The following is a 55136-nucleotide window of genomic DNA, read 5'->3' as shown; positions in this document are numbered from 1 at the left end:
AGGGCATGTTGACGGCGACATGCCCAACCGAAATCAGGCGGCGCCTTTGACGCTCACGCCCTTCTCGACAAGGAATGTCTGCAACTCGCCCGCCTGGAACATTTCGCGCACGATGTCACAGCCGCCGACGAACTCGCCCTTGACGTAGAGCTGAGGGATCGTCGGCCAGTTGGAGTATTCCTTGATGCCCTGGCGCAGCTCGGCCGAATCCAGCACGTTCACGCCTTTGTAGTCGGCGCCGATATAGTCGAGGATCTGGACAACCTGGCCGGAAAATCCGCATTGCGGGAAACCGGGCGTGCCCTTCATGAAAAGCACGACGTCGTTGCCCTTCACCTCGTTGTCAATGTAGTCGTTGATGCCGCTCATGGAATATCCTTTCCCGCCTGTGGGAGTCAGGCTCGAAGCTTTTCCTTCAGATAAACCCATAGGTTGCCCGAAACAAGACTTTAGCGGCGTCGTGGCCTGAATGGCGCAAAAGATGCGGCGTTTTGGGCCAAGCGACTTTGGCGTTGGAAGCCCCTAGTCCGGCACGCTCGTCTGCAGCGCCAGCGCGTGCAGCACGCCGCCCATATTGCCCTTCAGCGCGTCATAGACCATCTGGTGCTGCTGCACGCGGCTTTTTCCGCGAAAGCTCTCGGCCACGACTTCGGCCGCATAGTGATCGCCGTCGCCGGCAAGGTCACGGATGGTCACCCTGGCATCCGGGATGCCCTCCTTGATCAGTTTTTCGATGTCGCGGGCATCCATTGCCATGGCAAGTTCCTGTTTTCGGGCGGGCTGCGGCATGGCTGCCCGTGCGATGAGAGTCGGAGTGAACCTAAAGCCTTTCCGGCCGGGATTGAAGCCGTTCCGTCCAGCCCCAGCGCGATTGTGGCTCACGACGCGTCCTCGCTCTGACCGCCGGCGTCGTCTGCGGGGTCGTCCTCGGGCGTCGAGAAGGTCCGCCCAAGGCTGAAGGTCAGCACATAGAGGGGAAGGTTGATCGCCAGGTTGGCAATCGGCAGGTAGGCGGTCATCCGCCAGACGGGCGAGAAGAACGGCTGGCCGTAGCCATCGCAGGCCAGCGAGGAGCCATACTCCCACAGTGCCCCCAATGCGGCCGCGACGGCGAAAAGTTTTATGCAGGTGAAGATGTGCCTTGTCCGTGCCCGGTCCGGCAGAAGCCGGCTCCAAAGCACCAGGCAGACAAGCGGAACTGCATAGAAAAGGTTTTGCAGGCCAAGCATCGGAAGCGTGTCGTTGGCCGCGGCGAGGAACTCCGCGCGTGTTTCCAACCGGGCGCAGACCTCGCTCGATGTCGTCGACAGCAGGAAAAAGACGAACGGGCCGAGAAACCAGAAGAAGAACAGCGATGGCCAGAAGACGACTGTAAGCAGTGCCCGGACGGCCAGTTTCCTGTGGTTGAGCATGATCTTTTCCGAAAAAAATCGGTTCCCACTTTTCGGGATCACGCTCTGCTCAAATGGCCTGATCCATGAAGCGCGGGAACCAGCCTTCGTGCGCGGCGGTCAATTCGCCGAGCGGGATCGCCCGTGCCTCGCCGAGTTTCAGCGTGTCGCCGCCGGTCGAGCCGATCCAGGGCGCGAAAATGGCGAGTTCGCTTTGCTGTTTGCGGATCGCGTCCCAGTCCTTACTGTCTGGATCGATTGACAGCGTCAGGAGATAGCGGCCCTGGTCCTCGCCGAACCAAACCGGAATAGGATCGGTGCCGGCCAGTCCGGGGACGGTCGCGCCGATGCCTGATGCCATCGCCATCTCGGCCAGCGCGACCGCAATGCCGCCGTCGGAAACGTCGTGAGCCGCGGTGACGATGCCGGACGCGATGAGGGCGCGCACATGGTCGCCGACACGCTTTTCATGGTCGAGGTCGACCGGCGGCGGCGGGCCGTCGCTGCGGCCGTGGATGTCGCGCAAGTAGACCGATTGGCCGAGATGCGTGCCCCATGAGGCCGGCGCGCCGACCAGCAGGATCATCTGGCCTTGCGCAGCGAAGCCGGCCCGCACCATCTTCGACCAGTCGGCGATCAGCCCAACGCCGCCGATGGTCGGCGTCGGCAGGATGCCCTGGCCATTGGTTTCGTTGTAGAGCGAGACATTGCCCGAAACGATCGGGAAGCCGAGCGCGCGGCAGGCATCGCCAATGCCCTTCACCGCGCCGACCAACTGACCCATGATCTCCGGCCGTTCCGGATTGCCGAAATTGAGATTGTCGGTGGCGGCCAGCGGCAGCGCGCCGGTGGCGGTCAGGTTGCGCCAGCATTCGGCCACCGCCTGCTTGCCGCCCTCATAGGGATCGGCCTCGCAATAGCGCGGCGTCACGTCCGACGAGAAAGCCAGCGCTTTGGTCGGATGGCCTTCGACCCGCACCACGCCGGCATCGCCACCGGGAAGCTGCAGCGAATTGCCCTGGATCAGCGTGTCGTACTGTTCCCACACCCAGCGGCGCGACGACAGGTCAGGGCCGCCGAGCAGCTTCAGCAGTGCGTCGGCGACATCGGCCTGCGGAATGTCATTGGCCGCAAGCGGCGCCGGCTTCTTCGGCTCGATCCACGGACGGTCATATTCCGGTGCCTTGTCGCCGAGATCCTTGATCGGCAGGTCCGCAACCTGATCACCCTGATGCAGGACGCGAAAGCGCAGATCGTCGGTCGTCTTGCCGACAATGGCGAAGTCGAGCCCCCATTTGTGGAAGATCGCCTCGGCCTCCTTTTCCTTTTCGGGGCGCAGCACCATCAGCATGCGCTCCTGGCTTTCCGACAGCATCATCTCGTAGGCGCTCATGCGCTCCTCGCGCACCGGAACCTTGTCGAGCTCGAGCTCGATGCCGAGATCCCCCTTGGCGCCCATCTCGACCGCCGAGCAGGTAAGGCCGGCAGCACCCATGTCCTGGATAGCGATGACCGCACCGGACGCCATCAGTTCGAGACATGCTTCAAGCAGGCACTTTTCGGTGAAGGGATCGCCGACCTGCACGGTCGGGCGCTTCTCGTCGATCTTGTCGTCGAATTCGGCCGAGGCCATGGTGGCGCCGCCGACGCCGTCGCGACCGGTCTTGGCGCCGAGATAGACGACCGGCAGGCCGACGCCCTTGGCCTCCGACAGGAAAATCGCGTCCGTCTTGGCAAGACCCGCGGCAAAAGCGTTGACCAGGATATTGCCGTTGTAGCGGGCGTCGAAATTGACCTCGCCGCCGACCGTCGGCACGCCGAAGGAGTTGCCGTAGCCGCCGACGCCGGAAACCACTCCCGCCACCAGGTGCTTGGTCTTGGGATGATCGGGAGCACCGAAGCGCAAGGCGTTCATCGCCGCGATCGGCCGCGCGCCCATGGTGAAGACATCGCGCAATATGCCGCCGACGCCTGTCGCCGCCCCTTGGTAGGGCTCGATAAAGGAGGGGTGGTTGTGGCTCTCCATCTTGAAGACGACGCAGTCGCCGTCGCCGATATCGACCACGCCGGCATTCTCGCCCGGTCCCTGGATGACCCGCGGGCCGGTCGTCGGCAGCGTGCGCAGCCATTTCTTCGAGGATTTATACGAGCAATGCTCGTTCCACATCGCCGAGAAGATGCCAAGTTCGGTGAAGCTCGGCTCGCGCCCGACGAGGTCGAGGATGCGCTGGTATTCGTCTGGCTTCAGCCCGTGCGCGGCAATGAGCTCGGGCGTGATCGGCACGGAATTGGAAATGGTCATGGGCGGCGGTTTTTATCCGTGGGAGCTTGGGATTTTGAGTCTCCTCTTATCGCAAGCTTTGCGGCCGATACACCCATGGACCGACGAAAAGTGGCTGAATCCGGAGAAAGCCACGGCGCCTTGAACGCGCGTCCCACCGGACCGGACTCAACCGATGCGCCTCGGGTCTTGCCTGGAGGCATCCTGAACCGCCGGCGCTCCAAGGCGATGCGGATCAGGAAAAACTGTCGTAGCCGGCGCGGCCTTCGTCGAGGAGCCTCCGGATCGCCGCAACGCCGTCCGCGATGTCCTTGCGCTGCCTCGGCTGCGAAATGCCGAAGCGCACACCGTGGAAGACCTGCTCGGAACGGCCCGCCTTGAACTCGTCTTCGTCGTCGATCAGCACGCCGTGCTCGAGGCAGGCGTTCTTGAACGTGCCGGAAAGCCAGGGGTCGGGCAAGGTCAGCCAGACAAAGGGTATATTGTCCCGCGACTTGAATTCGAAGCCGGCCAAAGTCTCGCACACAATGGCGGTGCGGGCGTTGATTTCGGCGATGGCGCGTTTGCGTATGTCCGCGGCCTGGCCCGACAGCACCAGCCGGGCATTCACCTCGGCCAGCAGGAAAGGCATGCCGCCGGTCATCATCTTATGGGCAACACGGATGCGATGGCGATAAGCAGGCGGGCAGGAAAGCCAGCCGCCGCGAACGCCGGCCGCTACCGATTTCGACAGGCCGCCTGCGACGATGGTGCGCTCGGGTGCATAGTCGGCCAGCATTGGCGTCGGATCTTCGGTCAGGCCGCCGTAAAGATCGTCCTCGATAATGACGACATTGTATTCACGCGCGATCCGCGCGATTGCCTCACGTCGCGCTGCCGGCAGGATCGCCAGCGTCGGATTCTGCACCGTAGGCATCAGAAAGATCATCTTCGGATGCTTTTGCGCGCAGACGCGCTCGAAATCGTCGGGGTCGAGACCCTGATGGTCCGATGCCACCAGCGCCGTGCGACGACCGATCAGGCCGGCGCTGCGCGAAATCTGCGAATAGGTCAGGTGCTCGAAGGCGACGTAATCGCCGGGCGTGGTCAGTGCGGCGATCGCCGCCATGACAGCGGCATGGGTACCGAGCGTCGGCACGATCGTATCGGCGCTCGGTCGAAACGAGTTGCGCGACAGCCAACTGGCGCCGGCCTCGAACCAGCGCTCGGGAAAATCCCGCGTGTAGCTCGAAATCTCATGCGCATGATCCGAAGCCGTGCGCGACAGCACTTCGGTGACGATGGCGCCCTGGCCGACATCGGGCGCCGCGGTGCTGTCGAAGCGCAGCTTGCCGCGCGGCGCATCGATGTCGCGCGTGCCTTGCGCGTCCGGCGCTATGAAGTCGGGCTTCGCGTTCTGCCGGCCGAGGACATAGGTGCCGCGCCCGACCTCGCCGCTGACCAGCCCGCGCTCGCGCAGCAATTGATAGGCCCTGCCGACCGTGCCGACGGTTGCGCCGATGTCATAGGCGAGATCCCGCTGCGGTGGCAGCTTTGCCCCGGCGTCGATCACGCCGCGGTCGATATCTGACTCAATGCTGTCAGCAAGGCGCTGATAAAGCGGGCCGGAGCTGGCCGTGAGGTCGGGAAGCCAATTTGTCATGGTGACAATTTTGTATATTGCGTCGAACGATGAGTCAATTCACATGCGTTGTGTGGAATAAAAGAGTGCAATTTGCAGCTTTGGTAGAGCGAAGATGGATACAATCGAGACAATCAGCCAGACAACCGCAGGATTGTTCGCCGCGCGACCTGTGGACCGCGGCGGCTTTGTCAGCCGCATCGTGCGTATGGTCAAATCGCTGGGGCGCTGGATCGACGGCCTGCTGGAGCGCAGGCGCAGCCGGCTCGCCTTGCTGGACATGACCGACGACCAGTTGAAGGACATCGGCATTTCCCGCTGCGACGCCCATCGCGAAGGGATCAGGCCATTCTGGGAATGAACAGGCGCGATGCAATGTTCAATCCTGCTTGCGTGGCTGCACAACTGGCGCCCTGATCCGCGACAGGCCGCGGTCCGCAAGCACGGCGCCAACGCACAGCGCCAGGAAAAGGGCGGTGATGGCCAGCGAGGCGATGGCGACGCTGGCGATGCCGTACCTGGCGACATCGAGGAACGGGTAGGGCACTTCGCCTGTTATGGACGCCCCCGCCAGCGCATAGGCCAGATAAGCGAGCGGATAGAGCATCCACCAGGAAACGTCTCGCCATCGCGTCTTGCCGTCGGCACCGGCGGCCAGCCACCACAGCACGAACAGTGCAGGCGTCACATAGTGCAGCAGCACGTCGCACAGCAGGAACAGGCCCTGCGGCTGCCAGAGGCGTGCCAGCACGGTGGCGTAGACCATGAAGACCACGGTGATGGCGACGGCGACGCCTGCCCGCATCCGCGCTCCGGCAAAGGCCGGAAACCAGGCATGGCCGGCGGGCGACAGCAGCGACGCATGGACGAGTACCGCACCGATGTTGGTCAGGATGGTAAAGAAGCTGAAGTAGAAGACGACCGAACCGATCAGGCCGCGGCCGGCTTCCATCGAGGCCGGAACGGTGATCGAGAACTGCAGGAAAAGACCGGCCAGCCCTGCGACCAGACCCGCGACCTGCAGCAGCCGGCCCATCTTACGCGGCGGCGGCGCAGGCCGGATTGCCGGCCTGCCAGCGGGCGATGTCGGAGCCGATGCGCGCGCCGAGCGGCTCGGCCATCAGCGGACCGAACACGTCTACACGGCTCGAATTGCCTTGCGCCTGCACCACCAGCAGCGGCTTGCCGCCATAATGCTTGGCCGGCACCAGCAGGAAGCGCGGCGTGCCGCTGAACGAATTCAGCTCATTGGCCATCTGGTAGGATTTGAAGGCCGGGTCCTTGCTGGCGATCCAGCATTTATGGGCGGAGATCGCCACCTGTTCCATGGCCAGCAGCGCCGCGCTCTTGCCGGAAGGCGGCGGAGCGCTCTTCGGACCCGACTGGCAGGATGCCAGCGCAAGGCCGGCGGCAGCCAGGAGAGCAAAGCGAGCAATCGTCAGTCTCATCGTCAGGCCGCCCCCAGGTTCTGAAAGAATTTCGGAAGATATCAGGCGGCGATGCCGAGCGCGCCTTCGAACAACGCCCGCCCGTCATTGCCGCCATGTGCCGCTTCGATCAGGTTCTCGGGATGCGGCATCAGGCCCAGCACATTGCCCTGGCTGCTGATGACGCCGGCGATGTCGTTGATCGAGCCGTTGGGATTGGTGCCGTCCGCATAGCGGAACACCACCTGGCCTTCGCCTTCCAGGCGTGCAAGCGTCTCGGCATCGGCGAAGTAGTTGCCGTCGTGATGCGCCACCGGCGAGCGGATGATCTGGCCCGGCTGGTAGCGGCGGGTGAACATGGTGTTGGCGTTGGCGATCTCGAGCTTCACCTGCCGGCAGACGAATTTGAGCGAGGAGTTGCGCATGAGCGCTCCCGGCAGCAGGCCGGCCTCGACCAGGATCTGGAAACCGTTGCAGACGCCGATGACCATGACGCCCTTGGCCGCCTTTTCAGCGACCGCCCGCATCACCGGCATGCGCGCCGCGATCGCGCCGCAGCGCAGATAGTCGCCGAAGGAGAAGCCGCCGGGAATGGCGATCAGGTCGACATCCGGGATTTCGGTGTCGGTTTGCCAGACCGTGGCTGGCGCCTTGCCGGAAATCTTGGTCAGCGCCGCGATCATATCGCGGTCGCGGTTAAGGCCAGGCAGGAGGACGACGGCTGATTTCATTTTGGTTCGTAAGGCCTCTGGGTTTCGGCAAGTTGGGGCATCCGTGCCTCCGGCGCAACCTCAGGTAAGCGTCACACTATAGTTCTCAATCACCGTGTTCGCCAGCAGTCTGTCGCACATGGCCTTGAGATCGGCCTCGGCCTTGGCCTTGTCGGTCCCGGCGAGCTCGACGTCGAACACCTTGCCCTGCCGCACCGAGCCGATGCCGTCAAAACCTAGCCCCGACAGCGCATGCTCGATCGCCTTACCTTGCGGGTCCAGCACGCCGTTTTTGAGGGTTACGGTGATACGGGCTTTCATCGATGCTCCTGAATGATCGGTATCGGTCTGCGCCGGACCTGCCGTTTCCGGCAAGCCCGTTGCTGGCAATTAGTGCTTCATGCCCTTCGGCGGCTCGCTCGACGCGACGAGCACCGGTCCGGTTGGACGCGGCGGCTCGTTCTCGTTCATGATACCGAGACGGCGGGCGACTTCCTGGTAGGCCTCCACGAGGCCGCCCATGTCGCGGCGGAAACGGTCCTTGTCGAGCTTGTCCTGCGTCGCCACGTCCCACAGCCGGCAGGAATCGGGCGAGATCTCGTCGGCTACGACGATGCGCATCATGTCGCCCTCGAACAGGCGTCCGCATTCGATCTTGAAATCGACGAGCTGGATGCCGACGCCCATGAACAGGCCGGACAGGAAGTCGTTGACGCGAATGGCCAGCGCCATGACGTCGTCGATTTCCTGCGGGCTCGCCCACCCGAAGGCAGTGATGTGCTCTTCAGAGACCATCGGGTCGTCGAGCGCATCGGCCTTGTAATAGAATTCGATGATCGAGCGGGGCAGGACCGTGCCTTCCTCGATGCCAAGGCGCTTGGACAGCGAACCGGCGGCGACATTGCGCACTACCACTTCGAGCGGGATGATCTCGACCTCCTTGATCAGCTGCTCGCGCATGTTGAGCCGGCGGATGAAGTGGGTCGGAATGCCCATCCGGTTGAGATGATTGAAGATGTGCTCGGAAATGCGATTGTTAAGCACGCCCTTGCCATCGACGACTTCGTGTTTTTTCTTGTTGAACGCGGTTGCGTCATCCTTGAAGAACTGGATCAGCGTCCCGGGCTCAGGGCCTTCATAAAGTATCTTGGCCTTGCCTTCATAAATGCGGCGGCGATTTTTCATTTGATTTTTCTCTGGATTTGCGGGCAGGCGGCAAGCGACCAGTTCCTGTCCGTCTGCCTAAATTAGTGTGGCGACGGTGGCGTTCAATGCCGGTGTCTATCGTAATCGCCTTGTTTGCTCAATCCGCAAATCCTTTCAATCAACTGCTTTCGGGACCGAAATGCCGCAGCGCAGCAAGCCACGAAGCGTATTGACCGGCCGCCAGCCTTTTGGTTTGTGCTTCGCCATCACATATTCATCAATGCCAGCGAATCGATTTCCATCGGAGGGACGCCATGAGCAACATGAAGGATCGCGAAGAGGGTTTTGAGCGCAAATTCGTGTTCGACGAGGAGCTTCGGTTCAAGGCGTCGGCGCGCCGCAACAAGGCTCTCGGCCTGTGGGCCGCGGAAAAGCTCGGGAAATCCGGCGCCGAGGCCGATGCCTACGCCAAGGAAGTGGTTGTTTCCGATATCGAGGAAGCCGGCGATCACGACGTCTTCCGCAAGATCCGCAAGGATTTCGACGCTGCCGGCGTCAGCCAGTCGGACCATCAGATCCGCCGCACCATGGACGAATTGATGGCGCAGGCCATCGAGCAGATCAAGAACACCTGATCCGGCCGAAGCAGGTTCCGCAAAAATGTCCCACAATTTTGCGACGGAACCTGCGGCAAAAGAATGACTGGACCAATCGACCGCCCGGCCCAGCCGGGCGGTTTTTCTTTGCGTTTCCCGTCGTTTCCGGCTGAAACTGCGATCCTTAGCGAGGAAAGAGCCGATGTCCCTGAAATCCCGCCTTGCGGCCGATGAAACGCTGGTCACCGCATGGTCAGGCGTGCCGGACGCGCTGACCGTCGAAATCCTTGCCAGGCAGGGCTTCGATGCGGTCACGCTCGACATGCAGCATGGCGGCCATCATGAAGACAGCGTGTTGCGCGGCCTGGCGCCCGTGCTTGCCACCGGCAAGCCGGCATTGGTGCGTATTCCCGTCGGCCGTTTCGACATGGCCAGCCGGGCGCTCGATTTCGGCGCCGAGGCGGTGATTGCGCCGATGGTCAACTCGGTGGCGGATGCAAAACTGTTCGCTGCGGCGATGAAATACCCGCCGGTGGGCGAGCGCTCCTGGGGCCCCACCTATGCCTTCCCACGCCATGGCAAGGGTGATCATGCCGAATGGCTGCGCGACAGCAACCAGCGCACCATGGCCTTCGCCATGGTCGAGACGCGGGCGGCGCTCGATGCGCTGGACGGCATCCTCGATACACCCGGTATCGACGGCATTTTCCTGGGGCCATCGGACTTCTCGATTGCCTGGTCGAACGGCACGACCGTCAATTCGACGCTCGAAAGCATGATGCAAACGGTGGGTTCGATCGCCGAGCGTACCCGCAAGGCCGGCAAACATGCGGCGATCTACGTCATCGAACCGGCCATCGCCGGCCGCGTCGTGGCGATGGGCTACCGCCTGCTGGCCACAGGGTCCGAGCACGCGCTGATTTCACTAGGGGCGAAGACGCTGTTGAAAGGCATCAAGGATTCGATCGGCGGCTGAGAGCCGCGATCCGGTCGGGGTCGTCAGGCCTTCAGTTCGGTGAGAAATTTGGCGAAGGTCATCGAACCTTCGGGCCATGGGCCGAAGCCTGAATCGGTGTTGAGGTGACCGGCTTCACCGGCATCGATGAACAGAGATCCCCAGGCGCCGGCAATGTCCTCGGCGACGTGGAAGGCGCAGAACGGATCGTTGCGGCTGGCAATCACCATGGACGGGAAGGGCAACGGCTCGCGCGAGTAGGGGCCGAACGTCATCAGGTGCCTTGGCCGTACCTCCGGATTGGCGACATCGGGCGGCGCCACGAAGAATGCGCCGGCGACCGGCTTGCGAAACTGCGGGACGGCTTGCACCGCCGCGGCAACGCCAAGGGAATGCGCGACGAGGACGACGGGCTTCTCGGCTTCATTGACCGCTTTTGCCACGCCCGCCGTCCAGTCATCGCGCACGGGCTTCGACCATTCCGCCTGCTCGACGCGCCGCGCGGTCGACAGCTTTGACTGCCAGCGGGTCTGCCAGTGCTCGGGTCCGGAGTTAGTGTAGCCCGGGATGATGAGAATATCTGCGTCTTTGACTTTCATGGCGCTGAGATAGCGAGCGTGATTGCCTCATGCAACCGTCGATGGACACGCTCCTGCTTGCAATGGTGAACACCATGTTCGCTTTTCGCTGTCTTGTGTGAACGATCACGATCGCCGATTTGTCCTCTGGAAAGAAACAGCCGTGAAGGACCGCATTTGGTGCTGACACGATGTACAATGATCGCCGGCGCCGGGCTCCTGACCTCGGGGTTTATGCCAAAGCGTCGCCGCAACGGAGACAATCATGAGCGAACTGCCCTTTGCCGCCACCACGCCGGTGAGCGTTGCCCGGGTCGGGCTGAAGGCGCGCGACGCCGAAAGCCTAGCGGCCTACTATCGCGCTGTTGTCGGCTTGCAGGAATTGAGCCGCGCCGATGGCGCGATCACCCTGGGCGCCGCCAACCGTCCGCTGTTGGTGCTGGAGCCGGACGCCTCGGCCAAGCCTGACGATCCGCGCAGCGCCGGCCTGTTCCACACGGCTTTCCTGCTGCCCAGCCGTGCCGATCTCGGCCGCTGGATCAACCACGCCATATCAGACAAGATCGCCATAGAGGGCGCTTCGGACCATCTGGTCAGCGAAGCGCTGTACCTCACCGATCCCGAGGGCAACGGGATCGAGATCTATGCCGATCGCCGTCCGCAGGACTGGACGTGGAACGGCGACAAGATCGCGATGGCGACCGAACGGCTGAACATTCCTTCGGTCGTCGCCGAAGTGCCGGCGGGCGACGCGGGCTGGCAGGGAGCGCCTGAAAACAGCATTGTCGGCCACGTCCACCTGCGCGTCGGCCGGCCGGAAGAGGCGGAAGCCTGGTGGAAACAGGAATTCGGCTTCGACACGGTGGCGAAGTATGGCGGCCAGGCTGTGTTCCTGTCGTCAGGCCACTACCATCATCATATAGGCGCCAATGCGTGGCAGAGCGCCGGCGCCGGCCGCCGCGACCCGGCCCGGTCGGGCCTTGCCTGGGTCGAGATGCGTTCCGACAACGTGGCCAGTGAAACGACCCGCGAAGATCCGTGGGGCACGGTGATCAGGACCGTTCCCGGCAAAGCGTGATCGGCAGTTACGTCCTGCGGTACCTTCTCCTCGTAGCGACGGGGAGAAGGAAAGCCCCTCAGGCCTCTCCGAACACCCGCCGGAAGATCGTGTCGACATGCTTGGTGTGGTAGCCCAGGTCGAATTTCTCGCGGATCTCGGCTTCCGGCAAGACGGCGGTGACGTCATTGTCGGCCAGTAGTTGTTCAAGAAAATCAGCGCCTTGCTCCCACACCTTCATGGCATTGCGCTGCACCAGCCGGTAGGCATCCTCACGGGAGACGCCGGCTTGCGTCAATGCCAGCAGCACGCGCTGTGAATGCACCAGGCCGCGGAACTTGTTCATGTTCTTCAGCATGTTGCCGGGATAGACGAGCAGTTTGTCGATGACGCTGGTCAGCCGCGCCAGCGCGAAATCCAGCGTCACCGTCGCATCCGGCCCGATCATGCGCTCGACGGAGGAATGCGAAATGTCGCGCTCGTGCCAGAGCGCCACATTCTCCATCGCCGGCAGCGCGAAGGAGCGCACCATGCGGGCAAGGCCGGTTAGGTTCTCGGTCAACACCGGGTTGCGCTTGTGCGGCATCGCCGACGAACCTTTCTGGCCAGGCGAAAAATACTCTTCGGCTTCCAGCACCTCGGTGCGCTGCAGATGCCGGATCTCGATCGCCAGCCGCTCCACCGACGATGCGATGACGCCGAGCGTGGCAAAGAACATGGCATGGCGGTCGCGCGGGATCACCTGCGTCGATACCGGCTCCGGCTTCAACCCGAGCTTTGCCGCGACATGCTCTTCGACATAAGGCTCGATATTGGCGAAGGTGCCGACCGCTCCCGAAATGGCGCAGGTGGCTATGTCCTCGCGAGCATGCACGAGCCGCTCGCGGCAGCGCGAAAATTCGGCATAGGCTTGCGCCAGCTTGACGCCGAAGGTGGTCGGCTCGGCATGGATGCCGTGGCTGCGGCCGATGGTGACGGTATCCTTGTGCTCGAAGGCGCGGCGCTTCAGCGCCGCAAGCAGCGCGTCGATGTCGGCCAGCAGCATGTCGCTGGCACGCGTGAGCTGCACCGCGAAACACGTGTCGAGAACGTCCGAGGATGTCATGCCCTGATGGATGAAGCGGGCGTCGGGTCCGACGAATTCGGCGAGATGGGTGAGAAAAGCGATGACGTCGTGCTTGGTGACACGCTCGATCTCGTCGATCGCATCGACGTCGAACTTCGCGGCATTGCCTTTTTCCCAGATGGTCTTCGCCGCCTGTTTCGGGATGACGCCGAGTTCGGCCAGCGCGTCGCAGGCATGAGCCTCGATCTCGAACCAGATGCGGAACCGGGTTTCGGGCGACCATATGGCCACCATTTCCGGCCGGGAGTAGCGAGGGATCATCGGTCAGTCCTGACGTGTCGAGAAATTTGCCCGCGTCCTAACAGAGGCGGACAAAATGCTCAACGCCGCCGCCGCGCAAACCAGAGGCTGGCGGCAAACAAGGCGAGGAACCCGATCGGGAAATAGAGCCTGATGCCCAGCACCACGAACTGGTAGAGCGCCACCGCCATCGTGAAGACGAACTGGAGCCCCCAGGTGAGGGTGAAGGTAGGTGCATGCCATGCGGCATAGTAGGACCGGTATTGCAAGGCATACAGCCCGGCGGTCAGGCCGATCGTCGCGGTGGCGAGACCCACGAATGCCGCCGCGAAGGCGACTTCCCAGCTCCTTCCGCGCGAGACCAGCCGTGCCGCGAACAGGCCAACAGGAAAGGCCAGAGCGCCGCCGCCTGCAAACAGCAGCGTCACGGTGCGGATTTTATCTGGCGTCAGCCAACTTTCCAGCAACAGGTTGAGGAGCGCGCTGGCGCCCATCGTGGCGGCCCAAAGCAGCGCGCCGAGCAGCGCCGTGCCCGGCGTTGGTATGGCGCCGCGGAGGCGGCCCAGGGCGCGATGACGCCTGGCGGGGTGGACGAGCGGTGTCACAGGCGGCCGGTTACCGCGATCCAGCGATAGTCCGGGCCTTCGAAGCCATATTGGCGCACCGCGATCAGCACCGCATAGGCGCTGGGATTGTCCATCGAAAATGTCTGCACGGCTCCGATGCGGTAGCCGTTCGGGCAACCCCGGCTCTTGGGGATCGATTTGTCCTCGTGCAACAGCTTCGTCGTACCGCCGGCTTGCGCCTCGACGCGCAGCAGCCGAAAGCCATTGATCTCACCCTGGCTCTCGCAGCCCTTAGTCTCGTTCATGCCGATCTCGTCCAGCCGGAACTCGAGCGGCTGGTCGACTGGCGAGAAGATCGGACGCGGATTGACCGCCATCCGATGCGGGTCGGCGGACATCTCCGTTACCGGGTTGAAGCCTGCGGTGATGCCCTTGTTCGCGGCCAACTCCGCCTGGCTGACGACCGCTTCGCCCTTCTCGCGGGCCTGAATACGAGCCGCCGTCAACGTGGCGTTCTCGTCGTCGAGCCGGACGCGAATAGGCGTTCCCTGGAGAAAGCTGTCGTTGCTGGTGTCGATATAATAGCGATTGGCGTAGGGAAATCCCGATCCATCCTGCACGCCATATTCTTCGAACGCGAAGATGCCGCCGTCCTTGGTGAAGCCCAGGATTTCAAGCTCGGCGACATCCCCGGCCCGGGCGGCGACGACTGCGCAAAACTGCGCAAGCAGGCAAACGGCAAACAGAAGAAGGTTTTGCATGAGGTTTTCCGCCGGCCAACGATATCGCCATTCCCTATCACGACAAGATACCGGCGTCGCGCTGCCCGATAAAGCAAGCGCCATGCATCCAATCGCGGCCTCGTCTGTTATTGTCGGCAGTCCCAATGGAGAACCACCATGACCGACACCAGCAAAATTCGTGAGCATATGGAAGTGATCGGTGCCGATGGCGTTCATGTCGGCACGGTCGACAAAGTCGAGGGGCAGCGGATCAAGCTGACCAAGTCCGACAGCGGTATGGGCACGCATAAGGGGCACCATCATTTCATTCCCCTGAGCCTTGTCGCGGAGGTCGAGGGAAAGAAGGTCTGGCTGTCGGCGAATTCCGACGTCGCGGTCACTTTCGAGGAAGAAAAGTCCGACCCCACCTGATCGCGTATAAGTCAGCGCGAAGACCAGACCGGAAACAGATCGCCCTCGGCGGGCGTCGCGGCGAAAACGCCGCGCGTGATGGCGCGCGCCATCGTGGCGCCTGCCGCGGCATAAAGGTCGATTGCCGCGTCGGCTTCGAGCCGGATACCGCTCCTGCCGGTCGCCAGCGCGAAGACCAGATCGCCATCGGCCGGCGTGTGCGTCGGCCATATGGCCCGCACGAAACCGTCATGCGCTGACATGGCCAGGCGCTTTGCGGCGGCCTTGGTGAGAACGGCATCGGTGGCGATAACGGCGATGGTGGTGTTGCCGCCGGCATCCGCCTTGCCCGTGAACGTCTTGTCGCGAAACTTCAAGAGGATGCTTTTGGCGTCGTCCGGCATTGGCGAGGGATAGCCAAGCGCGCCGAATTCATCGCCGATCTCGAACGGAGCCGCCCAGAAATGGCGGCTTCGGCTGATGGTCACCGAGCCGATCGGATTGACCGCCGCCAGCGCGCCGATGGTGACGCCATTGTCAAGCAGCGTCGAAGCCGAGCCAAGCCCGCTCTTGAGATCGGAGGTCAGCGCGCCGGTGCCGGCGCCGGTCGTGCCGATCTGGAAATCCGAACCGGCGGCCTGCACCGTCTCGTAGCCGAGGTCGCGGTATGGCGGATAGCGGCCCCAGTCCTTGTCGCCGCCATTGCGCAGGTCGAACAGGATCGCCGCCGGCACGATCGGCACGCGAAAGCCGCCGACCTCGAAACCGATGCCACGTTCGCGCAGTGCTGCCTGTACGCCGGACGCTGCGTCGAGGCCGAAAGCCGACCCGCCCGACAGCACCACGGCATGGACCGTCTCAACCGAATTGTGGGGTTCGAGCAGGTCCGTCTCGCGGGTACCCGGCGCACCGCCCAGGATCTGGACGCCGGCTACAGCCGGTTCGTCGCAAAGGACTGTCGTCACGCCGGATTTCAGTCGGGCATCGGAGGCATTGCCGACGCTGAGACCGGCGACATCGGTGATCAGGTTGCGCGGGCCGGTGCGAAACATCAGTTGCTTTCCAACGGTACGAAGCGGGCGCCATCGAACCGGAAGACGCGGTACGGATTCCGGCTGAGGTCGCCCTTCGCATCAAAGCGCACCGGCCCGATCGCCGTGGTGAAATCATGCCCGATGAGCGCTTCCGCAAGCGGCCTGCCGGAGCTTGCGGCTTCCGCCATCGCCGCCTTGGCGGTTTCTACCGCCGCATAGGCCGGCAGCGTGTAGCCGTCCGGCACGATCTTCTGCGAGGCAAACACCTCGAGCACCTTGGGATTGGCGACATCGGCCCATTCCGGGGGAGCGATCATCAGCGTTCCCGTGGCGTAGGGCACCGCTCCGGGCGGCGTGCGCAGGTTCTCGCCGCCGGCGAATACGATGCCGGCGTCGAGTTGCGCGGCGTCGCGACCCATGATGGCGATGTCGTCGCCGTCGCCACCGGCAAAGACATGGGTTGCGCCGGCCTTCTTTAGCCGGCCAATCAGACCGATCTGGTTGTCGAGCTGCGGCCGGAACGTATCGACGAACACCGGCTTCAGCGCCGCCTGTTCGGCCGCCGCCCGCAACGTCTCGGCGATCTCACGGCCGTAGATGGTGCCGTCATCGATGACGGCGAACAGTTCGTTCTGCCAAAGCCGGGTAAGGGTGTTGGCGACGGCATTGCGCTCGTCGTCGCCCCTCGGTCCGAGCCGGTAGACCGGCCAGCCGGTCTTGGGACGACGGTCAGTCAGGCTTTCGGTTCGCACGCCAACGGTGATGACGGCGATGCCTGCGTCCTTCAAGATCGGCATCGCCGCCTCGATCGCTTCCGTACAGAGAAATCCCACGACGACATTGACCTTGGCGGTCGCGAATTCCCGGGCTGCCGCGGCACCCCCATCGGCCGTGCAGGCATCGTCGATGGTCTTGAGCTCGATGCCGTTCGCCTGGGCCGCCACTTCGGCGCCGGCTTCGATCTGCCTGCCAAGGATCGCCGAGGATCCGGAGAGCGGCGCGGCAACACCGACGAGCAGCGTCTGGGCGTTGGCGGCGCCGGTCAGCAGCAGCCAGGCCAGCGCGGCAGATATCGTTGCCCCGGGTCGCATCCTGTCGAAGACTTCCTCCAAGCGAGCCCGGATGGTCCCGGCGCCACTCCCGCCAAGACCTAAAGGCTGCCCGGTCTTGGCGCAACACGCGAATTTCGGGATATGGGCCAAGCACTTCGCTTGTGGCTTGTCATATCTAGCCATATATAGCGATAGGGTTCAGGCTATGGAAAATCTCCGGTGTTGAAGAAGAACGACATAGGACCGCAGGCCTATCGCGACGCGATGAGCCATTTTGCCGGTCACGTCCATGTGGTGACCACCGACGGGCCGGCCGGCAAGCGCGGCGCGACGGTCATCGCCGCCTGTTCGGTTTCCGATACGCCGCCGACCATTTTGGTCTGCCTGAACCGTGAAAATCCCAAGAACGAGCCGTTCGTGAAAAACGGCAGGTTTGCCTTGAACACGCTTGCCTCGCACCAGGAGCCGCTGTCGATCGGCTTTTCCGGCATCACCGGCCTGCCGGTCGAGGAACGTTTCGCGCTCGGCGAGTGGGATGTGATCTCCACCGGCGCGCCGACCTTGAAGGGCGCGCTCGCCGTATTCGACTGCGAACTGATCGACACTAAGGACCTGGCCACCCATCGTGTGCTTTTTGGCAAGGTGACAGGCCTGCGCATGGGCGATAATTTGCGGCCGCTGATCTATCACGCCCGCGGCTACCACGTTTTGGAAAGCGGGGCAGAGGCGTCCACGGAGAAGGAATGACCGAGCTAAAACCGCGCCCCGTGCCGCGGACGATCGACGAGACGCTCGATCTCTTGACCGGCGCGGACTATGTGGCGGACCGGTCGTTGGCCACCGTGCTTTTCCTGTCGCTGCGCATGAAGCGGCCGCTGTTCCTCGAGGGCGAGGCCGGCGTCGGCAAAACCGAGATCGCCAAGGTGTTGGCAGAGGCGCTCGGCCGCCGGCTGATCCGTCTGCAATGCTATGAGGGTCTCGACGTCTCGTCCGCCGTCTATGAGTGGAATTATGCCGCGCAGATGATCGAGATCCGCATGGAGGAGGCGGCCGGCAAGGTTGACCGCTCCGACATGGAGCGCAACGTTTTCTCGGAAAAATGCCTGATACGCCGTCCGGTGCTCGATGCGCTGACCGGCAAGGCCGGCGCCGCCCCGGTTTTCCTGATTGACGAGCTCGACCGTACCGACGAGGCGTTCGAGGCGTTCCTGCTCGAGATCCTTTCCGATTTCCAGGTGACGGTGCCCGAACTCGGCACGATCAGAGCGGAGGAGCCGCCGATCGTCATCATCACCACCAACCGCACCCGCGAAATCCATGACGCGCTGAAGCGGCGCTGCCTCTATCACTGGGTCGATTATCCCAGCGCCGAGCGGGAGTTGGAGATTGTGCGCCGCAAGGTGCCGCAGGCGAACAGCCGGCTTTCGGCCGAGGTGGTCTCCTTCATTCAGAAGCTCCGCCAGATCGAATTGTTCAAGATGCCGGGCGTTGCCGAGACCATCGACTGGGCCGGCGCGTTGACCGAACTCGACAAGGTCGCGCTCGACCCGGAAACCGTCTCCGACACGATCGGCGTGCTGCTGAAATACCAGGACGACATTGCCCGCATCGGCGAGGGCGAAGGCCGGCGTATCCTCGACGAGGTGAAGGCCGAGCTTTCGGCGGCGGAGTAGGGCTCATGGCCATGCCTCGCGCGGAACCCAGGGAGGCGACTGTCGACGGTCACATCGCGGACAACATCGTCTATTTCGCCCGTGTCTTGCGCAAATCAGGCATGCGCGTCGGTCCGGCCTCGGTCAAGGATGCCATCGAGGCGGTACTTGCCACCGGCATCGGCGCGCGCGACGATTTCTACTGGACGCTGCATGCCGTGCTGGTGTCGCGGCATGAGGACCATGCCATCTTTGACGAGGCCTTCCGGCTATTCTGGAAGTCGCGTGAGCTGATCGAAAAGATGCTGGCGATGCTTTCGCCGGTGGCGCCCGATACCAGGGAGAAGCAGAAGCCACGCGCGGCCGAAAGCCGTGTCAGCCAGGCCATGTTCGCAGGCCACAGCAGGAACCAGCCGGCGCAGGAAATCCCCGAGATCGAGGTCGACGCGCGCTTTACTTTCTCCGGCAACGAGGTGCTGAGGGCCAAGGATTTCGCTCAGATGAATGCCGCCGAGATGGCCGACGCCAGGAAAGCGATCGCCGAACTGCGGTTGCCCTTCGATATGGTGCGGACGCGCCGTTTCAAGGCCGATTCGCACGGTCGCCGCATCGATCCGCGTGCCATGATGCGCTCGGCCGCACGCACTGGGGGCGAACTGATCCTGCCGAAATTCCGCTCGCTCCGCGAAGTGTATCCGCCGTTGGTCGTGCTTGCCGACATTTCCGGTTCGATGAGCCAGTACACGCGCATCTTCCTGCATTTCCTGCATGCTCTGACGGAAAAGCGCCGGCGCGTGCACACTTTCGTTTTCGGCACCAGGCTCACCAATCTGAGCCGACAGATGCGCCATCGCGATCCCGACGCCGCCCTGGCCGACTGTTCCACCGCGGTCAAGGACTGGTCGGGCGGCACGCGCATCGGCGACACGCTGGCCGAGTTCAACCTGATATGGTCGCGGCGCGTGCTAGGACAGGGCGCGGTGGTGCTTTTGATCACCGACGGGCTGGAGCGAGACGAGGTCGACGGCCTGTCGGAGGAAATGGAGCGTCTGCACAAATCCTGCCGGCGGCTGATCTGGCTGAACCCCTTGCTGCGCTTCGACGGTTTCCAGGCGCGCGCCCGCGGCGTCAGGGCGATGCTGCCGCATGTCGATGAATTCCGTGCCGTGCACAATCTCGACGCGCTTGCCGATCTCTGCGCTTCGCTGGACCGGAAGCCTGCCGTCGATCCGCGGCGATGGATGGAGGGTGGCGCGAGGCGCGCCGCGTAGCCATATGCTGCTGAAGACACATATTTCCGGGAAAAACAGACCCTGAGAGAAGCAACGATGAGCGACAGCATTTATCTCGACGAGGCCCGTGACCCGCTGATCATCGCAGAAGGCTGGATGAAGGACGGCAAGGATGTCGCCATCGCGACCGTTGTCGAGACCTGGGGTTCCGCGCCACGCCCGGCCGGCAGCCATCTGGTCATCGACGCCGACGGCAATTTCCACGGCTCGGTTTCGGGCGGCTGTGTCGAAGGCGCCGTGGTGACGGATGCCATGGACGTCATCGGCACCGGCAAGCCCAGAATGCTGGAATTCGGCGTCGCCGACGAGACCGCCTGGCAGGTGGGCCTTTCCTGCGGCGGCCGCATCAAAGTATATGTGGAAAGGCTAGGCTGATCTTCAATGGATCCCTATGCGCTGAAAACACTCAACGCCGAGCGCCGCGCCCGCCGCGCCGCGATCCTGGTCACCGATCTTGGTGACGGCCGCGACCGTATCGTGCGCGAAGGCGATCCGGTCGCCGGCGATCTCGGTGCCGCGATCAGCAAGGCGTTCCGCACCGGGAATTCCGGCTCGGTCGAAGCGGAAGGGCGCACCTTTTTTCTCAACGCGCATCTGCCGCATCCGCGCCTGGTGGTGATCGGCGCCGTGCACATCAGCCAGGCGCTGGCGCCGATGGCCAGGATCGCCGGCTATCCAGTCGAGATCATCGATCCGCGCACGGCTTTTGCCACGTCGGACCGCTTTCCCGACGTCGCGTTGCACGCCGAATGGCCTGAGGAGGTGCTGCAACGACAGCCACTCGACAGCTATACGGCGGTCGCCGCCGTCACCCACGATCCCAAGATCGACGATTTCGCGCTGAAGGCGGCGCTCGACGCCAGGTGCTTCTATGTCGGGGCACTCGGCAGCAGGAAAACCCATGCCAAGCGTGTCGAGCGCCTGTTGGCGCTGGGCGCCAGTTCCGAGCAGATCGGTCGCATCCAGGCGCCGATCGGTCTCGATATCGGCGCGGCCAGCCCCGCCGAGATCGCCGTCGCCGTGCTGGCGCAGGTCATTCACGCGTTTCGCTCGCGCGGCCTTGAAGCCAGGGAAGCCGCAGCGTGAAATTCGGCCCGGTTCCTATCGAACAGGCCGAAGGCGCCGTGCTTGCGCACGCGACGACGGTCGGCGAGCGACGTTTCCGCAAAGCGCATCGGCTGAGTGCAGAGGATGTCGGGGTGCTGAAAGCGGCGGGCATCAGCGAAGTCGTCGCGGCCGTGCTTTCTCCCGGCGATCTGGGCGAAGACGCCGCCGCCGAACGGATCGCGACCGGTATGCGCCACCGCAACGTAGAGGCCAAGCCTGCCGCGACCGGGCGGGTCAACCTCCATGCCCAAGCCGCTGGCGTCTTCACCGTCAACAGCGCGATGATCGACGCCATCAATGCGGTCGATCCAACCATCACCATCGCCACGCTTGGCCAGCATGCGCCGGTCGAAAAGGGCCAGATGGTGGCAACCGTGAAGATCATTCCCTTCGCCGTCGGGTCGGCGCTGGTCGATGCCGTACTGGAAATCTGCGCCGGCGGCGAGATCTTTGCCGTCAATGCCTATCGGCCCATTCGTGTCGGTGTCATCCAGACCGTCTTGCCGGGTGTCAAGCCGAGTGTGCTCGACAAGACGCTGCGCGTCACCGAGGCACGGCTGGCGCGTTCGGGCGGGCGGCTGACGGCCGAGCGCCGCACGCCGCACGAGGTTGCGCCGGTTGCCGAGGCGGCCGCCTCGCTGGCGCGCGATAACGACATGGTGGTGATCTTCGGCGCTTCGGCCATGAGCGATTTCGCCGACGTCGTTCCGGCCGCGATCGAGGAAGCGGGCGGTACTGTCATCCGCGCCGGCATGCCGGTCGACCCCGGCAATCTGCTGGTGCTCGGCAGGCTCGCCGGCAAGCAGATCATCGGCGCGCCGGGCTGCGCCCGCAGCCCCAAGGAGAACGGCTTCGACTGGGTGCTCGACCGGCTGATCGCCGGCCTCGACGTAACGGCGATCGACATCGCCGGTATGGGCGTCGGCGGCCTGCTGATGGAAATCCCGACACGTCCGCAGCCGCGCGAACCGCTGCCGGCCGTAAGCCGGCTCAAGGTCGGGATCGTGCTTTTGGCGGCAGGCCGTTCGAGCCGCATGGGCGGGCCGAACAAACTTATGGCGCTTTTCGACGGCCAACCGTTGGTCCGCCGTACAGCAGAGCGTGCGCTCGCCTCGAAAGCTTCGGGCACGATCGTCGTTACCGGCCACCAGCGTGAGCGGGTGCGCGGCGCGTTGTCGGGCCTGGACGTGACCTTCGCCGACAATCCCGATTTTGCCGATGGGCTCTCCACCTCCCTGAAAGCCGGTATGGCCTATCTGCCGGGAGATGCCGCCGGCGCGATGATCGTCCTCGGAGACATGCCGGGTGTCTCGTCCGGCGATCTCGACCGGCTGATCGATGCGTTTCGCGGGGCAGGAGGCAATTCGGTGGTCCGCGCCTCGCACCTTGGCAAACGCGGCAACCCGGTACTTCTGCCGCGCTCGCTGTTTCCGGCTGTCGCCCATCTCGAAGGTGATACCGGCGCACGCCACCTGGTCGAGGCCGGAGGACTTGACGTCGTCGATGTAGAGATCGGCGAGGGCGCGTCCGTCGATGTCGACACTCGCGAGGCGCTGGAAGGCGCCGGCGGCGTGCTGCAGGATTGACAAACCCGGGCCGAATTACGCAAGCCTGCGGTATGGCTTCCGGTTTCATTTCGTTAATGTCAACGCTTCTACCCCCCTCTGGCCTGCCGGCCATCTCCCCCTCAAGGGGGGAGATTGGACATCATTTCGGCTTTCGCCAATCTCGACGGCCGGCAGAAGGGCGCCCCCGCCGAAACTGCCAATCTCCCCCCTTGAGGGGGAGATGGCCGGCAGGCCAGAGGGGGGTGCTCACGCTCCCTGCCTTTCTGATTTCGATATTTTTCCTGTTTTCTGCTGCCCAGGCCTCTGCTCTCCAACTAAAACCCTTCAAGGACGATCTGTTCGCCTATCCCGCGACGCTCTCGTCAGACGGCGCCTACACGGTGATCGACTACCGCGAGATGCGCGACATCAACCAGCGCGACGAGGTGCCGGAAAAGCGCGTCCATGCGCAGTATACCGATACCGGTGTGCGCAAGGTGCAGCAGGATCTGCTGTTGAAAACCGATGCAGGCGAAGTCAGGCACATCGCTGTGGGCAAGACGCAAGGAGCTTCCGTCATCGTGCTCTACCTGCACGGGCAGGGCGGCAGCCGCAAGCAAGGTATCGATGACTTCACCTTCGGCGGCAATTTCAACCGCATCAAAAACCTGATGGCAGGCAATGGCGGCCTTTATCTCAGCCCTGACTTCCCCGATTTCGGCGACAAGGGCGCGGCACAGGTCGCGGCGCTGATCGATCACTATGCGCAACAGTCGCCGGGCGCGAAGATCTTCGTCGCCTGCGGCTCGATGGGCGGCGCATTGTGCTGGAAGCTTGCCGCCCGCACGGACACGGGCGGGCAAATCGACGGGCTTCTGCTGCTTGGCTCGCTTTGGGACGAGAGTTTCTTCTCCAGCCCAGCCTTCAGGCGCCACGTGCCGGTTTTCTTCGGTCAGGGCAGCCATGACGTGGTCTTTCCCGTGGCAAACCAGGAATCCTTCTTCCGGTCCATCATTGCCAAATCGAAAGCCTATCCGACCCGCTTCGTGCGCTTCGAGACGGGCACGCACGGCACCCCCATCCGCATGGTCGACTGGCGCGGCGCGTTGAACTGGATGCTGTCGAAGGCGCCCTGATCGGACGCCGCACGGCTCAAGGAGCGGTGTTGTAGTCGACAACCGTCTGCGGGTTCTCCTCGCCGTCGTAGGAAGCGTCGACGTCGTACTGGACGAGCGAAAAATCGCCGTTGCGGAACAGATAGGTGCCTGCTGACGAGGCATCGCCGGCGCCGCGCCACTTGTTGAAGGTGGTGATCGTGTGGGCGTCCTGGTCGTAGCTGGAATTGGTCGCCCAGCCAGTGGTCCGGAAGCCGACGATGTGCATGGATTCGACCTTGCCTTCGCTGTCGTTGTTCACGTAGCGGATGTCCATCTCCGGTTCGGTGAACTGCAGTTGCCTGACGCCGTTCGCCTCGTCGGTCATGTAGTAGATCGAGCTTTCATTGTAGGCGGCCGCCGAGCAGGAAAAATGGAACAGGCGCGTTTCCTTGTCGGGATCGCCGGCCGCCGCATCCTTGTCCCTGTATTTGATGGAAAAAATCTCCGGCTCCTTGGCCGCGAGATCCTTGTCGCATTGGTCGCTATAGCTGGCCAGGAAAGCCTTCTTGGCCTGCTCCAGCGCTGCATCCCTCTTCGGCGGCGGCGGGCCGTCGCCACAGCTAGCCGGCACAGCCTCCTCGAAGTCCGCGCTCGACGGCTTCAGCGCTCCGCTGTCGATGAAGATCGGCTGGAATGGCGGCGCCTGAATCTGGGCATTGACCTGGCGCAGCGTGTAGCAGCCGGCAAAGACCTTCGCCTCGCCCTTCTTGTCGGTTGCCTGGATGGCGACCGGCACGCTGTAGTAGATGCTGCCTGCCGCGCCCTCGTTGGATACGGCGCCGGTCCTGACATCCACCTTGTCGGTACCGTCATAGCCCTTGACGAAGCTGTCGAAGTCCTTGGCCGGCTTGGTATCGCCATAATAACCCCAGGCACGTGCGAATTCATGCCGGTTGATGGCACTGTAGAGCGAGCGGACAACTGCCTCGGCGCTCGACCTGTCATCGACGTAGGGCGCCTCGTCGGCAGGTGCCGACTGGGCGATCGAGGCAAGGGAGAACAAGGCAGTCGCTGCGAGAAAAGCGTGTCTCATCGGGAATCTCCACGCGGTAACGGAGATTCTACCACGGTGATTGCGGCGACGTGGTGACGCCTTGCGGGTATCGCTTGAAGAATCGCCCGGGAAGGCGCTAGTTCGCGCTCGCGGCGCTTCAACTGCCGCGGGAGATAATTGCGTGACCCTATCCATGTATGAAGTATCGGTGGCTGTGTTTTCGGCCCGGTTGAAAGCGCTGTCCAGCGTGCTGTCCACGGCCGAACAAAACGCCGGCGAGCGCAAGATCGACCCGCAGGTGTTCCTGACGGCGCGGCTGGCGCCCGACATGTTCGCCTTGACCAGGCAGGTGCAGATCGCCACCGACCATGCCAAGGGAGCCCCATCGCGGCTCGCCGGCCGGGAGGTTCCCGAATACGAGGACAACGAGGCGAGCTTTGCCGAATTGCATGCGCGCATCGCTAAGACGCTTGACCATCTGGCGACGTTCTCCGCGGCCGATCTGGAAGGTTCGGACGAGCGGATTGTCGAGGTCAGGCTCGGCGGGCGCGAGGTCTCGATGGCCGGTTTGCAGTATCTCCTGCATCTGGCCATGCCCAACTTCTATTTCCACCTCACCACCGCCTACGACATTCTTCGCCATAATGGCGTGCCGCTGGGCAAGGCAACGTTCCTGGGCTCGCGTTGACGGATCACGTCGTCAAGGCGTTGCCCGTCCGGAGCCGGAATATCCCTGGCTGGCCGAACTAGCGAACGGACATTTCGCGGGCGATGCGCGGGAAATCGGCGGGCTTGATGCCGATGTCGGCGCGGTCCGCATTGCTCATGGAATGCAGCAGCGCGAGCGCGGCACGATAACGCAGATGTTCCTGCGGCCGTGGCCGCGCGAACATTTCAGTGAAGAACCCCATAATCCAGGCCCCTGTTGGACCTCCCAGCGTCCGAGTATAGGGGATTCGTGACGATTGTGCAGTGCAGCATTTGCATGCCTGCCATGCTCTGCAAAATTTTTCTGCCATGATCCTGCATCGCCTGAAACTTTCGCAGATCGCGAATCGTATCCCTCTCGCTGGCAGATGGCCGGTTTTTCCTCGCCGCTTCTGGCGAATTCCGGACTGCACCAACCGCAGTCCGGCTTTTTGTGACTGACCGGCGTGGTCCGGCCCCGTAAACCTTCAATTGTTAAAATCGGCGGCATGCATTTTTAACGAGCCGACCCTAAGGTGGATGTCTCGAACACACCGTGAGACTGGGGAGGCTGACATCGTTACCAGCGCCAAGCGGGATTTCGCTTCGTTGCTCGATGACCTCTTCGTCGCCTCCGACAAGGACGGGGGAGGCGAAGAGGCGGCCACTCGCCCATCCATTCCGTTTGACTATCTTTCCGTCGCCGACGAGCTCCATTCGGGCCGCATCAAGGTTTCTGGCAGCGGATTTGCCACGGAATATCGCGAGGCAGGCGCGGATCTCGCCGCAGAGTTCGCGGCCCTGCTCGATCATGCGAAGCTGGCACTTGCGGGCGAAGAGACAAGGCCCGAAGAGAAACTGCCTCCGATCGATCCCGAATCGATTGCCGTGGAATTGGGATTGGACACGCCTAAGGCTGTCGCCGACTTTGGTCGCATGCGCCGCAGTTTCGCCTTTTCCAACCATCCCGATCGCGTCGCGCCGCACCTGCGCCAGCGCGCCATGATCCGCATGCAGGTGGCCAACATGCTGATCGACGAGGCCAAGCGGCGCGCCCTGGCAGGGGCTCGCCGCTAGCGCAGTCTGGTTCACGCAAAAGTCGGCTTGCCGAGGCTTGGAGAGCGCCTCTGCTTTCTTGTAGGATGAAACTTCCTTCCCCGCGCAGCCGCGCAAACTTTCCCGCCGGAGCACACTTCCATGCACAAACGCCGTCTCGGTCGGACCGATCTTCTTGTCACCCAGATCTGCCTCGGTTCGATGACTTGGGGCCAGCAGAACACCGAAGCCGACGGCCACGCTCAGATGGACCTGGCCTTTTCGCGCGGGGTGAATTTCATCGACACTGCCGAGCTCTACCCGATCCCGCCCAAGGCGGAGACGCAAGGGCGGACCGAGAAGATCATCGGCAGCTGGATGAAGGCAAAGGGCAACCGCGACAAGGTGATACTCGCCTCCAAGGTCGTCGGCCGCACCGCAAACAGCTGGTTTCGCGGCGACAGGCCGTCGCAGCTGGTGCGCACCGATATCTTCGATGCCGTTGAAAAATCGTTGGCCAGGCTCGGCACGGACTATGTCGATCTCTACCAGATCCACTGGCCGGAGCGGGACATACCTTGGGGCGCCAATCCGACGCGCGTGGGGGCCGTGGCGCGCCGCGCTGATTCCGTCGGGGCGCCGACCGGTGAAACGCCGATCGCGGAGACGCTTGCCGTCTTCGATGAGCTGGTAAAGGCCGGAAAGATCCGTCATTTCGGCCTGTCGAACGAGAGCTCCTGGGGCGTCATGCGCTTCATTGCAGAGGCTGACAAAGCTATTGGTCCACGCGTCGCCTCGATCCAGAACGCCTATAATCTGGTCAACCGGACCTTCGAGGTGAACCTCGCCGAAGTCTGCGATCGCGAAGAGGTCTCGCTGCTTGCCTATTCGCCGCTCGCGCAGGGCTATCTCTCGGGCAAATACGATCACGGCGCGCGCCCGCAGGGGTCGCGCTCGCAGCTCTTCAACCGCGGCCAGCGTTACGAGACCCCCAATGCCGCAGAGGCGCAGCTTGAATACAACGAGCTGGCGCGCTCCTTCGGCCTGGAGCCGGCGCTGTTCGCCAACGCCTATGTATCGAGCCGGCCCTTTGTCACGTCGAACATCATTGGCGCGACGACCATTTCGCAGCTGGAAATGGCGCTGTCTTCACTGGAGGTTGTCTGGACCGAAGAGATGCAGAAGGCAGTGGACGCCATTCATCAGCGGGTCGGCAATCCCTGTCCTTGATCGACTCGGAAGTTGAATTATCTGGGAATAACAGCGGGATGGAGACGATGGTGGATTTTCCGATCGAAACATTGCGTGGAAAATTTCCCGCTCTCGCTCTGACCGATGGAGGTCTCAGGCGCAGCTCGACCTGTCAGCGTGCCTTGGTGCCGAACCCGGTCAGGAAAGCGGTGAGGTTGTCGCCGAGTTCGTCGCAGAGATAGCCGCCTTCCTGAACGATTGTCGTCGGCAGGCCGAGCTTGGCGATGGCTTCGCCGATGCGCGAGAAACCTGGCGTCGTCACCGAAAGTCCCCCGAACGGATCACCCTCGAACGCGTCGAGCCCGAGCGCCACGACCAGCGCGTCGGGCGAGAAGGCGCGGATGCGCTGGAACGCCACCTCAAGCGCTTCCAGAAACGCCGCGTCGGCGGATTTGCGTGGCAAGGGCAGGTTGAAATTATAGCCGAGACCGGGGCCTTCGCCGCGCTCGTCGGCATGTCCCCAGAAGAACGGATAGAAGCGCACCGGGTCGGCATGCAGCGACACGGTGAGCACGTCGGGCCGCGCATAGAAGATGCCTTGCGTGCCGTTGCCGTGATGCAGATCGACATCGAGGATCGCAACCCGTGCCGCTTGGCGGCGCAGTACCTGTGCTGCGACGGCCGAATTGTTGATGAAGCAGAAGCCGCCGGCGACGTCGGCGAACGCATGGTGACCGGGGGGGCGGCAAAGCGCATAGGTGGCCGGCGCGCCCGCCATCACCGCTTCCGCCGCCTCGACCGCGCTCCAGGCGCTCCACAGCGCGCTTTGCCAGGTCTCGCCAGAGATCGGGCAGGCCGTGTCGGCCATGTGGTACCCAGCCTGGCCGACCGCGGAGGCCGGATAGGAGCCGTTGCGCGCGATCGGGTGAATGTTGGGGATCACTTCAGCCGAGGCACCCTCAATGCGTTGCCAACGCGTGTAGATATGCTCCAGGAAATCGAGATATTCGGGCGTGTGCACCGCCGCGACCGGACCAAGTCCGTGATTGCGCGGCCGCTCGATCGTGCAGCCGGCCGATTTTGCGCCTGCTAACAATCTCTCGACGCGCTCCGGCTTTTCGGGATTGGGCTGCGGGGCGCCGCTGGAAAGGAAAGCCTTGGGGTCGTGGCGCTTCTGCTCCTGCGCGTAGAAGGCTTTCATTCTTTTTCCTCCGGCGCGTCGGCAAAGGCGAAGAAAGCGTCGCCGATGATCTTCTGCGTCTGCTCGTAGCTCGACCAGGCGATGCCCAGCCTTTCATAAAAGGCCTTTGCGCTCTCATTGTCGGTATCGACGGACAATCTGAGATAAGCGCCGCCTTGCTTGCGGCACTCGGTCGCGACGCGCCGCAGCAGGCGCTCGCCGATCCTGCGACCGCGAAACCGGTCCTCGACATAGAGGTCCTGCACATAGACGCCGGGCCGCCCCATCCAGGTCGAGAAGATCGGGAAATAGAGGCACAGTCCGGCGAATTCGCCATCGACTTCGGCGATCAGGGTCGAGAAGGCAGGTCTTTCGCCAAAGCCCCAGGTCCTGAGATCGTCTGGCGTTGAGACGATTTCTTCGGGCGCGCCGATATGGGTGCCGAGCTTCAGAATTGCGGCATGGATGGTTTCGACGTCTTCGATTCGTCCGGGGCGGAGGAGGATTTTTTCCGGACTTGTCATGGCAAGCAGGGAGCCAAGGTGTGACGGAGCACTATCATCTCAGCCAGTCGCATTAAAACGCTACCCTGTCGCCACCCTTCAGCGCCAGCATGTCGCGTGCTTCGGCCGGGGTGGCAACCTCCAGCGACAGTCCATCGAGAATGCCACGGATACGGCGCACCTGATCGGCATTGGATTTCGCCAGCTGGCGGCCGTCGTAGAGACTGTCTTCGAGCCCGACACGGACATTGCCGCCCATGGCCGCGGCGATAGAGATCAGCGGCATCTGGTGGCGGCCCGCGGCCAGCACCGAGAACTGGTAGCTGTCGCCGAACAGCTTGTCGGCGATGCGCTTCATGTGGATGAGATTGTCCGGATCGGCGCCAATGCCGCCAAGAATACCCAGCACGAACTGGACGAACAGCGGCCCCGACACCAGCCCCCGGTCGCGGAAATGCGCCAGCGAATAGAGATGGCCGACATCGTAGCACTCGAATTCGAAACGCGTGCCACAACCCTTGCCCAGTCTCTCGAGAACGCCCTCCATGTCGGCGAAGGTATTCTTGAAGATCGTGTCGCGTGTGGCTTCCAGCAACTTCGGTTCCCATTCGTGTTGCCATTCCCTTGGCTTGTCGAGCATCGGGAACAGCGCGAAATTCATCGAGCCCATGTTGAGCGAACACATTTCGGGCTCGGCCCGCAAAGGTGCCGCCAGCCGCTGGTCCAGCGTCATCAGGGAGGAGCCGCCGGTTGTGATGTTGATCACCGCCGACGTCGCCTGCTTGATGCGCGGCAGGAACTGCATGAACACGTCCGGATCGGCCGTAGGCCGTCCGTCTTTTGGGTCGCGGGCATGCAAGTGCAGGATCGAGGCGCCGGCCTCGGCCGCGGCGATGGCATCCGCCGCGATCTGGTCCGGCGTTACCGGCAGATAAGGCGACATGGACGGTGTATGCACCGAGCCGGTGACGGCGCAGGTGATGATGACCTTTCTCGGCGCCATTGTTTTATCCCCGGCCTTCGACCGGAAGGTCGAGTTCGGCAGCCAGGACTTCGAGCGAGTCGCCGATGATGGAGATGATCTCGCCGACCTGCTCGCTGGTGACGATCATCGGTGGTGCGACCATGAAATTGTCGCCGTCGACACCGCCCTTGACCTTGCGGCCGTAGATGATCAGCCCGCGCTCATAGGCGAGGTCGAGCAGGCGCTGCGTCGCCTTCCTGCTCTGGTCGATCGGCCGCAGCGTTTCGGGATCGGCAAGCATCTCGGCGCCGGTGAGCAGGCCCTTGCCGCGCACGTCGGCGATGAACGGGAAGCGCTCGGCTAGCTCTCGCAATCCGTCCATCAGCACATCGCCCATGGCGGCGGCATTGGCGATCAGGTCGAGGCGGTCCATTTCGCCGAGCACGGCCAGCCCTGCGGCGCAGGCGAGCGGATTGCCGGCATAGGTATGGCCGTGCTGGAAGCCGCCGGAGGCGAGCAGCGGCTGCACCAGCCGCATCGGCGCCGCCAGCGCGCCGAGCGGCGCGTAACCCGATCCCAGGCCTTTTGATAGCGCGACGATGTCCGGCTTGCAGTTCCAATGGTCGCCGCCGAGGAATTTTCCCGTGCGGCCGGCGCCGCTCATCACTTCGTCATGGATGAGCAGGATGCCGTAGCGGTCGCAGATTTCGCGGATGCGCCCATAATAACTGTCCGGCGCGACAAGCGCCGCTGTCGCCGCGCCGCCGATCGGTTCCATGATGAAGGCGACCACGCTCTCCGGCCCCTCGGCCAGGATCTTCTCCTCCAGCATGTCGGCATAGCGGAGACCGCGCTGTTCCATCGAGAGATTGTCGCGGTCGCGCCAGGCCGCCGGTGCCGGCACGGTCGGCATCACCCGCATCATTGGCGTGAAGGTCTCGGCCAGCGCGTAGTCGCCGGTGATCGACAGTGAACCCAGCGTGCCGCCGTGATAGGAGGGGAAGCGCGTGATCACCTTCCAGCGGCTGGCCTGGCCGGTGGCCACCGCCCACTGCCGCGCCAGCTTGATGCAGGATTCGGTCGCTTCCGAGCCGCCTGAGACGAAGAAGATGCGATCCATGCCTTCGGGCAGCTTGCCGGCCAGCTCACGCGCCAGCTCTTCTGCCGGTTCGTTCTCGAAATGCAGCCGGTAGGCGAAGGTGGCGCGGTCCATCTGCCGCTTCATGGCGTCGAGCACATTGCGGTTGGAATGACCGATATTGGCGACCATCGGGCCGCTTGATCCGTCGATGAAGCGGCGGCCGTCCTGCGTCCACATATAGATGCCCTCGGCACGGTCGATCAGCGGCCGGCGCAGGCTGGAGAGATAGAACAGATGCGATTGGCGCCGGGCTTCGGTGTCCGGGGCGGCGGTCTGGGCTTTCGACATGTCAGGACTTTCCGAGATAACGATCGAGGACATTTTGGGTAACGCGTTCGACCATCGGGTCCTGCCTCAGCAGGCCGGCGACCCATTCGCAGCTTCCGGCGTGGAAGACCTCGCCCTTGCCGCGCGGGAAATTGACGATCATGCCGTTGCCGCGTTTGACTTTTTCCAGATTGGCGTCGCTCCGATCGCCGAACAGCGTCTCGGCGCTGAAGCGACCATCCTCGTCGGTGAGAAACTGATCCTCGATCGGGATATCGGCGCTTTCCTCGACCTGGCTGGCCATGCCGACGGCGAGAACCTGCAAGCCGTCCGGTGCGCCGCTGGTCGCGGTCGGGTAGGGAAGGCCGCCGCGGATTTCGAAATCCAGCCCGTCGACCTCATAGCCATAGACATGGCTGTCGGCGCCAAGCAGGTCGCCATAGTAGATGCCGGTTCCGGCAAAGGCCCAGTGCTCGGGCCGATACACGGGAAAGCCGCGCACGCCGCGTGGCGCGCAGCCGCCCCATCCGGCATAGAGGCCGCGTGTGGCGTTGAGCCCGAAGGTCGCCGAACCCGGCCGGCCGATCTCGGGCGCCTCCCAGGAATTGGTGGCGCGGGTGACGTCGCCGCCGCGATAGGCGGGGTCCTCGGCTCGGGCGCGGTATTTGTAGCAGACCTGCCGCCGGCCTTCATCCTCCAGCCGCGTCTGCCACATGAAGTTGCCGGCGAAGCGCGCCGCATGGCCGCCACGTTCGACGTAGCTGTCGACCGCATCGCGCATTTCCCAGGTCCAGTACTCGTCATGGCCGACAAAGACGGCGCAGTCGTAGCCATCGAGAATGTCGGGCGAGAAATGCAGATCGTGCTGGCTGGCGAGATCGACGGCGTAGCCCGCCCGTTCGGCGAAGCGGAAGAAGTGGCTGTCATAGCTCGCCCAGCCCGACGATGCGTATTTCTTCGAATGGCCGGTGGCGAGCGCCCATTCCATGTGTGGATAGCGCGGCACTGTCTTCGGCGGCACCGCGACTTCCAACGGCACACGCGGCGCCTCCTTGGGCAGCACGACGAAGCCGCGGCACCAGGGGCGCTGCGTCGAGACGATCGGAGAATATTCGTTACGGTCCGGCCCGGTGATGCCCTGGTAGTGATTGGAGCCGCCCCAGGTGTTGTAGGCGAGCCAGGTGCCTGTCGCCGCCACCTGCAGCACACGGCCTGGCTTCTTGCCGGGCAGGGGCGCGACGATGAAAAGATGATGGGATTGGATCGGCTTGCCGTCGCGGCCTTCAGCAGTCAGCGTCACCCGGTAAGCGCCGGACGGCCAGTCGCTGCCGACGCTGAATTCGAACGAGGCTTCCCAGCCGCAGCCTTCGGCCGAGCACTGGTCTGGACTTTCCTGCCAACGCGCCGCAATGCCGGACTTCTCGAACACCTTTGTCTCGGTGCCGCCGTCGCGGACGATCGTCATGCTGAAGGACGGAGCCGTCGAACTGACATGCAGCGTCACTGTCTCGCCGGCGCGGTAGGAAAAGCGGTCGCTGTAGCACCAGATTTCGCCGCGCTCGCCATCCATGCCCGGCCACTCATAATAGTGGCCGCGCACTGCGTGCCGGCGCTGCTCCGGCGTCAGTCCGAAATCGGGGAATTCAGTGGTCAATCTGGTCATCGTCGTACTCAGGCGGAAAGGTATTTCTTGAGGAAGGTGCGGGTGCGTTCTTTTTGCGGGGCGCGGAAGATGTCGCCCGGCGGGCCTTCTTCCACCACCACGCCGCCATCCATGAACAGCACCCTGTCGGCCACTTCGCCGGCAAAGCGCATTTCGTGCGTTACGATGAGCATGGTCATGTGCTCGGCGGCAAGCTGCTTCATCACCGCGTTGACCTCGTCGACCAGCTCCGGATCGAGCGCCGAGGTGGCCTCGTCGAACAGCATCACCTTGGGCTGCATGGCCAGCGCGCGGGCAATCGCGACGCGCTGCTTCTGCCCGCCCGAAAGACGCGAGGGATAGGCGTCGATCTTGTCGGAGAGCCCGACCTTGGACAAAAGACCAAGCGCCAGCGCACGAGCTTCGGCTTTCGGCATGCTTTTCAGGATCACCGGCCCCATCGTGATGTTCTCGATCACGGTCAAATGCGGGAACAGGTTAAAGTGCTGGAACACCATGCCCATCTGCTGGCGCACCTTGTTGATGTGCCTTTCGAACGCCTGGCCATGCAGCTTCTGGTTGACCTGCAGGCCGTCCAGCCAGACCTCACCGCTGTTCAAACCCTCGAGATGGTTGATGGAACGCAGCAGCGTGCTCTTGCCGGAGCCGCTCGGGCCGATGATTGCGACGATCTGCCCACGTTCGACCGATAGGTCGATACCTCTGAGGACCTCGACGGCGCCAAACGATTTGCGTGCGCCGCGGACCTCGACCATCGGCCGCTGCGTGCTCATCGGGAAACCTCCACATGTCTTTCGAACCTATGCAGGGCCGCTTCGAGCGCGAGGTTGAGAATGTAGTAGAGCGCGGCGGCAGTGATGTAGAATTCGAAAGGGCGAAACGTTTCGCTGATCGCCAGTTGCGCCGAGTGAACCAGCTCGGCAATGCCGATGACCGAGACGATGGAGGATTCCTTCAACAGCGCGATCAAATTGCTGCCGATCGGCGGCGCCGTGTTGCGGATGGCCTGCGGTATCACGACATGGCGCAGCGTCTGCCACTTGCCGAAGCCGATGCTGCGTGCACCTTCCGTCTGGCCGACATCGACGGCCACGATGCCCGCGCGGATGACATCGGCATTGTAGACGGCAAAATGCAGTCCAAGGCCGACAATGCCGGCCACGAGGGCAGGGATGTCGATGCCGACCTGCACCAGGCCAAAATAGATCAGGAAGAGCTGCAACAGCAGCGGCGTGCCCATGAATACCCACATGAAGGCGCGTACGGGGTAGGCCAGGATTGCCGGCGCGTAAAGTACGATCACGGCAAAGAAGATGCCGCCGACGAAGCTGAGCGCTCCCGCCGAGACCGTCAGCACTGATGTCCACCAGGCGCCGGTCAGCAGAAGATCCCAGTAGGCCGCGATGACTGTGAAATCCAGGCCTTGCATCGTGTTCTGCCTCAGACGATCGCGAAGCGTTTGTCGAGCATGTCGACTATGCGGGCGACGGCATAGACCATGATCATGTAGAGCAGGGCCGCGACGCCGAAGATTTCGAACGGCTTGTAGGTGGAGCCGATGAAGCGCTGCGCGGTGTAGGTCAATTCCACGACCGAGATGGTGGACACCAGGGCCGAGCCTTTCAACAGCGCGACCGTGTTGACGCCAAGGGGGCGGATCATCAGCCGGGCGGCTTGCGGCAGCACGACCTTGCGCAAGGTCTGGAACCGGCCGAATCCGATTGTGCGGGCCGCCTCCGTCTGGCCCCGGTCGACCGCCACCACCGCGCCTCGGATTGACTCCGCCATATAGGCGCCGATGTTGAGGCCGAGGCCGATCACGCCGGCCGCGAACGGATCCAGATTGATGCCGATCTGCGGACCGCCGAAATAGAGCACGAAGAGCTGGATCAGGCACGGTGTGCCACGGAACAGGCTCACATAGAGCGTGCCGACGGCCCGCAGGACCGCCGATCTCGACATTCTTGCGGTCGCGGCCAGTGCTGCCACGGCCAGCCCCAGAACCAGGGCCAGCGCTGTCAGTTCCAGCGTCACCAAGGCGGCTTCCACGAAGAACGGGAAGACGCGCTGCATCAAGGAGAAATCCATGGAATGGCCCGGCGCAGTGGCTTTCGGCTTCAGGCGGCCTGGACCGCCGAAGCCTGGCGAAGTTAGCGGATGTCGCTGCCGACCCAGTGCATCGATATCTTCTCGTAGGTACCATCGGCCATCATGCCGTCCAGCGCCTTCTGCATGGCGGCCTTGAGCTCGGGATTGTCCCTGCGGATGGCGATGCCGATGGCGACGCTGCCGCCTTCGATACCCGGCGTGTCGAGCTTGCGTACCTTCTCGCCGGTCTCCTTGACGGCGACCATGACCGGAATGTTGTCGACGACGATGGCGTCGACGCGGCCCGCCTTCAGCTCAAGCAGCAATTCCGGCAGCCCCTTATAGGTGCGGATGTCCCAGCCGCCCTGTTGGCGCGCCCATTTCTCATGTGTTTCGCCGAGCGTCACGCCAAGGGTCTTGCCCTTGAGTTCGTCGAGGCTCTGCACCTTGGAATCCTGGTTGACGAAAACCGCACGGCCGGCGTGATAGTAGGGGCCGACGAAATCGACCACCTTCTCACGCTCCGGCGTGATCGTCATCGAGCCGACCACGGTGTCGTATTTGTTGGCGAGCAGGCCGGCGATGATGCCGTCCCAGGCGGTCGTGATGATGGTGCCCTTGACGCCGATACGCTCGGCGATGGCCTTGCCGATATCGGCGTCGAAGCCGACGACCTCGTTCTGGTCGTTGACGAAGTTGAAGGGGGGATACTGCCCGCTCATGGAAATCTTCAATTCGCCCGCCGCCTTGACCTTCTCGAGGTCATCGGCCCTGGCCGAGACGTTAGTGAAGGAAGACGCAAACAGCAGCGCCGCGACGGCAATGCCGGAAAATACCTTGTTCATTTGAACCTGTCCTCTGGATGGAGCGCGAAGGCTTGTTCTTGGGAGGCGTTGGGGCGCACTCCTGACGGCAATGATTGCCTTTGCGGTAGCATTGCGCAAATAGATAATGGAAATAGGGAGCATAGATATCAGGAATGGCATTGCCGCGCCCCGAACGGCTGGTCTGGGATCTGGACTGGAACCTTTTGCGGACATTCGTCGTCATCGCGGAGGTGAAGAGCATAACGCGTGCCGCCGAGAGGCTGAACCTCAAGCAGCCAAGCGTCAGCAATGCGCTGCGGCGGCTGGAAGACCGGGTCGGCCGGCGGCTGGTCGAACGCGATGCGACGCGCTTCGAGCTCACCGAGGTTGGACGGCTTCTCTACGAGCAGAGCATCGAGGTGTTCGGCACCATATCGCAGCTGCCGCTCTTGATGCGCGGCATCAGCGACGATGTCACCGGCCACGTCATGATCGCGACCGCCAGCCATGTGGTCTCGCCGCTGTTCGATCGGGCGCTGTCGGAATTCCACCGCAACTATCCGCGCGCCAGCATCACCATTTCGGTCGCGGCAAGCACCGAAGTGGCCAAGCAGGTGAGGGAGCGCCGTGCTTCGTTTGGCGTCTGCCTGGTCAGCCAGCGCGATCCGGCGCTGCAATACGACATGGTCTATCGCGAGTTCTTCGGCTTCTTTTGCGGGCCGCGGCACAGGCTCTATGGGCAAACCGGACTGACGCTCGCCGATCTCCGCGACGAGCCGTCAGTATCGTTCCAGACCGACCATATTTCGGATGCGCTGCGGCCGGTCGCACTGTTGCGTAGCGAAGCACGGCTGAACGCCGATGTCGTGGGCGTTTCGTCGAGCCTGGAGGAGGTGCGGCGCATGATCGTCGCCGGGCTCGGCATCGGCCCGCTGCCGCTGCATGTGGCGCGGCGCGATGTGGCCGACGGCGCGCTGTGGCGGCTGCCGCCCTATGATGCGCCGCCGGCCATCGATATCTTCCTGCTGGTCAATCCGGACAAGGCGATGAACCGCGCCGAGAAGGCGTTGCTGTCAGGGCTGCAGGCGCTGATTGCCGAGACGCCGCTCGAGGACCGTATCTACAAAGGCTGATACGCAATATCGACTGCGCGGCGGCAGACAAACCCGGTTGCCTCCGCCCTATTCGTCGCCACGCCCTTGGCCCTCGTCAACAAAGCGACTATCTCAGGACAAGGCGGCGTTCCGCCCGGGGGGTCGACATGCTCAGAGTGCAGAAGGTCAAGGTCGACGACATCTACGTGCCGACGGCGCGTAAGAAGACGCTGCATCCCGAGACGGTCCGTCATCTCGCCGAGGACATTCTGGAAAATGGCATGAAGATGCCGATCCAGGTCCGTCACGACGGCAAGCGTCATATCCTGGTAGAAGGCCTGCATCGGCTGGAAGCGGCCAAGTGGCTCGGCGAGACCGAGATCGATGCCTATCTGGTGCAAGCCAAGCGCCACTGACGCGTCCTCGATTTCGCCGTTGGTCCTCATCCACGGGAAAGCCCCAGAATTTCTCCTTGATGATGTCGGTTTGCATTTCGCTGGTTCGTCCTTGGGACGGAAGCCGGTCAGACCAATATTCTCGATCGGTTTTCGCGCGGGTTGGGGCCGATGCACCAGCCAGCTCAAGAACGCACCGACACACGGACAGACTGGAGGAGATTGATATGTCCAAAGCCCTGCTTTTCGCCATTCTTGCTTCGGCCGCGGCGCTTCTCGCCTGTCCGGGCATCGCCAACGCAAACGAGGTAAAATCTGCCATGACGACCGAAGCGAAGACACCGCCGAAGCCTGAAAAATCCGGCCTGCTGCCGATCAACGGCCTGAATTACTATTATGCCGTCCACGGCAAAGGCGAGCCGCTGCTTCTGCTGCATGGCGGTCTCGGCACAGCGGACATGTTCGCCCCCATTCTGCCGAAGCTTGCCGAACATCGCACTGTCATCACCGTCGACCTGCAAGGCCATGGCCGCACCGCGCTTGGCGACCGGCCGTTCACGCTGGAGGCGATGGGCGACGACATGGCTGATATCGTCAAACGGCTTGGTTACGGCGAGGTCGACGTCATGGGTTATTCTCTGGGCGGCGGCGTCGCCTTCCGGATGGCCGTCCAGCACCCCGAAACGGTGCGCCGGCTTGTGCTGGTCTCGACCGGCTATGCCGCCGACGGTTTCTATGACGAGATGCGCCCGCAGCAGGCGCAAGTGAGCGCGGCAGCGGCCGATTTCATGAAGGACACGCCGATGTACAAATCCTACGTCGCCGTGGCGCCGCATCCCGAGGAGTTCCCGAAGCTGCTCGACACGCTCGGCAACTTCATGCGCCAGAACTACGACTACTCGGCCGATGTTCCCAAGCTGAAGATGCCGGTCATGCTGGCCTACGGCGACAGCGACATGTACAAGCCCGAGCACGAGATCAAGTTCTACCAGATGCTCGGCGGCGGTTTGAAGGACGCGGGCTGGATGCGTGAAAACCTGTCGCGGAACCGCCTGGCGATCCTGCCCAATCGCACCCACTACGACGTCTTCTTCGCTCCAGAGCTGACGGCCGCCGCGCTGCCGTTCCTCAACGGCGAGACCAAGGTGAAGAGCTGGGACGAGGTGGTCGGCGAAACCGAATAGCTTGCCGGCATTGGCTGCCGGCGGTCTCCCTCGAGGCGGCCGGCAGTTTTATCGCTGCAGTCGATGGGATCGTATCAATGCTTTTGAATTGACCCGATATCCGGCCTCGATAGTCTCGCATCAAATCTTCTCGGGAATGGATACGGCAATGGCTAACTATCAGGGCGGATGCCTGTGCGGGGCGGTGCGTTATCGCGCCGACGTCGAGCCCGTCAACGAACGCATCTGCCATTGTCGGCTTTGTCAAAAGGCGATCGGCGCCGCCTTCAATGCGCGTGTGCTGTTTCGCATCGACGATGTGACGGTCGAAGGGCCGTTGGCGACCGCGAACAGCTCGCCGGATATTAAACGCGGGTTTTGCCCAAGCTGCGGTACGACGATGTTTTCGCGGCGCGATGCCGCCGGCATTATAGGCGTCACCACCGGGTCACTCGACGATCCATCCGTCTTCAAACCGCAGATGCACATCTGGACCGCCTCCAAGCAGCCCTGGGTGGCGCTCGATGACGGCTTGCCGCAGCACGAAGGCGCGCCGCCTGCCTGAGGTCTCCGGCCTCCCTTCCCGCCTTATGAAAGAAGGTGGATCGGCGCTTGAGCGCCGAAACCGATGAGCTGTGCCGGATGAAGCGGGCCAACAGAAGGGTGAAATTACGTGACCGTGACAAAAATTAATCGAAACAGTCACGAAATAACCGAAACAGTCACGCGAAAGCCGGCAAAGCGTCATTGGCGAGCCATCATTGTCTCCCTATTTAACCGGTGCGGGCCGGCATTCGAGGAGACGACGGATGAACGACAGCATCAGTACCCTGGACGAGCTTTTGAGCGATCCGATGGTCCTGCTTGTGATGGAGCGCGATCGTGTGCGCCCGGAACAGGTGCGCATGCTGCTCGAACGGGCGCGTCGGCCTTCCGTCGAGGAGCCGGTTGTCCCGCCGGCGCACGTGATCGCCAGGGCGTGCCAGAAACTCTGGCTGTGCCCCTGATCGCATCGTGATTTCCTCCAGTTTTTGCGGACCGACCCGCCGGGCCGGTCTGGCCACTGCCTGGTGCTGCCAACGCGCCGAGGCGGCGCGGTGTTGATATTCGAACGCGCCTTCCGCACTCGCTGACGCCCATTCCCGGGTGCCAGTTCACAAATCCGTAAATTGATTTTCCGTCCCATGGCGGTATGGCTTGCCCAGGGGCCGATCGCCCCAGTCGTTCCCCGCGCAACTCCGATCTCTCTGACATGGAATTCGACATGGCCGACAGCTGCATGCAAGGCATGGACATGGGCTTTGTCGGCCTGGGCTACGCCAAGGTCGCATTTCTCGGCTTGGTGCAAGGCATCACCGAACTGCTGCCGATTTCCTCGACCGCCCACATGCGCGTCGTCCCGGCGATGCTGGGCTGGCAGGATCCCGGCTCCGCTTTCTCCGCCGCCATGCAGCTTGCGGCCCTCGCCGCGGTGATCAGCTACTTCTGGAACGATGTCAGGGACATCCTGTCCGGTTCGGTCAGTGCCTTGAAACGGCGCGATTTGGCTGACCGACATTTCCGGCTGGCGCTCTGGATCGTGCTGGCGACGATCCCGATCGTCATCGCCGGCGTGGCTCTGTCTGGCCTTCTCAACGCCTGCAATTCGCCGCTGCGCGGCCTCGGGGTAATCGGCTGGGCCTGCATCGTCATGGCACTCCTGCTGGCGCTGGCCGAACTCCGTGCCCGCCATGCGCGCACCATGGGCCAGGCTTCCATGGCCGATGCGCTGCTCGTTGGCATCGCCCAAATCGGCGCATTGATCCCGGGCGTCTCGCGGTCCGGTTCGACCTTGACGGCGGCACTGGGGCTCGGCTTCAAGCGGGAAGAAGCGGCGCGCTTTTCATTCCTGCTTGGGCTGCCGGCCATCGCACTCGCCGGTCTCAAGGAGCTTTGGGAACTGCACAAGGCCCATCTCGATGCCCATGGCTGGTCGATCCTCGCGGTCGGCCTGGTCGTCGCCTCGCTATCCGCCTTCTTTGCTATATGGAGCCTGATGCGTGTGCTGGAACGCTTCTCGGCCTGGCCTTTCGTCATTTATCGCGGCGTGCTCGGCATCGCTTTGCTGCTGGGCCTGGCGATGGGATGGCTTGCCTGAAGCAATCCCGGAAAAGCGCGCAGCGGTTTTCCGCCGGCTTCAGACAAGGGACTAAAAGGCAACCCCAGGAACGTGCGAGCCGGTGTTGCTTCGGCGCAACCCCGGTCGGGCATGCGTCGATCGCCAAAGATGTGATCGGCCGCCTTCATTGACTCCAGGCAAAATCCATCTTTAACGTTCTGTTAACAAAAATAGATGGGTGGGGCCGCATGGCATCCTCGGTGGGTTGGCGCCGCAAGGCGAGGGGTTTGGGGTTTGCGTTTGCGCTGACGGCTTTTTGTTCGGCCGCGGGTTTGGCGAATGCGGGACCGCTTTCCATGACCATCGGCGGGCAAACCTCCCAGCCGATCGGGCACTATGACTTTTGCAAGGTCCATTCTGCCGAATGCTCCATCCGCTCGCCCGCCAACGCTCCGGAGAGCATGACCGGCCAGCTGTTGCGGGAAATTTCCGCCGTAAATCTCTCGGTCAACACCCGCGTCAAGCCGATGAGCGACATGGACAATTACGGCAAGGATGAGTGGTGGGCCTACCCCGATAACGGGTTTGGCGACTGCGAAGACTACGCGCTTGAAAAGCAGCGCGAACTCCAGGCCGCCGGCATTGCCATTGCCAATCTGCTGATGACGGTGGTGCGCAAGCCCGACGGCGAAGGCCACGCAGTGCTTACGGTGCGCACCGACAAGGGCGATTTCATCCTCGACAATCTCAGCGACAAGGTTCGCCTCTGGAACCAGACAGGCTATCGCTACCTGAAGAGACAGGCGAGCGACAACAGCGGTCGCTGGGTTTCCATCCTTGGCGGCGACGAGCGGCTCGTCAGCTCTGTTCAATGATGTCGCCGATGTCTTGCGTCGGCAGCCGCATGTCGACCTTGGCCGTTTGATCCATTCCCGCTTGGGACCGTTCTTGCGTCGTGCCGGCGAATGCTGGCGGCGGCTCGTTGGAACTGGAAATCCGGTGCGCGCATGGATCTTTTGACTGTCCTCCAATTCGCGCCATTACTGCTCGCGCTGATCAAGACCGCGCTGCCGTCGGCGGCGGCGATCGGCATGGGGGTCGGCCAATGGTTCGCCTCGTTGCCGCCGTGCCGCGACCTCGTCTTCGAGGCCACCAGCTACCTGGTCTGCGAGGTCGATCCCAGGCAATATCGGATCGAATTGTTCTGGAAGGATCCGGCCGGCAAGCCCTATCAATCGCTGCACAATCTCGACGATGCCCAGCGGCGGGCCGGGCGCACGATGCTGTTCGCCATCAATGCCGGAATGTACCATCCAAACCTCGCGCCGGTCGGCCTGTATGTCGAGCGCGGGCAGGAACTGGCCTCGGCGACGGTCGGGTCGGGAAGAGGCAATTTTTCGCTCCAGCCCAATGGTATTTTCTACATCAGCGACGGCAAGGCCGCGGTCCGCGCGACAAGGGATTTCCTAAAGAAGCGTCCGCCCACCGATTATGCCACGCAGTCCGGGCCGATGCTGGTGATCAACGGCAAATTGCACCAGAAATTCCGGGCCGACAGCACCTCTCGCAAAACGCGCGACGGTGTCGGGGTGCGAAAGGACGGTGTCGCCGTGTTCGCCATTTCGAATGGCACGGTGACATTCCATACATTCGCACGCCTGTTTCGCGACGGGCTCGGCTGCGACAATGCGCTGTTCCTCGACGGGTCGATATCGAGCCTGCTCGCGCCGGCCATCGGCCGCAATGACGACTACTGGAACCTGGGGCCGATGATCGGCGTCTTCAGGCGATAGGATGGGCAGGCGTAGATTGCGCTTGTCGTCGCGCACGGCCCACACCCGCAACCGTGCCGAACATGCTTAAAAACTTGATTCAATCTTTATTGGTAATTTCTCGTTCATAACTAGACCTGGTTTGTCCGTCGGCCGTCGCCTTCGGTCTGTTGTGTTTGAGTACAGGTCCAGATGCGGTTACCAGGCGCCATCAGTTTCGTGATCGCAACGCTGTGCCTTGCCGGCTGCTCATCGACATCCGGCATGGACGCGCTGGACATCCAGAAGCCGTCGAACGAGATCACCAACTCGGTGGTGCGACCAAGCGCGCCGATCGCGTCCGCCCCAGTGACCAAGGCCGAACGGAGAATGGCAGCCGAACGGAGGGTGGCGGAAGCCACGCCGGTGGACGAGAATGTCCGGCCCTATGGCCTGGCGGAGGAAGAGACGGTGGCGTTTCCGGCGCCCGACCTGCCGGACAGCGTCGAGCCGCCGGTCGTCGAGCCGGCGGCGCTTGTATCGCCGCCGAAGCTCTTGTCACGGGCGGCACCTCCGATGCTGGCCGGGCCTGTCACGCGCTACGGCTTTCGCGATGCCAAGCCGATCAATTTCGGCCGCTCTTCGCCGCGACACCTTGCCGTGCATGGCGTCGACGTGTCGCGCTGGCAAGGCAACGTCAACTGGGAGAAGCTGCGCGCCCAGGGCGCCAATTTCGCCTATATTAAAGCGACCGACGGCGGCGACCATCTCGATCCGATGTTCACCAGGAATTGGCGCAACGCCGACGCCGCAGGGCTGAAGCGCGGCGCCTATCACTTCTTCTACTGGTGCCGCACCGCCGGCGAGCAGGCCGACTGGTTCATCCGCAACGTGCCCAGGGTCGAGGGCGCCTTGCCGCCGGTGATTGACGTCGAATGGAACGGCGAATCCAGCTGCAAGCGGCGCCCGTCGCGCGAAAAGGTGCTGGAGAAGATGCAGGTGTTCATGGACAAGCTTGAACGCCACTACGGCCAGCGGCCCATCATCTACACCGCGCCCGATTTCTACCGCGACAATCTCCGGGGCGAATTCCTCGATTATTCATTCTGGCTGCGCGCCGTGGCGCAGCACCCCTCAAAAGTCTATCCCGGCCGCAAATGGCTGTTCTGGCAATATTCTGGCTCCGGCTTGTCGCATGGCGTCACCGGCCGCATCGACCTCAACGTTTTTCACGGCGACGAACGGCAATGGCGCGCCTGGGCCGGCGGCCGGCAAATGGTGGCCGACGCGGATTGAAGCTAGCCATCAGGCTTGGCGTACTCGCTCTCCGGGTCTCCGCCGTCTGGGCCAGAAAATGGGAGACAATGATGAGCATCCGTGGAGGCTTCGGCTGTTTCAGATTTTGCGAATAAGCAAGACATTGCCGTCGTCATGATGTCTATGTGCGGGCTCCTGAACTCCGGGGGGAGATGAGTTGGAGCTCAAATTTCTGTTGGTCGGCTTTGCCTGGGCGGTCGCCGGCGGGCTGTCGATCGTCACCTTCCTGAAATGGCGAGAGGTCAAAGCGGTCAGCCGCTGGTTGCCGGCGCCGGGAAAGATCATCTCCTCGCGCGTCGAAGCGCGCGAGGTCCGAAGCTCCGGCTCCGGGTCTGACAGCAGCGATTCCACCGAGATCCGCAATTTTCCGGCGATCACCTTCGAGTACAAGGTGGATAGGAAGACATTTCAGAGTTCGCACTACAGCGTGCAGGAGAATCTGGGGAATTTCGAAGTCGCCGAAACCCTTGCGCGATTTCCCCGCGGCGCAGCCGTGACCGTCTTCTATAACCCTGTCGACCCGGCCAAGGCCGTGATCGAGCGCACCATGCCGGACGGCGCCTTCAAATTCATGGTGCAGCTTTCCGCCGGGCTGATGGTCGGCGCCCTGGTGCTGGTGTTTTCCGTCGGCGGTGTCCTGGAGGCGATCGGCCCGTATTTGCCGAAGCCGCAGTATGTCGGTGCGGCGGCTCTGTTGCTGTTCATGGGCCTGTTTGTCCTGCGCATGAGCTTCGTCCAGAAATCGATGGCCGAGCAGGCGGCAAAATGGCCGGTCGCCGTCGGCCGCATCGACGCGTCGGGTCTGCAGGCGATCAAAACCCGCGAGCGGACCGGGAGCTATCGGCCCTGGCGCACTGTTTTCAAATCCCGCATCGTCTACAGCTATGGCGTCGCCGGCCAGCGATACAGCGCCGATCGCGTCGCTTTCGGCGCCAGCGTGACGGCTTCGTTGCCAGGCCTCGTCGGGGCTCAGGCGCGGCGCTATGTCGAGGGCACCAAGGTCGACGTGCACTATGACCCCGCCAACCCCGCCTCGGCGGTGCTCGAATGCAGGGTGCTCGGATTGTGGGTGCTGTGGGTCTGTTCGGTTGGCTTTCTCGGCGGCGCCGCTTTCCTGGTCGGGCTGGTCTGACGCGAACGCCTCAGCAATGCACAAGAAGTCCGCTGTCGAAGCCAGGCCAGGTGAACCGCATCGTGGCGCCATGCCTCTCGATATGGATGACACGAGTGAAGGGCTCCTCCAGTGACGGGTACGATCCGTAGCACCGGCTAGCATGTACCACCCAGCCGGTCGGCGACTTGCGAAATGACGCGTGCTCGCAGCCGAACTCGGGCAGCGACAGGGCCGCTCGGTCTACGGAGTAGACGGTCTGGCGTTGGATGTCGGCGGCCGCGTGGCAGTTCAGTCGGTCGCTGGACCAAGTCCCGACATAGGGCGACGCCGCCAGCGCAGCACCAGTCGCGAATGCGGACATTGCCATCGTAATCACCAAACGTCGCATCACCACCCCTCGATCAGTGCGCTCGACCATACAGGCTGTTGGGTTGCGAGAGATAAGTTTTCGTCCAAGGAGCCGACAATGCAGCCGTTCCGGATTTCGCTTATGCTTTTGCGTGGATGATGCGACTGTGCGGGACGGTATGCGGCCAGCATTTGGCTTTCACAACGCTTTCCCAGGGACATTTGATGATCACCCGTAAACTGGCCTTCGTCTTCGCGGGTCTGCTCAGTTCGATGCAGGTGGCGAACGCCGGGGAATGCTTGCTGAGCCATGCCACCTATCGGGAGCAGCGCTCCGGTGCGGTCATGCAATTCCGGCCGCTCGCCAATGAGCCGGCGGCACTGACGGCGCAGGTGTTTTCGCTGGCCGTGCCCAAGACCGATATCCGCCTCCCGGCCGATATCACCTGGACCAACGGCAGGAATTCGTTGCCGCTCGGCACCATCCGCCATCCCTGCACCGACGATGACCGCGAAGCGGGGCTGCAGGACGGCAGCGGCCTGTGCAGGATATGGGAGGGCCAAGTCTATGCCTTGACCGGAGGCGGCGCCGAGCAGTTGAACTCGCGCGAAGCGACGCCGGCGCCGAAAGGGCTGCTGCTGCCGGATTTCGGCGTGGCTTTCACCGATTGGGTCGACTTCGCCAACGCCAACCCCGGTGGCTCGGCGTGGGATGTCTTCACTTTGACAGGATGCAGCGATGAATAGCGCCATGATATCGATCGTCTGGGGCAGCGCCCTGTTTGCGTCCGTGGCAATATCGGCCGTGGCACGAGCGGATGAACCGGCGCCGTCGCGCCCGCCCATCGACAAATGCGCCTGGGAAAGGCTGACCGACAAAACCGTCGGGCTCGCCGCCTGGGTGCAGCGCTGCGATTTCGGTTTCCGCCAGATCCACTTTGAGTTCGCAGGCGAGGCGCTCGCCGTCAAATACAGCGATGGCGGCGCGGCCGATCCTCTGGTTGAGGTGTTCGACATCAAGCCCGGCGAAACTGCCGAAGCCGCGTTGCAGCGGCTGTTCCTGGAAAAGACCGACAACGCCGTCGGCGCACGCTGCGTGCTCGCCCCCTACACGGAAGGAACCGTGCCCGCCGGTGTCAAACGCTATACATTCAGCCCCGACGCCGCCTACGCGAAAGAGCTGAAGGCACTTGCCGACCCCAACGAGGTCCCCGAACCGCCCTGCGGCGACTGGGGCGAGATGCCCGATGGCATCCAGTATTTCGAGATACCGGCGGGTGCGGCGCAAAAGCTGCTGTTTGTCCGGATTGGCCAGGACGAGCCGTTGTTCGATGAGCAGACGCTGCGAGTGTTGCCGGCGGAATAGGTGCTGAGGTCCGAGGCTGATCTGGATTGGAAGGATCGCAGCGGCGCCTTCTATGCCTCTACATATTCCGCCAGGCTGACACTTTCGGGCACATCTAACCCATCGGCTCGCAAGCCCTCGATATGACAGCGTATTGCGTCGCGAATCTCGGTTTCCACTTCAGGCACCGTCGCGCCGGTCGCGATACAGCCGGGCAGGTCCGGCACATAAGCAGAAAAATTGTCTCCTGCTTTTTCAATCACGACCGCGTAACGCATGCCATCACTCCTTCAAACCGGCCTGATCGAGGATGCTGTTCAATGTCCCCGAACGCTGCGCCCTCTCGATAATAACAGGGGAGAAGGTGGGTACTTATGGCGATTCAATCATACCAACGGATATGGAGGAGCAGGCGGAGTTCGCCGATCCTTTGTGGGCAGGCGCAATTCTTCCTCGACACTTAAGATAACTTCTTCGATCCGGAGTGCGGTGCTGTGTCCAATGGACGTGTATCGAGCATCCTCAACTGACCAGAAAAGCTGAGAGTCGAGCAGTGACAACACGACAAGATTGTCTACCTCTGGATAGCTTTGCTTGATCAAAGAGAGGGCCCCGATCGTCAATCTCTTTGAAATTGGAGGATTCTTTGTATTCCAGAGGTGAACGGCACATCGCCTGCCATCGATTACTGTCCCAAAATCTACCGAGAAGCCGAGTTTAAAAACGTTGTTTGGGCTGGTATAAATGTGACTCTTAACTTCAAAAAGTTTGGAGGGATGAGAAATACGCCACCTTAAGAGGGTTGCGAGGCCCGATTGGGCGGAAGTTCGCTCTGGCAGCTTTGCTATGCGACCTACGGATTCGAGCACACTCTCTATGCCCTCTCCCTTCGCGAGCAATCGATTGGCGTGAAGGCGTAGCGATCGATGAAAGTCATAAGAGGCATCGCTGGGGGAGAGCCTTTTTCGCAATTCGGTGCGTTGCGGCTTCGGATTAAGAGAGATTAGTTTAAGATAGGCTGAGGTTCCAAAAGTAGACATTTTCTGCGTCCTGTGTTGCCTCAGCTACCTCGACTCTAAGTCCCGACTCCCCATATGGTAACCTTGCTACAGGAGAGGTCGTCAGGTCTCTTCGTCCCGCGTCAGCTTCGGCTCATTCGCGGTGTTCAAGGCCGACCCGTGAGGGTCGGCCTTGGTGTTTGAGAGGATGTCACATAAAGACTTCCTTATACGATGTACCCTTTTTGTTCCCTTTGCCATTTCGGCCCGATCGTACGATCGGGCCGAAATGCTGCGCTTTATTGTCGGGGCCCTCAAAGTTCGCCTCACTTCGTCCTGTAACTAATTGAAATATATCAATATTTTATACGGCAATGCCTCGACAATTCAGGCGTTAGACACAACAGGACGCCTCGCTGTGGACACGACAGTGCGCCTCACTTGTGCTGGGGTACAAAAAAACCCGGCAGGTGCCGGGCCTTGTTGTCGATGGACATTTTGGATCAAACGGGTGGCAGCGAGTCTCGACGATAGAACCTCGTGGCGATCGTTTCGCGGTCGAATGCGAGCGGGACGCCGCCCTCTTCAAGAGCCGACTTCAATCCGCTGAAATGAACTCCCCGTTCCCTTGCGAGCCGAATGAGCGACACATAGGTTCTCATGAATTCATCGAGGTCGGCTCGCATCACCAGTTTCTGCGGGCAACGGTTGACGGGATTGATGCCAACCCTGAATGGGAGGTGGCTTTGCGCGAGGAGGGCGGTAAGAACGTCAGATCTTACGCCGAGGCTCTTTTCGGTTTCGCGAAGGGACAGTCCGCCGTGCTCCTCTCGTCGCACCAGTAGGCGGACCTCATCCGGATCAACCAGGAGAGAAAGGAAACCGTCGTAAGTCGGCGACTTTCTCGTGCGCGTCAGTTTCCCTTCGAGCTTAAGCCTGACGATCTCCATGACAGCGCAGCATGCTTGCTTTCCGGCACTGAGGAGATTGCAGAACCCGGCGTCCGCCTCGCCAGGTTCGTCTGCGCCGGCGAGGAGGCGTTCAAGGAAATCGTCCAGGTCCGCCTTTGCAAAATTGTAGTGCGTAAGAACTCCTTGATCGAGTTCGATCACGGGGCGGATGAACCCGTGCTCCAGCAAGCCGCGGTCGTGGGGGCGAGGCACGTTGAGATACTTCGCGGCCTCCGTCATGGGCAAAGCGTCAAGCACCCTGTGGATGAATGCGCGGCTTTCTTCGGCACCGAAGAGCACCTTGTCATCGTGGAGCCTCGGTGTCGTATCTTCGATCAGGCCTCCAAGCAGGAGCAGCTTTCGCAGGCGCTTGGGATGAGTCTCGAACTCAATGGATGCGGTTCGTACGGAATGCATTTTTCGGCTCGATACGGGCCTGCCGAAAATCTCGTCCCCGGGACCGAGCGGCATAGTCTCGATTGCGTGGCGCATGATGATGTCGCGAAGCGGCTCATAGGCATCGTCGTCGGACTCGTGGGCGAGCCAGTCGTACAGGCGGCCGAATGCCGTTTTGGGACCGGTCAGCAGTCTCCTGTGATTGCACTTCGACTGGAGCAAATTCAATAACTCGCAAATGGCAGGCTCGCCGTGCCGCGCGATCTCGAATCCGCGTGCCCCGGCGTCATACAACTCGTCTTCGCTCAATGCCGAGATCTTGACCTGCGGACCATGAACCGCGACCGCGCCAAGGATTTCACACGCCTTCGCGGCCGCATCGTACCGCAAGCCTTGGAGCCAGGGAGCACCGTCCCCACCACCGTCCAAACGGTCGAGAAGATAGCCTTCGAGTTCCGAGAGCGACCTCGCGGAAGCCGAGAGAGCCAAAGCTTCGATTTCGCGGATTCTCGGTTCGACGGACCTTGTGAAGTCGTGAATCGTGTGAGGGCCCAGGTCATGGCCTAGTTCGATCAAAGCAGCCTCGTGCACGGGGCAGGTCCGAACTGAGGCCAGAACCCAGATCGCCCTCTGGTAAGGCCTGGCTACCTCCGTACAGGAGAGGGATCCAAGGTCATCCCGCAGGCAGCCGGCGCACGCGCGGATTCGTCCGCGGAGAAGGGACGAGCGCCGCATTGCATGCCCTTTGAACGTGTACGTCCGGTCACCCTGACGGACAATGGCGGACCGAGCCAAAGCATCGGGATCGACGCGAGAGCGCTCGGCGAGCTTGTTCAGTGTTGCCTGATCGCCGTCAACGACACCTTGGAACGTGAAACCCATGTCCAGGCAAAAGTCTCGGCCAGAGCGGCGGTTCAAGTAGGCGATCCTCGAGCATAGGCTTGAAGGCAGCTCGTCGTCCCCGAGCGGGACCGTCATGTTTGCAGGTAACTGACCCATTACTTGTTCCTCACGTCGCGTGGCTTCTTGGAAGGCTGTTCCGGATCAAGGCCGGCATTCGCCTGATCGTCAGCATCCAAAATCTTGCGGGGATCGATCCGGTCCCAATCCCGTGCAATGAAAACATTGGCGTCAGGCCCGCAGCCGGTTCTCGCTGCATATGCTTTTGCGAAGTGCCCGATCCTTACGGCGCCATCTCCAGACCGGAGAGCCTCCTCAATTGCATCCTGCGTGAATTCGATCGCGGTTCCGAGCTGGTTAAGCGAAGCGTGGATTAGCCGCGCGATCGGTTCGTCATTTTCCCGATCGACGACAAGACCGGCTCGATCTACGACGAATTGCCGGATCATTTTGTCGATCATTCTTGCATCGCGCGGAAACTCGATCGGCTCAAAGCGGACAAAACGGCTTCGCCGCTTGATTTGGGTGTCGCCTTGGAAGAACTTGGCAACCACCGGAAGGCCGGACAGGATCAGCCATACAGGCCAATCCTTTTGCTGGACGATGTTCTTCAACGTGTCCCGAACCTTTTGCAGCTCATATGCGTTGCCGTCTTTAAGCGCGTGTTGCAGCTCGTCGATGTGGACGATGCGCACTCGGCAGTCTCGCAGTCGCTGCCGCACCAACGCCCACACGACATTCTCGCGTAGATCGCGCTCGAGCTCATATCCGAGGGCTGCCAGGAAACTATTGCCAAGCTGTTTCAACGTGCAGGGAGACGGCGCGATCACAGTGATCGAGCTGCCGCCCTTTTCCAGGTCTGCCAATTCGCGGCGACTTGCGAACAAACGCTGCAGCGATCTGGTCTTCCCGGCTCCGCTTTCTCCCAGCACAGAGAGGATTCGCCCCTCCGCCAGACGACCGACCCTTGATTTTCCTTCCGCCCGACGGCTGTGCACCCGCTGGTAGCTGTCGAGAAGCCAATCGACTTCCGCCTCCAGCAGTTGGTCACGCGGAGTCTTAAAGTATGCCGAAAGGACTCGATCCATGACCACGTCTCGGCCGTCAGCGGCAGACACTTCAGTATTCTCGATATTGTTGATGTCCATTTTCAATCCTCCATAGACCAGATGTCGTCGTCGGATTGTTCGTCCGGCGCGTTGCTTTCGGGATCCGCCGAGCCCTTGCGATCGAACGGCGAGGGCGGCATGGCAGTTGGTGGGTCTTCAGGCGTGTCTTCGGCCACCTCAAGGAAATCCCCGTCCTCCTCGGGCCCGCGCTCGATCCTTGAGCCGAGTTCCAGACGGCGCTCCAGCTTCGCGAGTTGTTCGCGAGTGTAGGTAGGCGGATCGATTTCGGCTCTTGCGATGGCCTTGTCCGCAAAGTCCTGGATTTCGCCGAGTGCTTGCTGAACGACATCCTCGGTAATCGCGGCCTGGTCGGCATAAGTCCTGCGCAGCCGCTCGGTAGTCTCCTGCCAGTCCTTGACGGATACGCCGTTCATTCCCTGCCGTTGGCACTCCACAGTCAGCCAGCCCTCTGGGAGACGGACGGAAATGTGACCGAGGTCCAGTTGGTCGACACGGATCAGGACAGGCTTTTGGCCGATCTGGCGGCGGCGGCTTGCCAGCTCATCATCCTGATACTGATTGCCAAGGAATTCGATCCCTTCACTCGTGATCCGCCTTTCGAGGGTCGTCCCGAAGATGTCACGCATTTGGTCGGGATCGGGGGCAGGCGTCACGCCCCAGTCCCTAACCAGCCGGAGCCATGCGTTGCGAGGCGTCTCCCCGCCGAGACCGCCATGGGGTTCGTTGTGATAGACGTCGACGACATAGCGGATGAGCACCTTGGTCAGTTCTTCGACGTCGATCGTGACTCGGGCCTCGGAATCGTACTCGCCCTTGACGACGCTGTTCTCGAAAGTTCGGCCGTCGAACCGCGCGATCACCTGAGTGTGCATGGTCGAAAACACGCGCTCGATCCTGGCACGCATCTGGGGCATGCCAACCGGGGCAAACATGACCTCGGAGCCGAGGTCAGTCCCGGCGCCCCGGAATTCGTAGCTGAACCACGACGAGCCCGTGTCGGTGGAAATGGTGTCGGGCGTGCCGCCCATATCCCAAGGAGTCTTGCAGCCTGCGGCCATGGCAAGGGCGCGTTTGTCCGAGACAGTCATCTGGAGGGTAGCCACTGCGGAATTGGCCGAGGGCGAGTCGGGAATAACGCGGATTGCCAGAATGCATCGCGTTGCGGCATCGATCGCGACGGATACCCACACCCGGACCTTCGCAGCGCCTCGCCTTACGTCCCTGGGAAGCTTGCTCCAAATGCCCGCGTCCATCAGCAACGTCTGAAGCGATACGCACCACTCGTCCATCTCGACACGTTCAAGTGGCAACCTGACGTCGAGACCGCCTCGAACGATGTAGAACTTCTTCTTGGCCTTCTCCTCAGACTCCCTTCCCGCATAGACAAAATACGAGTCGAGCTTGGCAATTTCCCGGTCGAGCGCCCTGCGGCTTGGCAGCGTCAGCGGTGAAACGCCATTCTTCAGGCGTTCATCGTTCTGTTTTTTGATCTCCCTGACGAGATTGGAGTAAACTAAGGCTTTGCTGGGCTTGCGCGCGTCTGCGAACGTTGCCGCAAAATCTTTTACGAGCTGCTGAACCTCGTCGTCCAGGCGAGGCTGACGGTTGCCGCTCCGGCCATAGTTGTCGCGCAATACCAGCGCATCGAAGTTGCAGGCCTCGTACTTGCGAAGCCACTTCCGCAGCATCGTCGGGCTCGGCGGGCTGCGCAGCACTAGACTGCTTCCGCACCGTCCGCTTCTGGCTTGACGTTCCGTTTCTGTCTTGGCGATCTCCGCGTTGATCGTGGCGATGGCCGGCCGCATGGCAACGTCGGAGCGGCTTGTCTCCCGAGCTGCCTCCATACGCAGAAAACGGTCACAGATATCCTTGCGCCAGAGCACTTTGCCGCGCTGTTCTTCCCCGAGATCATTGAGCTTGACCTCCGGCTGGCCTCTGCTGGAGACGAGCCGAGTAGGCGAATTGTGATTGCGGAAAAGCTTGAGCTCTCCGCAATCGCGGAGCCGCTGGATTTCCTCATGGCTGAACTGTTCCGGCAATCCTGTCGCCATCCGGATCAACATCTGAGAGAAGTCATCGCTCGAGTGCGGCGCGTAATCGATCACGCCGATCGTGATGCGATCGCTCAAGCCAAATCGGAGCCGAGGCGCCGGGGAGGGGACTGTCTGAATTCTCTTGCTGCTATTGGTCATGCTGTTCTCCTGATTGTTGCTTCCGCCTGACGCGGATCTGGGTTTCGCGAGTGATGTGGCCCGTCCCGACGGCTTCAATGACGCCGTCAGCAATCAGGCAGAGGACCGCAAGAAGGCCGGCAGGTCCCGGTACTGTGACGTTGATGACTTCCGCGATCGTGGCGGCCCCCTGAAGGGTCAGGACGCAAGCTTTGACGACCGCGATGTCGGCGGGAATCCGACTGCGTACTGCCCGATGGATAAGCCGGGCATTTGCGGCGCGGATTCGCGTGATCTGTCGCCCAGTCCGAAGGATAATCCGGTCAGCTGAGCCGGGGGGCGACTGCTCCCGAATGAGGGTGAGCGTTTCCTCGATTCCGCTGGGGCCGACTCTGTGTTCCGGCTTGACGGCTACCTCTCGACGCTCGCCGCACGTCATGCGCGCTTCGAAGTCAAAGGTGTGCTTGTGCCCTTTGCCGTTGCGGTCAACGTAGTTGATTGCGGGCGGCTGATCGCGCACGTCGGCGACATCGGGGTGAGCCATAAGAATGTATGCGGCGTCGCGTTCGAGACCGCTTTCATAGACGAGTTTCCTGTTTGTCCTTGGATTCACGATGCTTCCCCTGCAAGAGCCTCTCGAACGCATTTTGAAGTTGCGGCTGGTCAGCGAGTCCGACGGTGGAATGAAAATCCGACCCGATCTTCTGGCAGTCTGAGATGGCTTGGTATGGATAAGCCCCCGCCCTCGGTCTCGCCGCCAACCTCCTGATCGGGGAGTGAGAAGCCTCGGGTTTCGGTCGGACTAATTTCGGAGCGTGGCGTCTTGATATCTTTGGTCATGGCATAGCTCTCCTGTTCTCGGCGGGCTGCCGAGCTGGTCGTCGGGAGATGCGATAGGCTTCCCGAAGCGTTGATCGAGTGGACGGAGGTCCGCTGAGATCAGAGCGCTATGCGGTTCTGTGCGTTGGCGATCCGGCAGGCGGATTTGGCGAATCTGGCGTTCGCCAGGCCACAGCAGTTCAGCGCGTCCACCGGGGTGGCCAACGCGTTGAGCACATGCAAACGTCGCGATACGGCAGCGGGAGCCGCCTGCTCAGCCAGCGGCAGATCATCTGTCCGTTTAGGAGAAAAATGATTAGAGACGAGCTGTTTGCTCACGACGAAGATCCTTCCTGGCTAGATAAACAGGCTAGCTGGGGAAGGACGAACCGACGCCGATGTCTAAGACATCGGCGTGAAATCACACCGATGGCTTAGACCTTGGCTTTGTGGCCGTCCTGCCCAACTATCGATATGAATTTCATCATGGAATTCGGTTCCTCTGTTCCGGCAGGATTGGTGCCGGGATCGGCGTTTTGACGTCGAAGGATTGAGATCTGGTTAGGAAAACTCGTCAAATTCGATAGGATCCGAACTTCTTCGATCGCGATATCGAAATCCTTGTCTTCGTGGTCAGCATGCCGCGAGAAGGAAGGACAAACGATATCGATTTTGCTGTCAAAGTGGCGACTAGAAGTCATCCGGCGGCTATCGACTATGCCGTTCTGTTGCGCCCTTGCACCATGTGCTGGACGCCCCACGCGCGATGCTCCTCGTAATCGTAGATAGCAGGCAATCGCTGCATCACGAGACCATCCAGGAGATCGATCGCCACTGATGGTGGCGGATGTTTATTTTCCTTGGAGAATCCCGCATCAGGCAGGGTGCGAGACAAGGACGAAGGAGTCATATGCATGAACGAACATTTCCCGCCGAATGGAGACCGCGTCAGATCGTTCA

64 protein-coding genes (1 of these 64 only partly in view) are annotated in these 55136 nt (G+C 62.3%); 28 read left to right on the top strand and 36 right to left on the bottom strand.

The genetic code is table 11. The annotated features are described in order from the left end of the window. Positions 1–33: 33 nt before the first annotated feature. From grxD to FJ979_RS20865, 5 genes are all read right to left on the bottom strand, one after another. Positions 34–369: a Grx4 family monothiol glutaredoxin gene (gene grxD, locus FJ979_RS20885; RefSeq protein ID WP_013532137.1), complete on the bottom strand. Its 336-nt coding sequence runs from the start codon at positions 367–369 to the stop codon at positions 34–36. Between the two features lie 153 nt (positions 370–522). Further along, positions 523–756, bottom strand: coding sequence for a BolA family transcriptional regulator (locus FJ979_RS20880; RefSeq protein WP_140493839.1), 234 nt, complete (start codon positions 754–756; stop codon positions 523–525). Positions 757–878: 122 nt separating this feature from the next. Further along, positions 879–1412, bottom strand: coding sequence for a hypothetical protein (locus FJ979_RS20875; RefSeq protein WP_140583355.1), 534 nt, complete (start codon positions 1410–1412; stop codon positions 879–881). A gap of 49 nt (positions 1413–1461) precedes the next feature. Beyond that, positions 1462–3693 (bottom strand): phosphoribosylformylglycinamidine synthase subunit PurL, encoded by a 2232-nt coding sequence (gene purL / locus FJ979_RS20870; RefSeq protein ID WP_140583352.1) that lies wholly within the window; start codon positions 3691–3693, stop codon positions 1462–1464. A 214-nt stretch (positions 3694–3907) separates the two neighbouring features. After that, on the bottom strand, positions 3908–5314 hold the full coding sequence (locus tag FJ979_RS20865) for a PLP-dependent aminotransferase family protein (RefSeq protein ID WP_140558544.1): 1407 nt from the start codon (positions 5312–5314) through the stop codon (positions 3908–3910). Between the two features lie 94 nt (positions 5315–5408). Here FJ979_RS20865 and FJ979_RS20860 point away from each other — a divergent pair, with 94 nt between their 5' ends. Continuing rightward, complete coding sequence (locus tag FJ979_RS20860) at positions 5409–5654, top strand: DUF1127 domain-containing protein (RefSeq protein ID WP_140493830.1); 246 nt, start codon at positions 5409–5411, stop codon at positions 5652–5654. 18 nt (positions 5655–5672) lie between these two features. On the opposite strand, the gene FJ979_RS20855 is transcribed toward FJ979_RS20860, so the two are convergent. The 5 genes from FJ979_RS20855 to purC all read right to left on the bottom strand — a co-directional run bounded on the left by FJ979_RS20855 (position 5673) and on the right by purC (position 8615). Further along, a complete protein-coding gene (locus FJ979_RS20855; protein WP_140493828.1) occupies positions 5673–6329 on the bottom strand; it encodes a Pr6Pr family membrane protein in 657 nt (218 codons plus the stop codon). A 1-nt stretch (position 6330) separates the two neighbouring features. Continuing rightward, entirely contained in the window at positions 6331–6741 is a 411-nt protein-coding gene (locus FJ979_RS20850; RefSeq protein WP_140517698.1) for a hypothetical protein, read from the bottom strand. 41 nt (positions 6742–6782) lie between these two features. Further along, a complete protein-coding gene (purQ, locus tag FJ979_RS20845; RefSeq protein ID WP_140583349.1) occupies positions 6783–7451 on the bottom strand; it encodes a phosphoribosylformylglycinamidine synthase subunit PurQ in 669 nt (222 codons plus the stop codon). Positions 7452–7511: 60 nt separating this feature from the next. After that, entirely contained in the window at positions 7512–7751 is a 240-nt protein-coding gene (purS, locus tag FJ979_RS20840; protein WP_140517697.1) for a phosphoribosylformylglycinamidine synthase subunit PurS, read from the bottom strand. Positions 7752–7820: 69 nt separating this feature from the next. Beyond that, positions 7821–8615 (bottom strand): phosphoribosylaminoimidazolesuccinocarboxamide synthase, encoded by a 795-nt coding sequence (gene purC, locus FJ979_RS20835; protein ID WP_127282327.1) that lies wholly within the window; start codon positions 8613–8615, stop codon positions 7821–7823. Positions 8616–8890: 275 nt separating this feature from the next. Here purC and FJ979_RS20830 point away from each other — a divergent pair, with 275 nt between their 5' ends. Both FJ979_RS20830 and FJ979_RS20825 read left to right on the top strand, forming a co-directional pair. Next, on the top strand, positions 8891–9211 hold the full coding sequence (locus tag FJ979_RS20830; RefSeq protein ID WP_140493820.1) for a DUF1476 domain-containing protein: 321 nt from the start codon (positions 8891–8893) through the stop codon (positions 9209–9211). Between the two features lie 163 nt (positions 9212–9374). Beyond that, positions 9375–10148, top strand: coding sequence for an HpcH/HpaI aldolase/citrate lyase family protein (locus tag FJ979_RS20825; RefSeq protein WP_140583346.1), 774 nt, complete (start codon positions 9375–9377; stop codon positions 10146–10148). 23 nt (positions 10149–10171) lie between these two features. On the opposite strand, the gene FJ979_RS20820 is transcribed toward FJ979_RS20825, so the two are convergent. Further along, entirely contained in the window at positions 10172–10726 is a 555-nt protein-coding gene (locus FJ979_RS20820; RefSeq protein WP_140558541.1) for an alpha/beta hydrolase, read from the bottom strand. A 244-nt stretch (positions 10727–10970) separates the two neighbouring features. Here FJ979_RS20820 and FJ979_RS20815 point away from each other — a divergent pair, with 244 nt between their 5' ends. Next, positions 10971–11783, top strand: coding sequence for a VOC family protein (locus tag FJ979_RS20815; protein WP_140583344.1), 813 nt, complete (start codon positions 10971–10973; stop codon positions 11781–11783). 58 nt (positions 11784–11841) lie between these two features. On the opposite strand, the gene purB is transcribed toward FJ979_RS20815, so the two are convergent. From purB to FJ979_RS20800, 3 genes are read right to left on the bottom strand one after another with little or no spacing between them, the layout of a single operon-like run. Continuing rightward, positions 11842–13149, bottom strand: a complete 1308-nt coding sequence (purB, locus tag FJ979_RS20810) for an adenylosuccinate lyase (protein ID WP_140564689.1) — start codon at positions 13147–13149, stop codon at positions 11842–11844. 59 nt (positions 13150–13208) lie between these two features. Next, positions 13209–13733: a hypothetical protein gene (locus FJ979_RS20805; RefSeq protein WP_224684432.1), complete on the bottom strand. Its 525-nt coding sequence runs from the start codon at positions 13731–13733 to the stop codon at positions 13209–13211. After that, entirely contained in the window at positions 13730–14455 is a 726-nt protein-coding gene (locus tag FJ979_RS20800; protein WP_140493810.1) for a DUF2259 domain-containing protein, read from the bottom strand. Before FJ979_RS20800 ends, FJ979_RS20805 begins: the two co-directional genes overlap by 4 nt. 138 nt (positions 14456–14593) lie before the next feature. Between FJ979_RS20800 and FJ979_RS20795 the strand changes: the two genes are divergently transcribed. After that, positions 14594–14848 carry a DUF2171 domain-containing protein gene (locus FJ979_RS20795; protein ID WP_140493808.1) on the top strand — a complete coding sequence of 85 codons (255 nt, stop codon included), beginning with the start codon at positions 14594–14596 and terminating at the stop codon, positions 14846–14848. Between the two features lie 11 nt (positions 14849–14859). Here the strand turns inward: FJ979_RS20795 and FJ979_RS20790 are convergent, their stop codons facing one another. After that, positions 14860–15879, bottom strand: a complete 1020-nt coding sequence (locus FJ979_RS20790) for a P1 family peptidase (protein ID WP_140560989.1) — start codon at positions 15877–15879, stop codon at positions 14860–14862. Continuing rightward, complete coding sequence (locus FJ979_RS20785; protein ID WP_140517691.1) at positions 15879–16952, bottom strand: branched-chain amino acid ABC transporter substrate-binding protein; 1074 nt, start codon at positions 16950–16952, stop codon at positions 15879–15881. Before FJ979_RS20785 ends, FJ979_RS20790 begins: the two co-directional genes overlap by 1 nt. A 180-nt stretch (positions 16953–17132) precedes the next feature. On the opposite strand from FJ979_RS20785, the gene FJ979_RS20780 reads away from it, so the two are divergent. From FJ979_RS20780 to FJ979_RS20745, 7 genes are all read left to right on the top strand, one after another. Continuing rightward, on the top strand, positions 17133–17660 hold the full coding sequence (locus FJ979_RS20780) for a flavin reductase (protein WP_140493802.1): 528 nt from the start codon (positions 17133–17135) through the stop codon (positions 17658–17660). Next, positions 17657–18586 carry a MoxR family ATPase gene (locus FJ979_RS20775; protein ID WP_140583341.1) on the top strand — a complete coding sequence of 310 codons (930 nt, stop codon included), beginning with the start codon at positions 17657–17659 and terminating at the stop codon, positions 18584–18586. The genes FJ979_RS20780 and FJ979_RS20775 overlap by 4 nt, the downstream gene beginning before the upstream one ends. Before the next feature lie 5 nt (positions 18587–18591). Next, positions 18592–19836: a VWA domain-containing protein gene (locus FJ979_RS20770; RefSeq protein WP_181172160.1), complete on the top strand. Its 1245-nt coding sequence runs from the start codon at positions 18592–18594 to the stop codon at positions 19834–19836. A gap of 57 nt (positions 19837–19893) precedes the next feature. Next, complete coding sequence (locus tag FJ979_RS20765; protein ID WP_140493798.1) at positions 19894–20232, top strand: XdhC family protein; 339 nt, start codon at positions 19894–19896, stop codon at positions 20230–20232. Between the two features lie 6 nt (positions 20233–20238). Then, a complete protein-coding gene (locus tag FJ979_RS20760) occupies positions 20239–20943 on the top strand; it encodes an XdhC family protein (RefSeq protein WP_140560992.1) in 705 nt (234 codons plus the stop codon). Beyond that, the gene (locus FJ979_RS20755) at positions 20940–22550 is read left to right on the top strand and encodes a molybdopterin-binding/glycosyltransferase family 2 protein (protein ID WP_140583339.1); all 1611 of its coding nucleotides are present in this window, start codon (positions 20940–20942) and stop codon (positions 22548–22550) included. Before FJ979_RS20760 ends, FJ979_RS20755 begins: the two co-directional genes overlap by 4 nt. Before the next feature lie 254 nt (positions 22551–22804). After that, on the top strand, positions 22805–23647 hold the full coding sequence (locus FJ979_RS20745) for an alpha/beta hydrolase (protein ID WP_140583514.1): 843 nt from the start codon (positions 22805–22807) through the stop codon (positions 23645–23647). A 16-nt stretch (positions 23648–23663) separates the two neighbouring features. Here the strand turns inward: FJ979_RS20745 and FJ979_RS20740 are convergent, their stop codons facing one another. Then, entirely contained in the window at positions 23664–24701 is a 1038-nt protein-coding gene (locus tag FJ979_RS20740; RefSeq protein WP_140493792.1) for a DUF1176 domain-containing protein, read from the bottom strand. Between the two features lie 142 nt (positions 24702–24843). Between FJ979_RS20740 and FJ979_RS20735 the strand changes: the two genes are divergently transcribed. Further along, positions 24844–25350, top strand: a complete 507-nt coding sequence (locus FJ979_RS20735) for a DUF1993 family protein (RefSeq protein WP_140583336.1) — start codon at positions 24844–24846, stop codon at positions 25348–25350. A gap of 58 nt (positions 25351–25408) precedes the next feature. Here the strand turns inward: FJ979_RS20735 and FJ979_RS32615 are convergent, their stop codons facing one another. Continuing rightward, positions 25409–25681, bottom strand: coding sequence for a hypothetical protein (locus FJ979_RS32615; protein ID WP_181172778.1), 273 nt, complete (start codon positions 25679–25681; stop codon positions 25409–25411). A gap of 277 nt (positions 25682–25958) precedes the next feature. Between FJ979_RS32615 and FJ979_RS20725 the strand changes: the two genes are divergently transcribed. Together FJ979_RS20725 and FJ979_RS20720 are read left to right on the top strand one after the other, a co-directional pair. Further along, entirely contained in the window at positions 25959–26426 is a 468-nt protein-coding gene (locus tag FJ979_RS20725) for a hypothetical protein (RefSeq protein WP_140494990.1), read from the top strand. Positions 26427–26546: 120 nt separating this feature from the next. Beyond that, complete coding sequence (locus FJ979_RS20720; RefSeq protein ID WP_140583334.1) at positions 26547–27614, top strand: aldo/keto reductase; 1068 nt, start codon at positions 26547–26549, stop codon at positions 27612–27614. Positions 27615–27747: 133 nt separating this feature from the next. Here the strand turns inward: FJ979_RS20720 and FJ979_RS20710 are convergent, their stop codons facing one another. The 9 genes from FJ979_RS20710 to FJ979_RS20670 all read right to left on the bottom strand — a co-directional run bounded on the left by FJ979_RS20710 (position 27748) and on the right by FJ979_RS20670 (position 36226). Next, entirely contained in the window at positions 27748–28776 is a 1029-nt protein-coding gene (locus FJ979_RS20710) for a histone deacetylase family protein (RefSeq protein WP_140583329.1), read from the bottom strand. Next, positions 28773–29279, bottom strand: coding sequence for a GNAT family N-acetyltransferase (locus tag FJ979_RS20705; RefSeq protein WP_140517682.1), 507 nt, complete (start codon positions 29277–29279; stop codon positions 28773–28775). Before FJ979_RS20705 ends, FJ979_RS20710 begins: the two co-directional genes overlap by 4 nt. 52 nt (positions 29280–29331) lie before the next feature. Further along, the gene (locus tag FJ979_RS20700) at positions 29332–30261 is read right to left on the bottom strand and encodes a 3-keto-5-aminohexanoate cleavage protein (protein WP_140583326.1); all 930 of its coding nucleotides are present in this window, start codon (positions 30259–30261) and stop codon (positions 29332–29334) included. Between the two features lie 4 nt (positions 30262–30265). After that, positions 30266–31651 (bottom strand): aspartate aminotransferase family protein, encoded by a 1386-nt coding sequence (locus FJ979_RS20695; protein ID WP_140493775.1) that lies wholly within the window; start codon positions 31649–31651, stop codon positions 30266–30268. Position 31652: 1 nt separating this feature from the next. After that, complete coding sequence (locus FJ979_RS20690; RefSeq protein WP_140493773.1) at positions 31653–33293, bottom strand: N,N-dimethylformamidase beta subunit family domain-containing protein; 1641 nt, start codon at positions 33291–33293, stop codon at positions 31653–31655. 8 nt (positions 33294–33301) lie between these two features. Beyond that, entirely contained in the window at positions 33302–34066 is a 765-nt protein-coding gene (locus tag FJ979_RS20685; protein WP_140493771.1) for an amino acid ABC transporter ATP-binding protein, read from the bottom strand. Then, complete coding sequence (locus tag FJ979_RS20680; protein WP_140583324.1) at positions 34063–34722, bottom strand: amino acid ABC transporter permease; 660 nt, start codon at positions 34720–34722, stop codon at positions 34063–34065. Before FJ979_RS20680 ends, FJ979_RS20685 begins: the two co-directional genes overlap by 4 nt. Positions 34723–34733: 11 nt before the next feature. Then, positions 34734–35381 (bottom strand): amino acid ABC transporter permease, encoded by a 648-nt coding sequence (locus FJ979_RS20675; protein WP_140583319.1) that lies wholly within the window; start codon positions 35379–35381, stop codon positions 34734–34736. 62 nt (positions 35382–35443) lie between these two features. Beyond that, a complete protein-coding gene (locus tag FJ979_RS20670; protein ID WP_140583317.1) occupies positions 35444–36226 on the bottom strand; it encodes an ABC transporter substrate-binding protein in 783 nt (260 codons plus the stop codon). Positions 36227–36360: 134 nt separating this feature from the next. On the opposite strand from FJ979_RS20670, the gene FJ979_RS20665 reads away from it, so the two are divergent. The 10 genes from FJ979_RS20665 to FJ979_RS20620 all read left to right on the top strand — a co-directional run bounded on the left by FJ979_RS20665 (position 36361) and on the right by FJ979_RS20620 (position 45137). Beyond that, positions 36361–37320 (top strand): LysR family transcriptional regulator, encoded by a 960-nt coding sequence (locus FJ979_RS20665; protein WP_140493763.1) that lies wholly within the window; start codon positions 36361–36363, stop codon positions 37318–37320. A 128-nt stretch (positions 37321–37448) separates the two neighbouring features. Beyond that, entirely contained in the window at positions 37449–37697 is a 249-nt protein-coding gene (locus tag FJ979_RS20660) for a ParB N-terminal domain-containing protein (protein ID WP_006206067.1), read from the top strand. Between the two features lie 206 nt (positions 37698–37903). Further along, positions 37904–38860 (top strand): alpha/beta hydrolase, encoded by a 957-nt coding sequence (locus FJ979_RS20655; RefSeq protein ID WP_140561001.1) that lies wholly within the window; start codon positions 37904–37906, stop codon positions 38858–38860. A gap of 148 nt (positions 38861–39008) precedes the next feature. Next, positions 39009–39404, top strand: a complete 396-nt coding sequence (locus FJ979_RS20650) for a GFA family protein (protein WP_140517705.1) — start codon at positions 39009–39011, stop codon at positions 39402–39404. Positions 39405–39648: 244 nt separating this feature from the next. Further along, positions 39649–39846: a hypothetical protein gene (locus FJ979_RS20645; RefSeq protein ID WP_140493757.1), complete on the top strand. Its 198-nt coding sequence runs from the start codon at positions 39649–39651 to the stop codon at positions 39844–39846. A gap of 257 nt (positions 39847–40103) precedes the next feature. Continuing rightward, positions 40104–40976 carry an undecaprenyl-diphosphate phosphatase gene (locus tag FJ979_RS20640; RefSeq protein WP_140558518.1) on the top strand — a complete coding sequence of 291 codons (873 nt, stop codon included), beginning with the start codon at positions 40104–40106 and terminating at the stop codon, positions 40974–40976. Positions 40977–41185: 209 nt separating this feature from the next. Further along, a complete protein-coding gene (locus FJ979_RS20635; protein WP_140583315.1) occupies positions 41186–41812 on the top strand; it encodes a transglutaminase-like cysteine peptidase in 627 nt (208 codons plus the stop codon). 132 nt (positions 41813–41944) lie between these two features. Continuing rightward, positions 41945–42730 carry a phosphodiester glycosidase family protein gene (locus tag FJ979_RS20630; RefSeq protein WP_140583312.1) on the top strand — a complete coding sequence of 262 codons (786 nt, stop codon included), beginning with the start codon at positions 41945–41947 and terminating at the stop codon, positions 42728–42730. 171 nt (positions 42731–42901) lie between these two features. Further along, entirely contained in the window at positions 42902–43984 is a 1083-nt protein-coding gene (locus tag FJ979_RS20625) for a GH25 family lysozyme (protein WP_140583310.1), read from the top strand. Between the two features lie 178 nt (positions 43985–44162). Then, complete coding sequence (locus FJ979_RS20620; protein ID WP_224684431.1) at positions 44163–45137, top strand: DUF3592 domain-containing protein; 975 nt, start codon at positions 44163–44165, stop codon at positions 45135–45137. 10 nt (positions 45138–45147) lie between these two features. Here the strand turns inward: FJ979_RS20620 and FJ979_RS20615 are convergent, their stop codons facing one another. Next, positions 45148–45486 carry a hypothetical protein gene (locus FJ979_RS20615; RefSeq protein ID WP_224519152.1) on the bottom strand — a complete coding sequence of 113 codons (339 nt, stop codon included), beginning with the start codon at positions 45484–45486 and terminating at the stop codon, positions 45148–45150. A gap of 206 nt (positions 45487–45692) precedes the next feature. Between FJ979_RS20615 and FJ979_RS20610 the strand changes: the two genes are divergently transcribed. Both FJ979_RS20610 and FJ979_RS20605 read left to right on the top strand, forming a co-directional pair. Beyond that, positions 45693–46214 (top strand): hypothetical protein, encoded by a 522-nt coding sequence (locus tag FJ979_RS20610; protein WP_140517670.1) that lies wholly within the window; start codon positions 45693–45695, stop codon positions 46212–46214. Then, positions 46207–46833, top strand: coding sequence for a hypothetical protein (locus tag FJ979_RS20605; RefSeq protein ID WP_140517669.1), 627 nt, complete (start codon positions 46207–46209; stop codon positions 46831–46833). The genes FJ979_RS20610 and FJ979_RS20605 overlap by 8 nt, the downstream gene beginning before the upstream one ends. A gap of 50 nt (positions 46834–46883) precedes the next feature. Here FJ979_RS20605 and FJ979_RS20600 read toward each other — a convergent pair whose 3' ends face one another. The 8 genes from FJ979_RS20600 to FJ979_RS20565 form a co-directional block, all read right to left on the bottom strand. After that, positions 46884–47090 (bottom strand): type II toxin-antitoxin system HicB family antitoxin, encoded by a 207-nt coding sequence (locus FJ979_RS20600; RefSeq protein ID WP_140583307.1) that lies wholly within the window; start codon positions 47088–47090, stop codon positions 46884–46886. A 108-nt stretch (positions 47091–47198) separates the two neighbouring features. Next, a complete protein-coding gene (locus FJ979_RS20595) occupies positions 47199–47852 on the bottom strand; it encodes a hypothetical protein (RefSeq protein WP_140583304.1) in 654 nt (217 codons plus the stop codon). Positions 47853–48313: 461 nt separating this feature from the next. Continuing rightward, positions 48314–49732: a helix-turn-helix domain-containing protein gene (locus FJ979_RS20590; RefSeq protein WP_246679357.1), complete on the bottom strand. Its 1419-nt coding sequence runs from the start codon at positions 49730–49732 to the stop codon at positions 48314–48316. 422 nt (positions 49733–50154) lie between these two features. Next, complete coding sequence (locus FJ979_RS20585; RefSeq protein WP_140583299.1) at positions 50155–51204, bottom strand: ATP-binding protein; 1050 nt, start codon at positions 51202–51204, stop codon at positions 50155–50157. Between the two features lie 2 nt (positions 51205–51206). Then, positions 51207–53378 (bottom strand): Mu transposase C-terminal domain-containing protein, encoded by a 2172-nt coding sequence (locus FJ979_RS20580; RefSeq protein ID WP_140583296.1) that lies wholly within the window; start codon positions 53376–53378, stop codon positions 51207–51209. Beyond that, positions 53368–53970: a hypothetical protein gene (locus FJ979_RS20575; RefSeq protein WP_140583293.1), complete on the bottom strand. Its 603-nt coding sequence runs from the start codon at positions 53968–53970 to the stop codon at positions 53368–53370. Before FJ979_RS20575 ends, FJ979_RS20580 begins: the two co-directional genes overlap by 11 nt. A gap of 326 nt (positions 53971–54296) precedes the next feature. Then, positions 54297–54515, bottom strand: a complete 219-nt coding sequence (locus tag FJ979_RS20570) for a hypothetical protein (RefSeq protein ID WP_140583290.1) — start codon at positions 54513–54515, stop codon at positions 54297–54299. A gap of 95 nt (positions 54516–54610) precedes the next feature. After that, positions 54611–54937, bottom strand: a complete 327-nt coding sequence (locus FJ979_RS20565) for a hypothetical protein (protein WP_140583288.1) — start codon at positions 54935–54937, stop codon at positions 54611–54613. Positions 54938–55090: 153 nt separating this feature from the next. Here FJ979_RS20565 and FJ979_RS20560 point away from each other — a divergent pair, with 153 nt between their 5' ends. Further along, on the top strand, positions 55091–55136 hold the start of the coding sequence (locus tag FJ979_RS20560) for a hypothetical protein (protein ID WP_140583285.1). 338 nt of this gene lie beyond the right edge of the window; the window shows 46 of its 384 coding nt (coding positions 1–46); it begins with the start codon at positions 55091–55093; its stop codon lies beyond the right edge, outside the window.

This window comes from Mesorhizobium sp. B1-1-6, assembly GCF_006443035.1.
In the GTDB taxonomy this organism is placed as follows: domain Bacteria; phylum Pseudomonadota; class Alphaproteobacteria; order Rhizobiales; family Rhizobiaceae; genus Mesorhizobium.
The sequence above is the reverse complement of the archived record's forward strand: the minus strand, read 5'-3'. Positions and strand labels throughout refer to the sequence as shown.

Coding starts and splice junctions, on each gene's coding strand:
- grxD (WP_013532137.1), bottom strand. CDS start 369: ATGAGCGGCATCAACGACTACATTGACAACGAGGTGAAGGGCAACGAC.
- FJ979_RS20880 (WP_140493839.1), bottom strand. CDS start 756: ATGGCAATGGATGCCCGCGACATCGAAAAACTGATCAAGGAGGGCATC.
- FJ979_RS20875 (WP_140583355.1), bottom strand. CDS start 1,412: ATGCTCAACCACAGGAAACTGGCCGTCCGGGCACTGCTTACAGTCGTC.
- purL (WP_140583352.1), bottom strand. CDS start 3,693: ATGACCATTTCCAATTCCGTGCCGATCACGCCCGAGCTCATTGCCGCG.
- FJ979_RS20865 (WP_140558544.1), bottom strand. CDS start 5,314: ATGACAAATTGGCTTCCCGACCTCACGGCCAGCTCCGGCCCGCTTTAT.
- FJ979_RS20860 (WP_140493830.1), top strand. CDS start 5,409: ATGGATACAATCGAGACAATCAGCCAGACAACCGCAGGATTGTTCGCC.
- FJ979_RS20855 (WP_140493828.1), bottom strand. CDS start 6,329: ATGGGCCGGCTGCTGCAGGTCGCGGGTCTGGTCGCAGGGCTGGCCGGT.
- FJ979_RS20850 (WP_140517698.1), bottom strand. CDS start 6,741: ATGAGACTGACGATTGCTCGCTTTGCTCTCCTGGCTGCCGCCGGCCTT.
- purQ (WP_140583349.1), bottom strand. CDS start 7,451: ATGAAATCAGCCGTCGTCCTCCTGCCTGGCCTTAACCGCGACCGCGAT.
- purS (WP_140517697.1), bottom strand. CDS start 7,751: ATGAAAGCCCGTATCACCGTAACCCTCAAAAACGGCGTGCTGGACCCG.
- purC (WP_127282327.1), bottom strand. CDS start 8,615: ATGAAAAATCGCCGCCGCATTTATGAAGGCAAGGCCAAGATACTTTAT.
- FJ979_RS20830 (WP_140493820.1), top strand. CDS start 8,891: ATGAGCAACATGAAGGATCGCGAAGAGGGTTTTGAGCGCAAATTCGTG.
- FJ979_RS20825 (WP_140583346.1), top strand. CDS start 9,375: ATGTCCCTGAAATCCCGCCTTGCGGCCGATGAAACGCTGGTCACCGCA.
- FJ979_RS20820 (WP_140558541.1), bottom strand. CDS start 10,726: ATGAAAGTCAAAGACGCAGATATTCTCATCATCCCGGGCTACACTAAC.
- FJ979_RS20815 (WP_140583344.1), top strand. CDS start 10,971: ATGAGCGAACTGCCCTTTGCCGCCACCACGCCGGTGAGCGTTGCCCGG.
- purB (WP_140564689.1), bottom strand. CDS start 13,149: ATGATCCCTCGCTACTCCCGGCCGGAAATGGTGGCCATATGGTCGCCC.
- FJ979_RS20800 (WP_140493810.1), bottom strand. CDS start 14,455: ATGCAAAACCTTCTTCTGTTTGCCGTTTGCCTGCTTGCGCAGTTTTGC.
- FJ979_RS20795 (WP_140493808.1), top strand. CDS start 14,594: ATGACCGACACCAGCAAAATTCGTGAGCATATGGAAGTGATCGGTGCC.
- FJ979_RS20790 (WP_140560989.1), bottom strand. CDS start 15,879: ATGTTTCGCACCGGCCCGCGCAACCTGATCACCGATGTCGCCGGTCTC.
- FJ979_RS20785 (WP_140517691.1), bottom strand. CDS start 16,952: ATGCGACCCGGGGCAACGATATCTGCCGCGCTGGCCTGGCTGCTGCTG.
- FJ979_RS20775 (WP_140583341.1), top strand. CDS start 17,657: ATGACCGAGCTAAAACCGCGCCCCGTGCCGCGGACGATCGACGAGACG.
- FJ979_RS20770 (WP_181172160.1), top strand. CDS start 18,592: ATGGCCATGCCTCGCGCGGAACCCAGGGAGGCGACTGTCGACGGTCAC.
- FJ979_RS20765 (WP_140493798.1), top strand. CDS start 19,894: ATGAGCGACAGCATTTATCTCGACGAGGCCCGTGACCCGCTGATCATC.
- FJ979_RS20760 (WP_140560992.1), top strand. CDS start 20,239: ATGGATCCCTATGCGCTGAAAACACTCAACGCCGAGCGCCGCGCCCGC.
- FJ979_RS20740 (WP_140493792.1), bottom strand. CDS start 24,701: ATGAGACACGCTTTTCTCGCAGCGACTGCCTTGTTCTCCCTTGCCTCG.
- FJ979_RS32615 (WP_181172778.1), bottom strand. CDS start 25,681: ATGGCAGAAAAATTTTGCAGAGCATGGCAGGCATGCAAATGCTGCACT.
- FJ979_RS20720 (WP_140583334.1), top strand. CDS start 26,547: ATGCACAAACGCCGTCTCGGTCGGACCGATCTTCTTGTCACCCAGATC.
- FJ979_RS20710 (WP_140583329.1), bottom strand. CDS start 28,776: ATGAAAGCCTTCTACGCGCAGGAGCAGAAGCGCCACGACCCCAAGGCT.
- FJ979_RS20705 (WP_140517682.1), bottom strand. CDS start 29,279: ATGACAAGTCCGGAAAAAATCCTCCTCCGCCCCGGACGAATCGAAGAC.
- FJ979_RS20700 (WP_140583326.1), bottom strand. CDS start 30,261: ATGGCGCCGAGAAAGGTCATCATCACCTGCGCCGTCACCGGCTCGGTG.
- FJ979_RS20695 (WP_140493775.1), bottom strand. CDS start 31,651: ATGTCGAAAGCCCAGACCGCCGCCCCGGACACCGAAGCCCGGCGCCAA.
- FJ979_RS20690 (WP_140493773.1), bottom strand. CDS start 33,293: ATGACCAGATTGACCACTGAATTCCCCGATTTCGGACTGACGCCGGAG.
- FJ979_RS20685 (WP_140493771.1), bottom strand. CDS start 34,066: ATGAGCACGCAGCGGCCGATGGTCGAGGTCCGCGGCGCACGCAAATCG.
- FJ979_RS20680 (WP_140583324.1), bottom strand. CDS start 34,722: ATGCAAGGCCTGGATTTCACAGTCATCGCGGCCTACTGGGATCTTCTG.
- FJ979_RS20675 (WP_140583319.1), bottom strand. CDS start 35,381: ATGGATTTCTCCTTGATGCAGCGCGTCTTCCCGTTCTTCGTGGAAGCC.
- FJ979_RS20670 (WP_140583317.1), bottom strand. CDS start 36,226: ATGAACAAGGTATTTTCCGGCATTGCCGTCGCGGCGCTGCTGTTTGCG.
- FJ979_RS20665 (WP_140493763.1), top strand. CDS start 36,361: ATGGCATTGCCGCGCCCCGAACGGCTGGTCTGGGATCTGGACTGGAAC.
- FJ979_RS20660 (WP_006206067.1), top strand. CDS start 37,449: ATGCTCAGAGTGCAGAAGGTCAAGGTCGACGACATCTACGTGCCGACG.
- FJ979_RS20655 (WP_140561001.1), top strand. CDS start 37,904: ATGTCCAAAGCCCTGCTTTTCGCCATTCTTGCTTCGGCCGCGGCGCTT.
- FJ979_RS20650 (WP_140517705.1), top strand. CDS start 39,009: ATGGCTAACTATCAGGGCGGATGCCTGTGCGGGGCGGTGCGTTATCGC.
- FJ979_RS20645 (WP_140493757.1), top strand. CDS start 39,649: ATGAACGACAGCATCAGTACCCTGGACGAGCTTTTGAGCGATCCGATG.
- FJ979_RS20640 (WP_140558518.1), top strand. CDS start 40,104: ATGGCCGACAGCTGCATGCAAGGCATGGACATGGGCTTTGTCGGCCTG.
- FJ979_RS20635 (WP_140583315.1), top strand. CDS start 41,186: ATGGCATCCTCGGTGGGTTGGCGCCGCAAGGCGAGGGGTTTGGGGTTT.
- FJ979_RS20630 (WP_140583312.1), top strand. CDS start 41,945: ATGGATCTTTTGACTGTCCTCCAATTCGCGCCATTACTGCTCGCGCTG.
- FJ979_RS20625 (WP_140583310.1), top strand. CDS start 42,902: ATGCGGTTACCAGGCGCCATCAGTTTCGTGATCGCAACGCTGTGCCTT.
- FJ979_RS20615 (WP_224519152.1), bottom strand. CDS start 45,486: ATGGCAATGTCCGCATTCGCGACTGGTGCTGCGCTGGCGGCGTCGCCC.
- FJ979_RS20610 (WP_140517670.1), top strand. CDS start 45,693: ATGATCACCCGTAAACTGGCCTTCGTCTTCGCGGGTCTGCTCAGTTCG.
- FJ979_RS20605 (WP_140517669.1), top strand. CDS start 46,207: ATGAATAGCGCCATGATATCGATCGTCTGGGGCAGCGCCCTGTTTGCG.
- FJ979_RS20600 (WP_140583307.1), bottom strand. CDS start 47,090: ATGCGTTACGCGGTCGTGATTGAAAAAGCAGGAGACAATTTTTCTGCT.
- FJ979_RS20595 (WP_140583304.1), bottom strand. CDS start 47,852: ATGTCTACTTTTGGAACCTCAGCCTATCTTAAACTAATCTCTCTTAAT.
- FJ979_RS20585 (WP_140583299.1), bottom strand. CDS start 51,204: ATGGACATCAACAATATCGAGAATACTGAAGTGTCTGCCGCTGACGGC.
- FJ979_RS20580 (WP_140583296.1), bottom strand. CDS start 53,378: ATGACCAATAGCAGCAAGAGAATTCAGACAGTCCCCTCCCCGGCGCCT.